Origin of the sequence: Pseudomonas fluorescens HK44 (assembly GCF_000217955.3) — a bacterium.
GTDB classification, from domain to species: Bacteria; Pseudomonadota; Gammaproteobacteria; order Pseudomonadales; family Pseudomonadaceae; genus Aquipseudomonas; species Aquipseudomonas fluorescens_AQ.
In genome coordinates, this window is sequence record NZ_AFOY02000018.1 from 173014 (window position 1) to 216494 (window position 43481).

Below are 43481 nucleotides of genomic sequence, written 5' to 3' on the forward strand. Positions count from 1 at the left end.
GATCGCCGCCAGGTCGCCGAGGTACGCCAGATCGACTTGATCGTTGGCAAAGGCTTCGTTGATCACCGGGCCTGCGCCTTTGAAGAAATTCCACTGAATCTTGATGCCCTGATCGGCAAAGGCCTTTTCGTAAATCTGTTGGTCGCGCAACACGTCCACCACGCCGCCTGCGCTGTGTTGAGTGCCAGCGCTGAGGTCTGGTACGGCGATGCGGATTTCCTTGAGTTCAGCGGCCTGGGCGGTGAACGCCAGCAAGCCCACCAGAGCCGGTACGGCGAACAGACTGAGGACATGTTTGAAGGGGATGCTCATGAGTACGGCTCCTGATAACGGCGTTGAAGATCTGAAAGTAGGCTGAATCGTGACCTTCACTTAAATACTATAAATTCACACATTTATATCTTTTAGAACTAAGCGAGCAAGTACGGGGCGCCTGGAGCGATATGCATGACCAGCATGGAAAATATTCTTCGAATGCATTGGATGTGTATTGCCTGGAGGCCTTAAATGGTCTCACTTATCTCTCAATAGCATTAATGTATATTTTTATATAACCGTTTTAGTGTTCTTGAAATCGCCAAGATCGCTGCCTTCGGAAGCTCCTACATGGCCGCGATCTTTTGATCTTGATTCCCGAACCGCGAAAAACCCGACAACGGAGGTCGCCCATGGCCCGTGTATCCCTAATCAGCCTGCCGCTGGCCGCGCCACCGCTCAACGGTCGGCGGCTATGGCCAACACTGAGCCAACGACTCTTGCCCTGGCTGCTGCCACTCAGCCTGTTTGCACTGTGGTGGCTGGCCAGCCGCAATCACTGGATGAGTGAACAAATCCTGCCGGCACCATCACTGGTTTGGAACAGTGCGGTGGAGCTCGCACTCGGCGAGTTGTGGAGCCATTTGTGGATCAGTCTGCAACGCCTGTTCTGGGGGCTGCTTACAGGGATCACCGCGGGTGCGATATTGGGCGTGGCGCTGGGTTTCAGCCGCACGCTCGAACGCCTGGTATTCCCGACATTCGCCGGTTTGGCGCAAGTCCCGACACTGGCGTGGATTCCACTGTTCATGGTGTTTTTCGGCATCGGCGAAGTGTTGAAACTGGTGGTGCTGTTCAAGGCCATCGTGGTGCCGGTGACCCTGCACACGTTGGTAGGCGTGCGTGATGCGCAACCCAAGCTACGTGAAGCCGCTGCGGTGCTGCGCCTGCCGCCACGATTGCTGATTCGCCGACTGGTGTTGCCCGCCGCATTGCCGGCCTTCATGGCCGGCGTTCGCCTGGCCCTGGCCGCTGGCTGGACCTCATTGCTCGCCGTCGAACTGCTCGCCTCCAGCGAAGGCATCGGTTACTTGATGGTCTGGGCGCGACAGTTGTTCATGCTCGATATCGTGTTCGTGTGCATCGTCGTGATCGGTTTGTTCGGCGTGGTCATGGATCGTGGTATCGGCCTGCTGGACAAAAAACTGGTGCACTGGCCGCATCCCGCCACCGCCGAAATCCGCCGTGGCCCTAAGTATCAGAGTTGGCAGCGCCTGCAACCCTGGTTGCTGCCGTTGGCGTTACTACTGCTGTGGCAATGGGCAACGAACCGGCAATGGGTCGATGCCAACATTCTGGTCAGCCCGCTGACGGTGCTGAACACCACCTGGAACGGCCTGCTCAACGGCACGCTGATCAGCGGCATGGCCCTGAGCCTGGGTCGCACCCTTGGCGGTCTGTTGCTCGGCGGTGGCCTCGGCTTTGCCCTGGGCTTGTTGCTGGGACTGTCAGGAACCTGCGAACGCGTACTCGGCCCGCCCCTCGCCGCGCTGCGGCAGATCGCGATTTTCGCCTGGGTGCCGCTGCTCACGGCATGGTTCGGCTTGGGGGAACTGGCCAAATGGGTATTCGTCGCCCTCGCCGCATTTTTCCCATTGTTCATCGCCACCCAACGCAGCGTCGCCAACCTCTCGCCGCAACTGAACGAGGCCGCACAAGTGCTGCGCCTGAATCTCCGGCAACGCCTGCGCCGACTGGTGCTGCCGGGCGCCGCGCCAGGAATTTTCGCCGGGCTCAGGCTGAGCCTGATCTACGCCTGGCTTGGCACCATCGGCGCAGAATATTTCATGCCGTCCAACGGCGGCATCGGCAGCCAGATGATCGGCGCCCAACAACTGCTGCGCATGGACCTGATCATGGCCGGCATGTTGCTGGTCGGCCTCACCGGCGCCCTGCTCAACCTCATTGGCCAACGCCTGGAAATCCGCGCCACCCGCTGGAGACACGCATGAACGCACCGATCGTCAGCTTCAATCACGTAGGCAAATCCTTCGACGTCGACGGCTTCGAACTGGAGGCCATTCGAGAATTCAACCTGGACATTGCCGAGGGTGAATTCGTCGCGATTGTCGGCTCCAGCGGCTGTGGAAAATCCACTTTGCTGCGGCTGCTGGTGGGCCTGGATACGCAGTTTCGCGGGCAGATCAGCGTCGACGGTAAAGCCGTCACCGGCATCGGCGGCGAACGCGGCATCGTCTTTCAGGAGCACCGTTTGTTTCCCTGGCTGACGGTGGCTGACAACATCGGCCTGGGCCTGATCAACGAGTCACTGAGCGCTGATGAAAAGCAAAAACGCATCAGTGATTTCATCGATCTGGTGGGCCTGCGCGACTTCAGCCGCGCCTATCCACATCAGCTCTCCGGCGGCATGGCGCAACGGGTGGCGATCGCTCGCGGGCTGGTGGCCAGCCCGCGGATTCTGCTGCTGGACGAACCCTTCGGCGCCCTCGATGCCCTGACCCGCCAACAGATGCAGGACGAACTGCTGGCGATCCGCGCTAGGGCAAAAATCACCACGATCCTGGTCACCCACGATGTCGAGGAAGCGATCTTCCTCGCCGATCGCGTGGTGGTGATGGAGCCGCGTCCCGGGCGCATCAAGCAAGTGGTCGACATCGCCCTGCCCCATCCGCGCCAGCGCAGCAGTTTCGACTTCCACCGGCTGCGCGAAGAACTGCTGCACGAACTCACCAGCGACGACCACTACCAACCGCCTGTACCGGTGCAGGTACGTGATTTGCCACTGTCTTTCATTGCCTGCTGAACAGGAGATTCTTGATGCCGCAACGTCCCAACTTTCTGGTGATCCTGGCCGATGACCTGGGCTTTTCCGATATCGGCGCATTCGGAGGCGAGATCGCCACGCCGAACCTGGACGCCCTGGCCAACAACGGCCTGCGCCTGACCGATTTCCACACCGCGCCCACCTGCTCGCCGACCCGCTCGATGCTGCTGACCGGCACCGATCACCACATCGCCGGCATCGGCACCATGGCCGAAGCATTGACACCGGAACTGATCGGCAAACCCGGTTACGAGGGGTATCTGAACGACCGCGTCGTGGCCTTGCCAGAGCTGCTGCGCGAGGCCGGTTATCAGACGTTGATGAGCGGCAAATGGCATCTGGGCCTGACCGCGGAGCTGGCGCCCCATGCCCGCGGTTTCGAGCGTTCGTTCTCGCTACTGCCGGGCGCCGCCAACCATTACGGCTTCGAGCCGACCTACGACGAACACACCCCGGGCCTGCTGAAATCCACTCCGGCGCTGTACATCGAAGACGATCAGTTCATCGATGAACTGCCGAAGGATTTCTATTCCTCCGATGCCTTCGGCGACAAGCTGCTGCAGTACCTAAAGGAGCGCGATCAGACCCGGCCGTTCTTTGCTTATCTGCCGTTTTCCGCGCCGCATTGGCCGTTGCAAGCGCCTGCCGATGTGGTCGAGAAATATCGCGGCCGGTATGACGCAGGTCCCGAAGTGCTGCGCCTGGAGCGCCTGGAAAAACTCAAGGCCCTGGGGCTGATCGACGCTGATGTAGAGCCGCATCCACTGATCCAGCTCAGTGCCCAATGGGACGCCTTGAGCGACGAACAACGGCAGATTTCCGCACGGGCCATGGAGGTGTATGCGGCGATGGTCGAGCGTATGGACTGGAACATCGGTCGCGTCGTCGACTACCTGCGCAATCAGGGGCAACTGGACAACACTTTCATCCTGTTCATGTCCGACAACGGCGCCGAAGGTGCGCTGTTGGAGGCCTTCCCGAAATTCGGTCCGCAGTTGCTGACCTACCTCAATCAGCATTACGACAACAGCCTGGATAATATCGGCCGCGCCAACTCCTACGTTTGGTACGGACCGAACTGGGCGCAAACGGCGACTGCGCCTTCACGACTATTCAAGGCATTCACCACCGAAGGCGGTATTCGGGTGCCAGCGCTGGTGCACTACCCGCAACTTCCGCTCAAGGGACAGATCAGCCATGGGTTTGGCACCGTGATGGACATCACGCCAACCATTCTTGACCTCGCCGGGGTACGTCATCCAGGCAAGCAGTGGCGCGGCAAGGAAGTGGCAGAATTGCGTGGGAAGTCGTGGCTAGGGTTTCTGTCCGGCGAAACGGCGCAGGTGCATGACGAACACACCGTCACCGGTTGGGAGCTGTTTGGACGACGAGCGATTCGTCAGGGGCAATGGAAAGCAGTTTACATCCCGGGGCCGGTGGGGCCGGCGACTTGGCAGCTTTATGATTTGGGAAGCGATCCGGGCGAGATTCATGATTTGGCATTGAGCCAACCCGAGAAGCTCAACCTGCTGATTGAGCATTGGCAGCAATATGTGGCTGAGACCGGGGTGATTTTGAGTAAGTCACCGTATCAGCCGGATTGATTTTTTTTGACCTCAAGAGCTGTGCCGCTACGAACCGACCAAGGCCAAGCGTGGCGGATGGTAAAAGCCACATAAAAATTCCCGCCAATCGGCGGGACTTTTTTGCCGGACATTAGTGCGGAGACCTTAATTCAAATTACCGTATTAAAATAACTTAAAAAAAGGCCCGTTTTAAGGTCAGTTCTAACGGAGAACTCACTAAACAAAAGACATGCACGAGTAATCAACAGGTCTTTTCAACAACAATTCCAACGTTTCATCAATCACGTTCGTCCTAACGCCTGGGTTCTCAGCGTGGCCGGTTTCATCATCATGGTTCCGGTTTACCTGACCCAGATCATTTCAGTACGTCCAATTCCTGGCCGGTTATTTGAACCGCCCACAAGATTCCTTTCTAACAACCCGGGTCGCTTTTTTGCCATTGCTACGCGGTTCTTCGAGCAGGTTCATTCAGCAGAGAACATCCACGCTGAAATAGATGACGACGAACAAGCGAGCCTGGACGGCTGCCTACTCACGAGTCGAGCGTTAGATCAGCAATTCTCGGTTATTCCCCAATCGTTTCCAGATCAATAGAGCGGTGAGTCGATAGTAATACCGGGTAGCGTTGGAATGGTCTTTCAGGTGCTGAGTGAAAAACCAGCGCACATGCTTGAGCTGCCAGGTCCAGGGATTGTCTCGCTGCCATCGTTGTTGAATAGCCGCTTGCATGAGTCGGGCTTGCCGTAGGTGGCGTTGTTGTGTGAGCTTCGAGCCGCTCAGCACGCCGTTCAGGAACAGTGTCATATCGAAGGGCTTGGTCACGCTCTGCCTCCAATGTAGGCACTCACCACGTCGATGCGGTTATGCCCCAACTCGTGGCTGATCTGCTGTCGTGCACGCTGATCGAGTGCTCGTTCCTTTCGATGAACACGACCGCCATTAACGGGTGCAGGGAAGCCCGTCAGTTGTTCATAGCGCTCACAGGCGTAAGCCGCTCGCAGTTCATGAAAGCCTTTCAATCCATGCTCATGCAGGATGTCCCGTGCCGGTCGCACAACTGCCTGCATAAAGTCTTTGTAGCTTTCGTCGGGCGCCAACAAATTCCGGCTGCCATTGGGTGAGGTCGCGCTGGCCCAATCTAGGGCATCGCGAACTTGATCCGTTACCGTAATCCAGCGCGGTGCCGAGGCCCCTGATCGACCACCTTTGGTGCCATCCTGGATGTTGATCTTGCCCAGTTGCCGAACCTCACGTTGCAGTCGGGGCAGATCGGCCAGGATCGCTTCGCGCAGGCGCATACCAGTCTCACGGGCGAGTAGCACAATGGCACTCACCCTCGATTGCTGACGATCTGACAGCGCCCGTGCGATCAACTTGACCTGCGCCCGGTCTAGGCCTTGCGGAGCCTCACTACGCACGCTTGAGCGCTGCAAGCCCAGCGCCTTACTCGGACTCGGTATTTTGACGTACTGATCACCGCGCAGCGCGGCCATCGTTCGGTTCACGGTGGACAGTCGGTTCTGTGCGGTGGCAATGCCGACGTTGCCCTGATCAACCTGCTCCCGCACGTGGACGGCGTACCGCATGAGGATCTCGCGGTCTATCTGGCGCGCGTCGTTGACCCTCGGCCCTTCATCGGATCGACACCACTGAACGAATGACTGCCAGCGATCGCTATGGGCTTTGACGGTAGCAAAGTGGCCGTCGCCAAACAGATCTTTCAAGGCTTGCGGTCCGGCATAGCTGAGCTGGCGACCGAAGCCGAAATTGCGCCCAGCTCGCTTACCGACGCGAGCCATTTTTCTGTTCCTGATCGACTGCCGCGAGCTCGCACAAAAGAGCTCGCCAGTGTGCACTCACAATAGCGAACTGGCCCCAATCAGTCGGGCGAAAACACAGCGTGTTGTCGGTGACGTAAAGATCCGCACCCTCCTCTTTCAACCATTGAATAATGGCTGTCGTAGAGGCGATAGCTTTATGGGTGGTAGCGACACTGGCGACAGCGGCGACAACCCTCGTCCTGCTTGGTTTTGAGCGTGGCGACAAAGTGGCGACAGTAGCGGCGACAAATCGCGCTTTGGGCTCCTTTTGACGCTGAGCCAGATGGTTGCGCAGCGCTTCATCAAGATTAAACATGGCGCACCTCGAAGGTGTGGCCGTCGGTGATCAGCCACTGATGATCAAGCAACTCGACCAGAAGCTTGGTGGCATGGCGACTGCTCTTACGGGCAAAGCGGGGACCGTTGCGATTCAGGTCCCGAATACTGAAGCGCTTCCAATCTTTGACCTGCAGCCAGCGCAACAACCGGTCTGCCTCCTCTTTTACCCGGCACACCGGCTCCTGTTCGGTCAGGCGCTGGATCTCGGTGAGGTAGTAACCGACTAAGGTGGAGGCCCGCTGGATATGGTCAACTTCCACGACACTGCTCTCCTCCACCACTGCCAGGATGCCAGCGACGCGCAGCAGGTTGTCGGCGGCCTTCGATCCACTAGGCCGTATGCTGGCCAGTTCCCCAAACTCACCCAACTGGGCTTCGATGGCGTCATGCAGATCAATCCAGCGGCGGCGCGCCAAAGGACTGAGGTTTAGCGGTGAGAGGCGCAAAGCACCGTCAGAGGAGAGCGACAAAGGCTGAAGAAGCACAAAATCCTCATGCCCAGCGGCTTTGGCAAACGCACCACAGGAGGCATGCTCAGCTTGCCCGGTTTCGAGTAAACAGAGATTGCTTTTGGCCGTCCTCGGAAAGATACGGATACGAAGCATATTGCTCAATCCAGCTCCTCGCGGTATTCCAGTTGGTATTCCAAAGAAATTTACAAACTCACATTAGTCAATTAAATCAAATATCTAAGAAACCAATTCAGATTACCCCGGCCCACCAAATAAGCGTTACAAATCAGGCACTTAGCGATTATCGCAAGTGCCTTTTTTGTGTCTGAATGGTATCCGATCCATGAACTACACCTACCGCCAGAAGCGCTTCGTGTTTACCGTGACACTTCAGGCAAGCAGTTCCATGGCATCATCGCTTCGTAGTCTTCAATCGACTGAGCATGCGGCAAGCGCTCTAGTACGTGGCGCAGCCACGTATAGGGTTCCTGGCCGTTGGCTTTGGCGGTTTCGACCAGGCTGTATATGTGCGCACTGGCAGTGGCGCCCTTGGGCGTGTCGCTGAACAGCCAGGCCTTGCGCCCGATCACAAACGGTTTAATTGCACGCTCTGCCGGGTTGTTGTCGATCGGTAAAAAACCGGCCTCCACGTAGCGCTCCAGTCGGCTCCAGTTGTTGGCCAGATAATTCACAGCCTTGCCCAGTACGCTTTGCGGTGTCACCTGCGGCTGCGTTTTTTCCAGCCAGCCTTTCAACTGGACCAGGATCGGCAGGCTCTTTTCCTGACGGACGATAAATCGCTGCTCATCGCTGACGTCCTTGAGTTCACGCTCGAAACCATACAGCTTGTTGATCATTGTCAGCGCGATATCGGCACGTCCCGTCTTACCCTTGGGCTGCACTTTCTGAGCATCGACGAACTTGCGTCGCGCATGGGCCATGCACGCCAGACGCTCCACGCCCGGTTGCAGCGCCAACGTGTTATAGCCGGCGTAATCATCGGTCATGACGTAGCCACGATAATTTTCCAGCAGACGCAGCGGCACGTCCTGCGCACGGCTGGATGTGTAGTCGAATAGCACGACTTTGCGATCCGGCGGCCCACTGGCCTGCACCCACATCCAGGATTGGCTGGTCGGGTCTCGATCAGGCTCTTTGAGTACCTGGACGCGGGTTTCATCACAGTGGATGACCGGGCTTTCCAGCAACCGATCACGCATCAGATTCAGCAGCGGCTGCAAATGCTCACCGCATTGGATGACCCAGCGGGCGAGGGTCTGACGCGGAATATCGATACCGTGTCGGCTCAACACCGTCTCGAAACGATGCAGCGGCAGGCCGTCGACGTACTTGGTGGTTAACAACATGGCTAACACGCTGGGGCTGGCCATGCTCTTTTCGATCAATTGAGCCGGCTTGTCAGCAGTGACCGGAGCCGTTTCACAACCACGGCAACCGTAGACTTTGCGGATGTGTTTGATCACCCGGATCTGCATCGGCACGATGTCCAGCTGCTCGCTGGTTTCTTCACTAATCACATGCTTGAGGCAACCGCAGGCACAGGTCAGTTCGTGTTCAAGCAGTTCGTGGATGACTTCGATACGCGGCAGGTCAGCCGACAACGGTTTGCGTTTGCCACGGCGGATGGTCGGTGCAACGACTTCTTCTTCGGTATCGACGATGAGAGGTATCGGCTCGCTTTCTGGCTCGTTGAACAAAGCCAGTTGCGGCGTGTTGGGCTCCACCGTCTGTTCGGATTTACGTCCGAACAGACGGTCGCGCAGCAACTTGATCTGTTCTTTCAGATCGACGATGTGGGACTGGTAGGACTGAGCCACTTCCTCTTGACGGCTGAAGGCTTCAAGCAGCATTTGCTTGAGCAAAACAGGATCGTCTGGAAGATCGTCGGGCATGAAAGTCATGCCTGGATTATACCGGGTCAGGCCACGAAACGTGGAGTCAGAACTTGATGAGGGCGGTTACGCCAGAGATCAAAACCATCAAGCAGCCAGTTCAACTCCTGGACGCTCAACATAATGGCTTCGTCGGTAGCCTCGGGCGATGTTTTGAACCGTTCAGACTCGAGACGTTTGAGCCAAAGGCAGAAGCCGTTGCGCTCCCAGTAGAGGATTTTCACTCGGTTACGGTGGCGATTCAGAAAAACAAAAAGGACAGGATCGAATACGGCGACTTTGATATCCAGCTCGACCAGGGCGGCCAGGCCGTCGATGGATTTTCGGAAGTCCACGGGCTTGGGGTAGAGGTACACCTTTTCGACTTTGGCGTCGGGTCGCATCATGGCGGGCGGGCTCCTGAGAAATTCGAGAGCACAGCATCGGGGATCAGAGGACGGCTTTGAATGTGGGGTTCGTGGAGCGGTTACTCTGAATGGGTGGTTTTGGCTCGGTTATGCCAGCTTAATGACAGCCTCTATGCCAGCCCAGCGTTTGCGTTGAGGCCCTCACCGACCTGGACATTCATTGGCTTTGAGGAGGCGCTCCATCAAATTCCCCAACAGCGCTGGATACAACGCTTTGCAGATGGGCGCCCCTTCGTGCTTCAAAGTAGCGATGTCGCAACGCAGCTAGCTGCCGCACGAGCAGGCATCGGCGTGGCGATACTTCCCTGTTTTCTCGCTGATCGAGACACGGCGCTGGCCAGGATTGAGCTTGATGACGAACCGATAGCGCGGGATATCTGGATGTCTGTTCATGCTGACGTACGGCGCTCCCCCGCTGTTCGCGTCACCATGGATCATCTGATTGATCTACTGGGCCATGAACTGGGGTAGGTGCTGGAGCGCGGCTAACTCAGATTCGTAGCGGCACGTTTTCGTTAAGTGCGATTGTGTCGAGACACCTGACCTAGCGAAATGGGAGCCCTGAAACGGTGTTCTATCTTTCATGGCGCTCGTTCAAACATCGCCAGCTCCCCCGCCCCTATTCACCAGCCTGTGCAATCCGCACCCGCTCGCGCCCCTTCACCAACCCCACCGCAAGCGCCGACAGAATCAACGCAATCGAAACTCCTTCATTGAAATCGACCTGATGCCCGAGCATCAGCATCGAGCCTGCGACGCCAAATACCGGTATCAGTAAAGACAGCGGTGCCACCCTGGAAACCGGGTACTCTCGCAGCAGTAGATTCCAGCCCCAATAACAGAAGTGTGTCGCCGCGTAGACCTGAAACAACAACGAGAATACCGACACCCACTCAAGGTGCATGACCAAGAAGGTAAACGGAGCGGAGCCGTGTGCCAGCCAGGTGATCATCAGTAATGGAATCGGCGGGAACAGGCTGGCCCACACCACAAAGGCAAACATCTCCCGGACCTTTGACTGCTTGATGATGATGTTGCCGACACTCCAACTAAATGCACTCACCAGCAACAAGCCATAACCCACTGTCGTTGCATGGCCAGGGCTGCTGAAAATAATGCTGATCAAGCCCAGCGCTGCGAGCCCCACCCCAAGAGTCTGTCCAAGGTTCAATCGCTCGCGAAACAGCAACACACCCCAACCCAAGGTAAAAAATGCACTGAACTGAATCAACAGGGCTGCGGTCCCTGGTGGCACACCCAGTTCGATGCCCAGGTTGATCAACGCCCACATCGCGACTCCGAAAATCAATCCATAGGCGGCCAACCAACCTATGGCGATTGGTGGGCGCCGGACAAAAAACACCCACGGCAACGCCGCCAGCGTAAAGCGAAGAGCCGTCAGCAGTAGCGGATCAATAGCGGCCAGCCCCAGTTTGCTGATGGGAAAGTTCAGGCCCCAGACAGCCGTCACCAACACGGCCAGGGTCAGGTGTTTTTTCTGCATGAGGTTCTATTTCCAGAATGCCGGGCCAGTGGCTGTCTGCCCCAACCACGGCGCCACTATGCGCAATAATCGCAATGGCTCGCTTGCACTATAAGGTCATAAATCATTAAATCCGGGCCATGCGCGAAACTGAAATAGATCCCTACGAAAACACTCCCCGCGATGCAGTAGTCACGGCCAATAACTATCTGGATGGCCAACACTTTGCGCTGCATACGCACCGACGTGGTCAGTTCGCCTACGCCGCCTGTGGAGTCATCACGGTATTCACTCGCCAGGGCAACTGGGTCGTGCCCCCACAAAGAGCTATCTGGGTACCGGCGGGCGTCCCCCATGAGATGAGCATGAGCGGACCGGTGACCATGCTTAATACCTACATCCGTAACCGCGCCGCCGCTCGGCTCAGTCTGCCTGCTCACTGCCAGGTCTTCGGCGTCTCGGCATTGCTCAAACAACTGCTGATCCGGTCCATGGACGTTCCGGCACTGTATGCCAAGGAGCATCTGGACGGACATTTGATGACCTTGCTGCTCCACGAAATAGCCGGCATGTCGCCCTTATCTCTCAATGCACCGCTGCCGAGCGAACCAAGGCTGGTGCATGTCTGTCGAAAGCTGCTGGAGCAACCGTCGCTGGAGACCGGAATTGATGATATGACCCGGCAGGTCGGGATGAGCCGCCGCACATTTACCCGGCTGTTTCGCCAACAAACCGGTATCAGCTTTGTCGAATGGCGTCAGCAGGCATGCCTGTTGGCGGCCGTGGTGCGCTTGGGTAATGGGGAGGCGATTACGCGGGTGGCGACCGATCTGGGCTATAGCAGTCCGAGTGCCTTCACCAGTGTATTCCGTCGAGTACTGGGCGAAGTACCTAGTCGGTATTTTCCAAAAAATGCTTTGATCTTCCCCCGGTAGTCTCAAAATCCCCACAGGCCTATCAATAAACATTACCATTTACGACGTAATCATCGAAAACGATGGGAAATCGAATGCGCAGGTCTGCTGTATTTCTTTTGGCATCCATGCTGACAGCGTGCGGGACGGGGCTGCCTGCCGAAAGTAGAACAGAAGTGGGGAACGGACCATCCGCGAATGAGCCCATCCCACTGGAAATGGACGGTTATACCGCCAGCAAACTGGATGCCCTGCTCAAAGAACGCTCAGCGATCAACCCCGATGACATAGGGCAGATGAACAATCTGATTTCACGGGAGTTTTTGGGACGGCCCTATTCCGCGAACAGGTTGCAGGGCTCTGCTACCACGCCGGAAGAATTGGTCGTCGACTTCAGGGGCCTGGACTGTTTCACCTATCTGGATTACGTCGAAGCGCTGAGAAAGTCCAACAATGAAGCGGACTTCTTCAAAAACCTCATTCAGACGCGTTATGTGAACGGCAATCTCGATTACCTGCATCGCCGGCACTTCTTCACAGACTGGTCGCAGGCCGAGCAAAAGCTGGCCGACGACGTCACCGCTCAAATCAGCCCTCATGCGGTAACCGTGGTTAAGCGCCTCAACCGAAAAGCCGATGGCAGCGCCTACTTGCCGGGCGTACCCATGACCGAGCGCACGATTACCTATATCCCCAGCGCGTTTGTTAACGATCATGTGATCAGCCGTTTGCAGACTGGCGATTACGTTGGCATCTACACCCAACTCGCCGGCCTGGACGTTACCCATACCGGGTTCTTTATCAACAAGGACGAAGGGCCCGTGCTGCGTAATGCCTCTTCGAAGAAAAAGAACCGGGAAGTCGTAGACTCTCCCTTCAAGGACTACATAGCGAAGACGCCAGGGATCGTGGTGTTGCGGGCACGGCAATCTGTGCCTGAGAACCAATGAATTCCGATTCGTCCGTCTCGTGCGAACCCTCTACATCCTCAAACATCAACAAAGCCCGTCGCGTCGATTTCTGCGGCATCGATAGCGGCGTCGGCCAGGGCTTCACGGGTAACCTGAACGATCAGGTCTTCCAGCGTGGAACCGTCCGACAGCCAAAACGGGAGTGAGCGGCAGCGACGATGGATACGGAATCATGCGGCACGGTGATTTTCTTCTGTGCTTGGATCAGGCACTTCTTACAATGACTTACCGCCCGGATCGCTCGCTAGTTCATGCAACTACGTGCATGGATAAGTAACCGTGCTGGCCCATGGTGTCGTCTGTGCCGGATTTAAATCGAGGCAGCACAGGCCTTAGCGTTGACTTCCGCACAACCTGATCGGGGGCACGGGAAAAAGTATCCGATTCACTTCTCGATCCTTTCCCCGCCCCCTTTGCGTTTCAGCACTTCTTCGCCTGATCTTTCGCCTGCGCCCACACACGCTCTTCCTGCTCGCGCAGCTCCGGTGTGAACTCTGCACCGAAATCTTCCGCCTCAAACACCTGGCGAATCTCGATCTCGGCCTCCGTGCCTGGCATTGGGTTGGGGCAGCGTTTGACCCAGTCGATGGCTTCCTGCTTCGACTTCACCTGCCACAGCCAGTAACCGGCGATCAGTTCCTTGGTTTCGGCGAACGGGCCATCGATCACTGTGCGTTTCTCGCCCGAGAAGCGCACGCGGGTGCCTTTGCTGCTGGGGTGCAGGCCTTCGCCGCCGAGGAGGATGCCGGCCTTGACCAGTTCTTCGTTGTAGTTGCCCATCGCGGTCAACAATTCCTGGCTGGGCATCACGCCGGCTTCGGAATCCTGACTGGCTTTTATAATGATCATGAATCGCATCGTCTTATCTCCGTTGGATGTGAACTACTCACTACCTTGTCGAACGGTAGCGTCCCAAATCGACAGTCCTTCATTTTTTTATTGCCGCGCACCCAACGATCCTAGGACATTTCCCGCATACGGCGGCGGCATTGATGAACTGGAAAGTCTCTCGTCGTGAAGATACCTTTGAATCGTCGCTGCGAATGAGCGACCGGTTGTGACAGGCCGTAAAAGTGTAGGCCTCTCGAGACTACCGGAGTCCCACCATGAAAAAATTCACCCCCGAGCTATTCGAAAAAAACACCTATTCCGCTAGCCAGCTCTTCACCCTTCGTCCTGACATCGACACTGAAACCCTGCTGATCCACACCTCCGAAACCCTCGCCTCGCTCAACGTCATGACCACCGACCTGGCCTTCCAGATCGAAGACTCGCGTCGTAACGTGGCGTTGGCGATTCAGCAGTTGATCGTGCTGGGCGAACTGCTGGTGAACCGGGCGCTGGAGCATTTCGACACACCGGATGCATCGCACGAACCTCAACCGGCCGCTCACCACTGAGTGGTCACGTTCTGCTCTTGAATGGAGGTTCTGCCATGACTCGATACATTCCCATCACCGGCATCGACTGCACCGTCGCATCCCTGTTGATCGACACCGAAGCGCCACTCGACGTGCTGCATGAAACAGCCGCCTACCGTATCCGCGCCGCGACCCAGTTGCTGGAAAACGTCGCCACCGGCGAGGGGATTCACAGCGAACTGGCGCGCGCGTTGGTGGTTTCACTGCGCGATGGTTGCGATTTGCTGGACGTCGTTGGGCGACGATTGCAGGCGCAGGTTTTGTCGGCGTGAAGAAGAAAGGTGGCCCTCCCGGGCCACTTTTAAGTGACGGAGTTAACCTGTGTTCTGCTCACGATAAATCTCTGACTCAACGGAAGGTTTCACTTGATGTAACTTTCTGACGACCCAATCCGTGGATATCGCTTCGTAAATCTGCCTCAGCACCGTTCCTTCCGTGGTCAGGGTCAGACATTTCCCGCAAGCCGAAGCGTCGTGGGTGAACTTGTGCGGGATGAGCCGCAAACCTAATCTGGACAAACGATACAGACGGTTCGTCTCAAACCGATTAATCGTGATCGCCACTGCCACCAGACTCCACCTTCCGCACTACCCGCTGACAAGGAGGCCACATGCAACGCACTGCGCTACCCAGCCACCTTGTTGGCATTGGCTTGTACACCCCAGCAGAAGCCGCGCTTTACACCGGCATTCCGGCCGCCGACATCCGCCGCTGGTTGTTCGGGTATACCGCCCACGGCGCTCTGCATCCTGGCCTGTGGGCCCCCGAACTGGCTGATTTGGGCGAACCCATCCTGGGTTTTCACGACCTTCTCGAAATTCGCTTTGTTCACGCTTTCCGTAAGTACGGCGTTAGCTTGCAAGCTATTCGCAGCGCTTCGGTGCAAGCAAAAGCGATGTTTGATCAGGCCTACCCCTTTACCTGCAAACGATTCCAAACTGACGGACGGAGCATTTTCGCCACTGTTATGGATGAACTCGGCGATGACGCCTTGCTCGATCTGGTGAAAAGGCAATACGCCTTCAAACAGGTCATCACGCCATCGCTCTATGAAGGCATTGATTACACGGGCTCAGGTGCCGCTCAACGCTGGTACCCGATCAAACGCAGCAAGGCCATTGTTCTCGACCCCTCCAGAAACTTTGGAAAACCTGTGCTTTCCGTTACAGGGATCGACACAGCAACTGTTTTCAGTGCTTATCAAGCCGAAGGGAACGATGCTAAACGCGTTGCTCAACTTTACGAGATACCTGCCAGCGCAGTAGACGCGGCAGTTAATTTCGAGCTTAGGAATGCGGCTTGAACTTCCTGCTGGACAACAACCTCCCTCCCGCTCTGGCCCGTGCCCTTAACGAACTCTCCAAATCCGAAGGCCACACCGTGACGCCACTGCGGGACAAATTCCTGCAGAGTACGACTGATATAGCGTGGATTTCAGCGTTGAGTGAAGAAGGTGGATGGGCCGTTATCTCGCAGGACAAATTTACCAAAGGCGATATTGAGAAAAGAGCCTTTCGTGAATGCGGCCTTCCCATATTCTGCTTAGCCAGACATTGGGGGAATGAACCTTACTGGAGCAAAGCTCACAATCTGGTGCGGTGGTGGCCGGCAATCCTGATCCAGGCAGATCTGATAAGCAGAGGCGCGGCGTTCCGTGTGCCTTGGAAGTTCGCGACTCATGGAAAACTTGATCAGATAAAAAACTAAAGCCCGGCCCTACACCGGACTTTTTCATTTCAGAGCGGTCCTGCCCCCCCACCACCGCTTCACCCACAACGCCCCCACAATCCCCACGACAATCGAGGCCAATGGCAACGTTGAGGTCAAACTCAGCGTCGGGAATACCAGCAAAATCTGTGAGTCGTTGCCGCCGAGCATCATCGACGCGCCAATGCCCATCAGCACCCCGGCCAATAAATGCACGCATGCCTTTGACAGGTTGAACGGCTGGTAGCTGAAGGTCTTGCGGCGCAGGGTGAAGCTGAGCATGCCCACCAGCAACATCACGAACACCACGATGCGCTGGCCGGTGATGGTCGTTTGTTCGGGCATCCAGAACAGCTGCGACAGCTGGTAGAAGAACACGCTGGGCGTCCATTGCGGCTCGAAGGTGTACAGCGCGCTGGTCAGCGCCCCCAGCAACATGCTGGAGAACACCAGATGTTTGTCGCCGTGAACATAGGCCAGAAACAGCAACGCCATCAGCACCACACACAGGGTGAGCAGATAGTGACTGCTGGAGATTTCGGGCATCAGCAGGGTTCTGTGCTCGGGCAACATGTTGAGCCGATACCAAAGCACAATCCCCAGCACCCAGCCGACAATCGTAAAGGCTTTGTTGAGGTTGCCGCAGGTAAGCTTGGTCAGGGTGCCGACGCTGCAACCGTCGTTGAGCACCGAGGCGACGCCAAATAACAGCCCGCCACCAATCAGCAACGGATACCCGACTGCCGGCGTGAACAACGGCTGGCTGATGCCGAAATAGCGATAAAGCGGCGCCAGCAACAGGCCGAACAACCCACAGGAAACCAGTGCCACAAACAAGGTGGGCCGGCGTTTGAGCAGCAAAGCGCTGGCATTGACCAGGCACATGCCCATCCGCTGTGAAACCCAGCCGATCAGGAATGCCAGCAACCACGCGATCAGCAACGAAAGCACACGCCTCCTCACACCTTGGCAGGCCCATCAATGGGTTAAAGACTAGTCGGCTTTTCAGTGGACTCGCCAAGGCGCAACCACACTAATGTATCGACCCGTTGAGTGTGTTCAGCCAACGCAAAGACTGGCTAACAGCGGGATTCCTGCTAGCTTTCAAGCGAGTCCTACACTTCGCAAAGTGGCGCCTTTCGTGTCTGCGCCAGCCATTCAGCCCACCTCGAAGGGACCTCATGAACACCCTCAAAGACCGTCTGAAGCAGGGCAAGGATGCACGCAAGCAGTGCTCGCGCAATGACCAGGCGCTGCACGGGAAGACCGATCGCGACCCACTGCCCCTGATCAAAGCCTCCAGTGCGGGGCGAATCCGTTCGCTGAATGAATTGCGCTTCGGGCGCATGCTGGTTTCGCCGTTCGCCTTCTATCGTGGCAATGCCCTGCTCCATGCCCACGACCTGTCCGGTACACCGGACATGGGCCTGCACTCAACCATTTGCGGCGATTGTCACCTGATGAACTTCGGTGGTTTTGGCACGCCGGAGCGCAATCTGCTGTTCAGCGTCAACGACTTCGACGAAGTTCACCCAGGCCCTTGGGAATGGGACCTGAAACGGCTGGTGGCAAGTTTCCTGGTCGCCGTTCGAGACCTGCGCCACGGTGCGTCAGTGGAGGAAGACATCTGTCGCCGTGTGGTCGCAGCCTATCAACAGAGCATGGCCGAATGCGCCGAACAGAGTGCCCTGGAAATCTGGTACGACGCCCTCGGTTACAACGAATTGCTCAAACAGGAACCCTCCACCAGCACGCTGGAGCATGTGAAAAACGCTATCAACAAAGCCGAGCATCGCACCCACGCCGAACTGCTGCCCAAGATATGCGAGCGCGATAAGCACGACCGCTTGCTGATCCGTGATGATCCGCCACATATCTTCCATCTGCACAAAGACTCCACGCTGCTGGACGCCGATGATGACTGGATGCGCGTGAACGATTGGAGGCCACCGTACGACACCCTCATGCACGATTACCGAACCACGCTGATGGGCGATCGTCGCGATTTACTGGCGCGCTTCCAGGCCCAGGACCTGGCGTTTAAAGTCGTCGGGGTGGGCAGCGTCGGGACGCGCTGCCTGGTCGCTTTGCTGACAGACGATCAGGAGCGCCCGCTGTTTCTACAGATCAAGGAAGCACGCCGCTCGGTGCTCGCCGATTACGTCAAAGCCAAATCGCGGATACGCCATGACGGTCAGCGCGTGGTTGAAGGCCAGCGCCTGATGCAGTCGGCCAGCGATCTGTTTCTGGGTTGGACCACCAGCCCCAATGGCCAGCACTTCTACGTGCGCCAGCTACGGGACATGAAAATATCGGCGGAACTGGAAACCTTCGATGTCGAAACTTTTTCCGCGTATGGCCACATTTGTGGCAAAGCCCTCGCTCGCGCCCACGCCAAAGCTTGCGGTCAAGCTGCACAAATCAGCGGTTACATTGGCAAGAGCGACGTCATGGCGAATTCGCTGTTCAAATACGCCAAGGCCTACTCCGAGCAGAACGAGCGTGACTTCGAACGCTTTCAACGAGCTTGCCGCAAAGGCAAACTACAGGCCCGTTCGGAAACTGACTTTGCCGCCGATCATCTGCCCTAGGCGCGCACCTGAAAAAATGCAAAGGGTGACCAACCCGGTTCTACTGAGCTATAAACCGGTCGTTCTTACGCATAATGTTTTCGATTCACATTTTGTTAAGAAGTGGCCTCGTATACTTTCGAGTCCTGTTTTACTCTCGGCCCTCATCCTTCGGTAGCCTGATGCCTATGTCACGCCCTGCCCCACTGCTGTTTCTACTCACCTGTCTGCTGTTCTTCTTCGCCCTCGGCAATCACCAGTTGCAAGGTTCCACCGAAGCCCGGGTTGCCGGGATCGCCATGGAAATGCACCTGGATAACGATTGGGTGACGCCGCGCCTGTTTGGCCAGCCTTTTCTGGAGAAGCCGCCGCTGAGCCTTTGGCTTGATGCCGGGGCCATTCGTGCATTTGGTGGCACGCCATGGGCGGTGCGGCTGGCGTCGGCCTTCGCCGGGTTGTTCAGCGTCATGCTGCTGTACACCCTGCTGCGCCGGTTCGGCCGGCCAACGACCATCGCCCTTGTCGCCGGGATCATGCTGGCAACCATGGCCAGTTACTGGGGCAACGTTCGCGGTGTCGGTGAAGACGCGCTGCTGAGCCTCGGCGTAACCCTGGCGCTGCTTTCGTTCTATCAGGCCCATCGCCAACAAGCCGAACAGCGTGGAGCCCTGGGCAGCTGGCTGCTTTTCGCCGTCGGCATTGCCATCGCCACGTTGAGCAAAGGTGTGCTCGGTCTGGCGATGCCGGGCGTGGTGATCTTCTTCTATCTGCTGACCGAGAGCCTGATCGACAAACGTTTCAGCCTTCCTCGCTGGATAGGCCCGGCACTGGCGACCCTGCTCGGGCTGATCCCCTTGGTGATCTGGCTTTTCATGCTCTATCAGCGCGGCGGCTCGCAGGCACTGGCTGAGGTGTTGCTGACCAACAGCGTTGGTCGCTTCAGCGGCTCGTTCGTTCAAGCCGGTCACTATGAGCCGTTCTATTACTACCTGACCAAACTGCCGGAAGCCTTCCTGCCGTGGAACATCCTGGTGTATCTGGGGCTGTGGCATTTCCGTAAGAGCCTGGCGAACAATCGCTACCTGTTGTTCTTTACGCTGTGGCTGCTGGCACAGTTCTTGATGCTGACCCTGGCATCCAGCAAGCGCACGGTGTACCTGATGTCACTGACACCGGCCGCCGCGGTCATCGCGGCGGAATATGCCGCCGTGCTGTTCGAGCGCCTGCGTCAGCACACCGAAGCGTCGACCCTGCTGGGTAAAATCGCCCGCAATCGTCGTAGTATCGCGATCGGCATCATCAGTCTGTTCGTCGTCGCTTATCTGGCCGCAGCCCAATGGGCGTTCCCACGTGCTGACCGCAAAGAATCGTTCCTGCCATTGACCGATCAAATCCAGGCAATGCAGGCCAACGGCCAGGAAGTAGCGCTGTTCAAGGCGAACGAACGGACGGCCGGGGCGACTGTGTTCTACACCCATAGCCTGCTCAAGGACCTGGAGACCGACGCCGAGCTGACGGCGTTTCTCGCCGCCTCCCCAAACAATGTGGCGCTGCTTGCCGGTGATACAGAACCCACCGCACCATTGAAAATAGTGAAGCAAATACTGGTGGGCCGTCAGGTGTACTACTTCGTCACGCTCTAAGACGGCCAACAAAAAAACGGCACCTGATACAGGTGCCGTTTTTTATTGGCCGGGGAAAGTAGCGACGTTGAGCATCAGCCCAACACCTGTGCCTGGTTGTGTTTGGGGTGGCTTACTTGATATCGACGGATTGCCAGTCAGCGGCTTCGATCAGCCCAAGCAGTTTCGGCTGGGTTTGCGCGGTATCCAGCGTAAAAAACAGTGACGCTCCATACCCCGGGGTCGATGTTGGCAACTTCAGTTCTTTTTCCAGATCCACCATGCACTCGCTGTGGGTGACCAGCACCAGGTTACGGCCGGCGACCTTGTGCGCCAGTACGTCATGCAGCATCGTGCCTTTGCAGTTGAAGAGCCAATCCTGGGCACTGCCGAGTGTATTGAACATGTAGCGCGAGGTTTGCGCGGTCCGCGTCAACGGGCTGTTGTAGATGTCAGCGTTAGTCAGGCCCAGGTGTGCGAATTGCGAACCAATCCCGGTAGCTACCGCGCGCGCGCGTTCGGTAATGCCATCGGCACTGTCCAGACAAGGGGCGGTGGAGTGGTCGCATCGTTCAACATGACGGATCAGCACAATCGTATCGCCCTTGGCCCAACTAGCGGCCAGGGCCTTGTCCCCGGCAATGTTGCCATGGGCCAGGTCCGCCGGACCGACTGGGCGCAGTAGCCAGAAAGCCAACGCGATAACAAAGAGCGATGCCAGTAGGGCAAGGGCGATGTATTTGGCGCGAGTGAGCCCAGCCCTATTCAGTGAACGCTTGATACCCGCAAGACCCAATCTTGACTCCACCTTCACACCGCCTCAGACGCTCGAATGCTCAATTATTCAACCGACATTAGAAGTGGCCGCGTAACTGCCCAGTGAAATGAATGTGAAAAAATACTCAACCGACGAGCATGCTCCCGTACGTTCTCGTTACGAATAACGTTTCAGCTATCGCGCCTGCCGCCGATACATCCCCTACGAATACATTCTGCTGGGCTCCAAAAACAACAATCTTCCAGCCAACTGACGATAAGAAGCGCAACGTTCCTGGAGGAATTTTTGATGAATAGCTGGTTCGCCAACATCAGCGTCAACCTGAAGTTGAGCCTGGGTTTCGGCCTGGTGCTGGCCCTTACGTGCATTCTCGCCCTGACCGGCTGGACCAGCCTGGGTGGGTTGATCAACCGCAGCAACTGGATGAGCGATATCACTCAGCTCAACGCGGGCCTGACCAAACTGCGGGTTACCCGTTTGCAGTACATGCTGGCCAACGGCGACGAAACCGTGGCGCAGACCGTGCAAACGGCCCTCAACGGCTTCAAGGCCCAGCAGCAAAAACTGCTGTCGAGCCTCAAGAGCCCGGAAAACCTCAAACTGCTCAATGAACAGGGCACAGTCATCGATGCCTACCAGCAATCGCTGAACAAAATGCGCAGTGCCTATCGGACCGTGAGCAGTGTGCGTCAGGCCATGGACGAGAATGCCGAAGGCGCCAACACGCTGATCAATGACATCGACACCCGCGTGCGCCAGATGCCCTTGAGCGATCAACGTTTCGAGCAGTTCCAGGCCATTACCGAGGCCAAGGAACAGTTTCAGCTCGCCCGCTACGAAGTTCGCGGTTACATCGCTGATAGCAATCCGGCTACCGAGCAAAAAGCCGTCGCCCAGCTGGACGCGGCCATCGCCAGCCTGAAAACACTCAACACGCATTTCGCCGACACCCAGCAAGATGCATTGCGTCAGCTGCAAAACGCCGTGCTCAATTACCGCAACGCATTGCAGGCCTACAAAGCGGCCACCAACGACGCGGTGGTGGCTCGCCAGGAAATGACCGTCCAGGGCAATGAAATTGTTACGCACAGTGACTCGCTGTATCAGATCCAGCTGGATCGCCGTGACGCCGAAAGCGCCCGGGCACGCACCCTGCAACTGATCAGTACAGTGCTGGCGTTGCTGGTCGGCGTTCTCGCGGCCGTGATCATCACCCGACAGATCACCCGCCCGCTGCGCGAAACCCTGGCGGTGGTCGAGCGTATCGCCGGTGGCGACCTGACCCATGACGTCCATGTCACCCGTCGTGACGAACTTGGTGTGTTGCAGCAAGGCATTGCACGGATGGGCGTCACCCTGCGCGACCTGATCAGCGGTATCCGCGATGGCGTCACCCAGATCGCCAGCGCTGCCGAAGAGCTGTCAGCCGTGACTGAAGAAACCAGTGCCGGGGTCAACAGCCAGAAGATCGAAACCGATCAGGTCGCCACCGCCATGCATGAAATGACGGCCACCGTGCAGGAAGTCGCACGCAACGCCGAAGAGGCGTCGCAAGCGGCAGCAGCGGCTGACGGTGAAGCCCGCGAAGGCGATAAAGTGGTCAACGAAGCGATCGCCCAGATCGAACGCCTGGCCAGCGAAGTGGTGCGTTCCACCGAAGCCATGACGGTGCTGCAACAGGAAAGCGACAAGATCGGCAGTGTCATGGACGTGATCAAGGCCGTCGCCGAACAGACCAACTTGCTGGCGCTGAACGCCGCCATTGAAGCGGCACGCGCCGGTGAAGCCGGTCGTGGTTTTGCCGTGGTCGCTGACGAAGTGCGCGGCCTGGCCCAACGCACGCAGAAATCCACCCAAGAAATCGAAGGCCTGGTCGCCGGCCTGCAGAACGGCACTCAGCAAGTCGCCGCGGTGATGAACAACAGCCGCAACCTGACCGACAGTAGTGTCGAGCTGACCCGCAAGGCCGGTGTGTCACTGGAAAACATCACCCGCACGGTGTCGAACATCCAGTCGATGAACCAGCAGATCGCCGCCGCTGCCGAGCAGCAAAGCGCGGTGGCCGAAGAAATCAGCCGCAGTATCATCAACGTGCGCGACGTCTCCGAGCAGACGGCTGCCGCCAGTGATGAAACCGCCGCGTCCAGCGTTGAGCTGGCACGGCTGGGCAATCAGTTGCAGATGATGGTCAGCCACTTCCGCGTCTGACCTGTTAACCCTCGGTACTCACGGCCTGTAACGCGCCCACTCAGCCCCTCCCCTGCAACAGGCAGGGGGCTGAATACCAACGTTCCCTCAAGGAAAAATCCGAACAACGGACTGCATTTTCATACAACCCGATCCTTAGCCAACCTACCGCTATTGCTGACCCACTCCTGTACGTTTTCTTCTGCCCAAGAACATTCCGTTCGAACAGGAGAATGACAACACATGGACGTAAGTAACGACTCGCTACCAACACTGCGCTGAGCTATGCCCGACAGATCAGCCGTCTGTATCAGGAGCATCAGCTGTCATCCGGCGATGCCAGTCGACGTGCTCGGCGCAGTGTTGGTAGCGAGTCGACGTCAGGGCCCGCCACCTATCAAGCATTGTTCAACGAGAATTGGGAGCAGTTTTGCAAGGACGGTGATATCGCTGCAATCGACTCGCCAGTGGCCTATCTGCGGGGGCTGTATCTGTTTGCCGGACAACTGGAAAACTCATCCCCAGACACAGACAAAATCACCCTGGAGAAACGGCGCCTGAACCTCAAAGAACTGATACTGGATCACCAGCCGCTGATCAGGATGGCAAGGATCAGCCTTCGAACACCTCGTTTGCGTAACCGGCCAGCTTGCTCTGGATGAAGTCCAGAAAGCATTGAATGCGCAAGGCCAGTTGCGAGTTGCGGTAGTACACCGCGTTGATTGGCTGGCGATAGCCACTGTTGGCCTGCGCCAACAGCAACTTCAGCCGGCTGGCCTTGATGTCATCGATGGTCATGAAGTGCGACAGGCAGGCAATGCCCTGCCCTTGCAACGCCAGATGGCGCAGGGTTTCACCGCTGGAGGCGCTGATGCTCGGCTGAATCTGCCAGCGGTCACCGTGCACATGGCGCAGCGGCCAGTGGTTGAGGCTTTCGGTCTGGGTGAAGCCCAGCAGCGAGTGGCCGGCCAGTTCGGCAACCGTGGTTGGCGTGCCGTGTTTTTCCAGATACGCGGGGCTGGCGAGGATGTGCAGCGGGCTGCCCCCCAGCGAGCGCGCGTGCAGGGTCGAATCCGCCAACGGCCCGATGCGGATTGCGATATCGGTGCTTTGCTCCAGCAGGTCGATGATCAGGTCGTTGCTGTTGAGTTCCAGCTGGATGTCCGGGTACAGACGGCGGAACTCATCGATGTAGGGCACGATGGCATGCAGCATGAACGGCGACGCCGCGTTGATCCGCAGTCGCCCGGAAGGTGTTTTGTGGCGCGAGGACAGGCGCTCTTCGAGCTCGTCCATCTGGTCGAGAATCCGCTTGGCCTGTTCGAAGAAGTACTTGCCCTCTTCGGTCAGGTCCATGCGCCGCGTGGTGCGGTTGATCAACGTGGTGTCGAGCTTGGCCTCCAGACGCGACAGCGTGCGGCTGACCGCCGAAGGCGTTTGCCCGACCTGTTCGGCCGCCGCAGAAATCGAACCGCACTCGATTACGCAGACGAAAATCTGCAACTCATCGGATCTGGCTTTCACGTATATCCTTCCTATCGAATGCGCTTTCATTGTGGCGAGGGATTGAGCCGAGGTGTTCGATAGTAGCCGGATGCGAGGCATAACGCAGGTTACGCCGGCAAGTTGAACACTTGCTTGAGGTGCTGCTCGTAGCGCGCGACGTCGGCTTCAATGTTCGGCCGCTTCATCACGTCGACACACAGGAAGGTCGGCAAGCCGCTCATGCCGAGGAAGGTATTGGCCTTGTGGAACGGGAAATACACCGCGTCCACACCCTTGGCTTCGAAGAAGTCGGTCGGGTCGTCGAAAGCTTGCTGCGGTGCGTTCCAGGTCAGCGACAGCATGTACTGCTTGCCCTGTACCAGGCCGCCGCTGCCGTATTTCTGCGAAGCATCGGAACGGGTCCGGCCATCGCTGGCGTAGAGGCTGCCGTGGCCTTCGGTGAAGACTTCGTCGATGTACTTTTTCACGATCCACGGCGCCCCCATCCACCAACCCGGCATCTGGTAAATGATGACGTCGGCCCAGAGAAACTTGGCGACTTCTTCAGCGACGTCGTAGCCCTCGTCGATGTGGGTGACTTTTACGTCGACACCACCACGATCCAGCACGCTCAATGCAGCTTCATGCAGGGTGGCGTTATAGCGGCCGTCGGAGTGGGCGAATTTCTTGCCACCGTTGAGCAACAGAACTTTTTTCATGGGAAGCCTCGTCATCAGGGTCCGATCCGCCACGCCGTGGATAAGTCGCGGGATCGAGAAGTTTCAAATGTGATGGCGGCAGAGTATCGATGCCCCTTCCCATGAATAAGCCCGAAGCCGGCAAAATACATTTGACCAAAACGCACGAATCACCAGCTGATTGTTGCTATAGGATTTTCTCAACCCTGACTTGAGGAGTTCTGCATGAGCGAGCAACACGGTTTCATCCTGCACGCCAAAACCCGTCCGGAAAAAGCCGACGCCTTTGAAGCCCTGTTCCGCGCTTACGTCGAACCCAGTCGCGCCGAACCTGGCTGCATCGAGTACCACATGCTGCGCGACCAGCAAGACCCGACGCTGTTCATCTTCTACGAAATCTGGCAATCCCGGGCTCATCTGGACGTGCACTCGAACCTGCCGCACATGCAGCAGTTTTTCGAAAACCGCATGGATTACCTGGAACGCGATTTTGATATCCGTCGCATCGACATGCTAAGCCCGTCTTCAGCTAGCCGCTGATCAGCAGATGGCCGCCGAGTATTCCAAGGCCAACGAAGAACACCCGCTTGAACAGCACGGCGCTGATCCGTTCTCGCAACCATTGCCCCAGCAGCATGCCGAGCAGCGCCGGGACCAGCGCCAACAGTGAAGCACTCAATTCGCCGCCGCCCAGCGCCCCGCGCCACAACAAAGCGGCCGCGAGTGCCAGGGTCGATACGGTGAACGACAGGCCCAGCGCCTGCACCAGTTGATCCTTGTTCAATCCCAGCCCTTGCAGATACGGCACCGTCGGAATCACAAAGACCCCGGTGGCCGAGGTGATGATGCCGGTCAGCGCACCACTGAGCGGGCCGAGCCAGCGTTCGGTTTTGCTGCCGACCCGCAACGTGGGTAGAAACAATCCGCTCAAGGCATAGAGCAACAGCGCCGCCCCGAGCGCCCGAACTACCCACTGCCCGCCTTCGATTCCCAGCCACAACGTACCCGCACCAGTGCCGACGAATATTGCCAGCAGCATCGGCCACAGCCGTTTGACCAGTGGACGCAAGTGCCCGCCGAATGCCAGTTGCCAGACGTTGGTCAGGGTCGCCGGAATGATCAACAACGCCGCAGCCTGTGCCGGTGCCATAGCCATACCGAGCAAGCCCATGGCAACGGTCGGCAACCCAAGGCCGATCACGCCTTTGATCATCCCGGCCATCAGAAAGGTGACAATCACCAATAAAGACAAGGCCAGACCGAGGTTTTGATAGAACGCGAGAGGAGTATTCATGGCGTTATCCTGGGCCTTTCGAAGGTCCCTGAAAATCTGCCATATACTGAGCCTGCCTCTTGTTTTGACAGAGCCTTGGAAACTCCCCATGCATTTCGACCTGATCGACCTCAAGCTCTACCTGAACATCCTCGACGCCGGCAACATTACCGCCGGTGCCGCCAGCAGCCACCTCTCACTGGCGGCGGCGAGTGCGCGAATCCGGGCGATGGAAGCTTCGCTGGGCGCAGCATTTTTCGAGCGTGGGCGCCGAGGCATCAGCCCTACCCCGGCCGGCAAGGCGCTGGCCCAACATGCCCGGGTATTGCTGCGACAGGCCGAGCGCATGCAACAGGATCTGGCGGAATACGCCAAAGGCGTCAAAGGCCAGGTACGGTTGCTGTGCAACACCACCGCGATCACTGAATACCTGCCCGAGCTGCTGGCGGACTTTCTGTGCGAGCACCCCAACCTCGACATCGACCTGCAAGAACTGCCGAGCCTGCGCATCACCCATGCCTTGCGTCAGGGGGCGGCCGACCTCGGTATCGTTTCCGATGCGGTGGACACCCACGACCTCGATACCCAAGCATTCCGCGATGATCCGCTGGTGCTGATCATGCCGAGCGATCATCCGCTGGCCGAAGGGGAAGCACCGAATTTCAGCCAGACCTTGTCTCACGATTACGTCGGGCTGAGCGCCAACAGCGCGTTGGCGATCTATCTGGAAGAACAAGCGCTGCACGCCGGGTTGCGCATGCAGATCCGCATTCGCGCCGAGGGCTTCGACGGGGTGATTCGCATGGTCGCTCATGGCGCGGGATTGGCAATTGTGCCGTTGGCGGCGGTCGAGCGCTGGGCCGGCGGGCAAGCGTTCAAACGTCTCGCGCTGAACGAGCCATGGGCCCAGCGAAAACTGCTGCTGTGCGCACGTTCGTTTGACGGCCTGCCCCTTTACGCCAAAGCCCTGCTGGAGGCGTTGCAACCTCAGCAAGGCAGCTAGATCAGCCCTGGACTTTCGGCAACGGACTCAACGCCGCACTGGCCCTGGTTTTTCTGAAGAACACCCCCGTAGACCAACGACAGGATCAGCAGAAACGGCACACCAAACACCAAGGTCATCTTGAACGCCTCGGTGAAGTACGTCGTGATCATCACCGCGCCCATCAGTACCAGCCCCAACAGCGTGGTGTAAGGAAACAGACGCATGCGGAACGACAGTTTCCGCTCGCCGTGACGCTCGTGGTAGCGACGGAAACAGTAGTGCGTGAGGAAGATCATGAACCAGGTGAAGATCGCGCCGAACATGGAAATCGCCATCATCAAGGTGAAGGAGCTTTCCGGGTACATCACGTTCAGCAGCGTCGCCAGTGCAATGCCCGAGCTCGACAGCAGCAAGGCGTTGAGCGGGATTCCGCTCTTGCTCAACGCGCCCATCGCCTTGGGGGCGTAACCGCCACGGGACAGGCTGAACATCATCCGCGTGGTGATGTAGAGCTGACTGTTCATCGCCGACAATGCGGCAATCAGAATCACGAAATTCATCACCCCGGTGGCGCCGGGAATGCCGATGGTTTGCATGACCGTGACGAACGGACTCTGCGCTACACCCGCCTGAACCCACGGCACGATCGCCAACATCAGGGCCAGGGTCAGCAGGTAAAACACCACCAGCCGCACGATGGTCGAGCGAAAGGCTTTCTTCACCGCCCGCTCCGGATCCTCGGCTTCACCGGCGGCCACCGCGATCATTTCCACGCTCAGGTAGCCGAAGATCGACACGATCACCGCCACCCACATCCCTTGCAGACCATTGGGGAAAAACCCGCCATGGCTGGTGTAGTGATGCACGCCGTAATCCGGATTTCCGGAACCGAACACCACATACACCGCGAGGATGATGAAGCCGACAATCGCGCCGATCTTGATGGTCGAGAACCAGTATTCGAACGTGCCGAAGGTCTTCACGCTGATGGCGTTGAGCACGATCAGAATACTCGAGAACGAGACGATCCAGATCCACTCGGGCACGTTAACGAACCAGTACTTCATGTACATCGCCACCGCCGTCACCTCGGTGCCAACCGCCAATACAATCGCCGCCCAATAGGCGTAGCGCACCAGGAACCCGGCCAGCGGGCTGATGTAGAACTCGGCATACGCGCCGAACGAACCCGAGGTCGAGTGGGCCACGGTCATTTCCGCCAGACAGCCCATCAACAGCAGCGTGATGACCGCGCCAATCGCATAGCTGAGCAGCACGCTCGGCCCGGCATAGCCGATGGCGTAAGCGCTGCCCATGAACAGGCCGGTGCCTATCGCACCGCCAATCGCGATCATGCTCATCTGCCCCGAGGTGAGTTGGCGCTTGAGGCCATGCTCACGGTTGGAGATGGTTTCAAAACCGAGGGTGTCGGTCATTTCTCTGTCCTCTGAATATTGTCTTTTTTGAAGAGAGCACATCGTTTGGATAAACCGGGTCACACGGTCGAACTAACCCCTGTGGCGAGGGAGCTTGCTCCCGCTTGAGTGCGCAGCACTCACAAAATCGGTACTCACTACGAAGATTTTTGGGCCGCTACGCAGCCCAGCGGGAGCAAGCTCCCTCGCCACGGACAGTGCTGGACTCAGGTGACGCTGTGGCGTACCTGGAACTGCGCTTGAGCCCAGGTCTTCTGATCGAGAATCTCGCCAAGGATCTGCACCGCATCGAAGACTTCGGTGAAGCTGGTGTACAGCGGCGTGAAACCAAAGCGCATGATCCGCGGCTCGCGGTAATCACCGATCACGCCCCGGGCGATCAAGGCCTGAATCACCGCGTAGCCTTGCGGGTGTTCGAAGCTGACATGACTGCCACGCCTGGAGTGTTCACGCGGGGTGATCAGTTTCAGATCGTGAGCGGCGCAGCGCTGCTCCACCAGCTGGATAAACCGGTCGGTCAGCGCCAGGGATTTGCGGCGCAGGCTGGGCATGTCGGTCTGGGCAAAAATCTCCAGGCCACATTCGACCATGGCCAACGAGGTGATCGGTTGAGTGCCGCACAAGTAACGCGCAATGCCGCTGCTCGGCTCGTAGCCTGAGGCCATGTCGAACTGTCGGGAATGGCCAAACCAGCCGGACAACGGCTGCGTGACCAGATCGCACAACTGCGGCGAAACCCAGACAAACGCTTGCGAACCGGGGCCGCCATTGAGGTACTTGTAGGTGCAACCGATGGCGTAGTCCGCCCCCGCCTGACGCAAGTCGACCGGAACCGCACCGGCGGAATGCGCCAGGTCCCAGATCGCCAGCGCGCCACATTCGTGGATCAGCGCAGTCATGGCCTGCATATCATGCATGTAGCCGGTCTTGTAGTTGACGTGGGTGAGCATGACCACCGCGGTGTCCTGATCAATCGCCTGCGCCAGTTCTTCCGGGCTGTCGACCAGACGCAAGCTATAGCCCTGCTGGAGCAAGTCCATCAGCCCTTCGGCGATGTACAAATCTGTCGGAAAGTTGCTGGACTCACTGACAAACACCCGCCGCGTCGGCGCCCGCATCGCCTGAACACGAAGGGCCGCGCCGAGGACCTTGAACAGGTTGATCGAGGTGGTGTCGGTGACCACCACTTCGCCTTCACCGGCGCCAATCAGCCCGGCCAGCCGATTGCCCAGACGCTCCGGCAGATCGCGCCAGCCGGCACTGTTCCAGCTGCGGATCAAGCCATTGCCCCACTCCTCGGCGATGACCGCCTGAGCACGCTCAAGCGCCGCAATCGGACGCGCGCCAAGAGAATTACCATCGAGGTAAATCACCCCTTCAGGGAGTGCAAACTGGTGACGCAGATGAGCCAAGGGGTCTTGCGCATCGAGCGCCAGGCAATCGTTTCTTGTGGTCATTTCAGGTCCTGTTTTTTTATGACATGCCGCCGTGTTTTGGGCATTTTTTGCGTCAGCACGATGAGCAGATAATGAACGAAGCTTTGGAGAATTTTCGTGCAAAGTGGACGGCCATATAGTAATTATCTCGAAGATAATTCGAATCCAACTCCAAAAATCGCGGATTAATTCAAACCATGACCCTCGACTCGACAGACCTGCGGATCCTGCACTTCTTGCAGCAGGACGGGCGTATCAGCAATCAGGAATTGGCAGAGAAAGTCGCGCTGTCACCGTCGGCTTGCCTGCGGCGTTTGCGGCTGCTGGAAAGTGAGGGAATCATCACCGGCTATCGCGCGGTGTTGAACGCCGAACGGCTGGGCATCGAGCTGGAAGCTATCGTCCATGTGTCATTGCGACAGGACGTCGATGACTGGCACGAGACCTTTATCAAGAAGGTGCAAGCGTGGCCGGAAGTCGCCACCGCGTACGTGATTACCGGCGCCAGCAACTATGTGCTGCGGGTTCAGGCGCGCAACCTGAAACACTTCTCGGATTTCATCGTCAACAAGCTCAACCGTACCGCGGGCGTCACCGATATTCGCTCGGAAATCGTCCTGCAAAAAATCAAGGAACGCGACGACCTGCTGGATCTGGTCGCCCGCAAATAAGCCGTTACTGACTGCCTCTGCGTCAAAGCCTGCGCATGCGCCGGGCCTCGTTGCGCTGCAAGGTGGCGCTCGGGGCTTCGTCGAACAACTTGCGGTACTCGGCAGAAAAACGTCCCATGTGGGTGAACCCCCAGCCCATGGCAATCTCCGAGATATTGCGCGCCAGACCCTGCTCAAGAATGTCCTGGCGCACCGCATTCAAGCGGTATTTTTTCAGATAGGCCATCGGCGACAGGGCGAAGTACTTTCTGAAGGCCTCGAACAACTTGAACCGCGAAACCCCGGCCGCCGCTTCGATGTCTTCCAGGTGCACTGCTTCGCGGGCGTTGTCGTGAATGTACTGTTTGGCCCTGATCAGGTAATACGGCAACTTCACGCCCAACACGTCCCGCAGCTCATCGGAGTAATTGTTCGGCTGGGCAAGGATCAGGCCTTTGATCAATGAGCTTTCGATGTCCCGCGTGAAGACGACCTGCTCAAACAGCGCACTGCTGCGCTCAAGTTCGCCGATGAAATACCGCGCCATGCGCCACCACGAAGCCGACGCACCGTCTACCGCATCCATCACCGACTCGAAGCGCAGCGGTGCATCCAGTGGACGCTGCAACATCCCCTCAAGGGATTCGCTCATGGCCGCCCGAGTAATCACCACCTGGACCTTGCGACAGTCACCGGAGATCGCCAGCATCTGGTTTTCATTCGGGGAGATGATCACGCCTTGATCGCGATTGGATTTGAGCAACGTGCCGTTCTTGCTCAGCTCCTGCTCACCGACCAACGGCAGGCTGAGGCTGTAGCTGCTGAAGTGCTCGGCGTCTTCAATATCGACGGTCACATCGGTGCCGTATTCGATGGTGCCCAGGGTCGTGGCCATCGACTTGAAGACGTTGGCGGTGTGATGAAAACGAATCCGTTCGGGCGTCGCGGTTTCGAGACGGTGCGGCCCGCAGATCCCTGACATCCAGGTCCGCGCGCCCTCAAGGTCATAGTGATCGATACGAATATCGCGAAACTGCGGATCGGCTTTGCTACTCATCACGGCGCACCCACGGCAATATTTTTTCAGCACGCTCTGACGGCGCGCCTCTGACTTGAGCCGAGCAAGTTCCAGACCACTGAACGCCTGCGCCAACCCAGTGGATAGCAATCATCGACTAAGTGGATAACACAGCTGTTCCGGGACCGCGGCTCACCTTCGAACAACGCTCAAGGCTGCCAAAGACAGTACCTCAATGCTGCAAACAGGGGCGGCCGTTCATCGAATGGTGCAGGGTCTTGAGTATTACCTGCCCACCTTGATACACGCGGGTGTTACCCGCAAAGATCGCAGTGGGAGGCACTTGTGGCGAGGGAGCTTGCTCCCGCCGGCCGGTCCGCGCTCGGGCGCAGCAGTCGTAAAACCTTCGGATGCGTCCTATCTGAAAAATTGCGATTGCCGACTTTAGGGCTGCTTCGCAACCCAGCGGGAGCAAGCTCCCTCGCCACAGGGGCAGTGCAGCCAGCGGCCACCGAACTTTGTGGACTGCCTTCGTCGACAAACCGGATAGACCCCTGCCCGCCCCACTCTCTCTAATGAGCGCACCGATTGACCCGAATAAAAAAGGTGCACCCCCATGAGTGGCGAAAAAAACGTCGAGCAGTGGAAAGCGTTCATTGAAGGCTGCCTGGACTTCCGTCCGGCAGAAGGCGTATTCCGCATCGCTCGGGATATCTTTACCGAGCCGCAACTGTTCGATCTGGAGATGGAGCTGATCTTCGAGAAGAACTGGATCTACGCCTGTCACGAAAGCGAGCTGGCCAATAACCACGACTTCATCACGATGCGCGCCGGTCGCCAGCCGATGATCATCACCCGTGACGGTGACGGCCAACTCAACGCGCTGATCAACGCTTGCCAGCATCGCGGCACCACATTGACCCGCGTCGGCAAAGGCAACCAATCGACGTTTACCTGCCCGTTCCACGCCTGGTGCTACAAAAGCGACGGACGCCTGGTCAAGGTCAAGGCCCCCGGCGAATACCCGGAAGGTTTCGACAAAGCCACCCGCGGTTTGAAAAAGGCCCGCATTCAGAGCTACAAGGGCTTCGTCTTCATCAGCCTGGATGTTCACGCGGATAACAGCCTCGAAGACTTCCTTGGCGATGCCAAAGTGTTCTTCGACATGATGGTCGCCCAATCGCCCACCGGTGAACTGGAAGTACTGCCCGGCAAGTCGGCCTACACCTACGACGGTAACTGGAAACTGCAAAACGAGAACGGCCTGGACGGCTATCACGTCAGCACGGTCCACTATAACTACGTGGCCACGGTGCAACACCGCCAGCAGGTCGACAGCGAGAACGGCACCCACGCCAGCGGCACGCTCGACTACAGCAAACTGGGGGCCGGCGACGCCAATACCGATGACGGCTGGTTCGCTTTCAACAACGGTCATAGCGTGCTGTTCAGCGACATGCCCAACCCGACGGTGCGCTCCGGCTACGCGACGATCATGCCGCGCCTGATCGAGGAGCATGGTCAGGAAAAAGCCGAATGGATGATGCATCGGCTGCGCAACCTGAACATCTACCCCAGCCTGTTTTTCCTCGATCAAATCAGCTCGCAGCTACGGATCATCCGTCCAGTGGCCTGGAACAAGACCGAGATCATCAGCCAGTGCCTGGGCGTGAAAAACGAGTCGGACGCGGATCGGGAAAACCGGATTCGCCAGTTCGAAGACTTCTTCAACGTGTCGGGACTCGGCACCCCGGATGATCTGGTGGAGTTCCGTGAAGCCCAGCGCGGTTTCCAGGCGCGGCTGGAACGCTGGAGCGATATTTCTCGCGGCAGCCACCAATGGGCGACCGGCACCACACCCAACAGCGAGGCGATCGGCATCGCGCCGGCCATGACCGGCACCGAATTCACCCACGAAGGGCTTTACGTCAACCAGCACAGCAACTGGCAGAAATTTCTGCTCGACGGCCTGGACGCAAAATCCCTGAAGCTACGTGAGGTGTGAACATGAATCCGCAATTGCAGTACCAGATCGAGCAGTTTTTCTACCGTAAATCCGAACTGTGCGACGCCAAGGACTGGGACGCCTACATCCAGCTTTTCGACGAGCAGAGTGAGTTTCACCTGCCGCAATGGGACTCCGAACACGTCTACACCCGCGACCCCAAGCGTGAAATGTCGTTGATCTACTACGCCAATCGCTCGGGCCTGGAAGACCGCGTGTTCCGTCTGCGCACTGGCAAAGCCGCGTCGGCCACGCCGATGCCGCGCACCCTGCACCTGATCAACAACGTGCGGATCAGCGAACTCGAGACCGGTGAGCTGGAGGTACGGTTGAACTGGCACACGCTGTTCTATCGCCTGGCCACGTCCGAGCAGTTCTACGGGAACGCGACCTATCGCCTCAAGCCTCACGCAGACAGCTGGGTGATTACCCGCAAACACGTGTTGCTGCTCAACGACACCATCAACTCGGTGCTCGATTTCTACCACCTCTGAAACCATGGAGACCGGGGCATGAACCATAAGGTTGCGTTCAGTTTTGCCGACGGCAAAACACTGTTTTTTCCCGTGCAGGCCAACGAAATACTGCTCGATGCCGCCCTGCGCAACGGCATCAATATTCCGCTGGATTGCCGCGAGGGTGTTTGCGGAACCTGTCAGGGCCGCTGCGAATCCGGCGACTACAGCCAGGATTATGTGGATGAGGAAGCCCTCTCCAGCCTCGACCTGCAACAACGCAAGATGCTCACTTGCCAGACTCGAGTGAAGTCCGACGCCGCGTTCTATTTCGACTTCGCTTCCAGCCTCTGCAATGCCGCAGGGCCTGAACAGCTCAGCGGTACGGTCACGCAGGTTCGTCAGGTCTCGGCCAGTACCGCGATCCTGCATCTGGATTTGGGCGCGGCCACCCAGCCGCTGGATTTCCTGTCGGGGCAGTATGCACGCCTGCTGATTCCAGGGACCACCAGCAAGCGTTCCTACTCCTTCGCCAACCGCCCGAGCAGCAGCAATCAGCTGCAATTTCTGATTCGCCTGTTACCCGACGGGGTAATGAGCAATTACATACGTGAACGCTGCCGGGTCGGCGATGAAATCGTTCTGGAGGCACCGTTGGGGGCGTTCTATCTACGTCACATCGCCCGGCCGCTGATTCTGGTGGCCGGCGGCACCGGACTGTCCGCATTGCTGGGGATGCTCGACGAAATCGTCGCGCGCGGTTGCGAGCAGCCTGTGCATTTGTACTACGGTGTACGGGACGCAGCCGACCTGTGCGAGAGCGAACGGATCAGTGCCTATGCTCAACACATTCCAGGGTTTCGCTACACGCCAGTGGTCAGCGACCCATCACCGGGCTGGGAGGGAAAGCGCGGCTACATCGCCGAGCATTTCGAGGCCGGCGAACTGCGTGATACCGCGGTCGACATGTACGTCTGCGGGCCGCCGCCGATGGTCGAGTCGATCAAGAGCTGGTTACAGGATCAAACCCTGGACAACGTGCAGCTGTATTACGAAAAGTTCACTGAAAGTAACGTCTGAGGCTCACAAACGCGTGCCAATTGAATAAGCTGTCGACCTGCAACAAAGCCTGACCATAACAACGAGAAGGTATCCAGATGGCGGATGAACAACTGCAACAGGGCGTGCTGAAGCGGGGGCTGAAAAACAGGCATATTCAACTGATTGCGCTGGGCGGCGCGATTGGTACAGGGCTGTTTCTCGGCTCCGCCGGCGTGCTCAAATCGGCCGGCCCGTCGATGATTCTCGGCTATGCCATTGCCGGTTTCATCGCCTTTCTGATCATGCGCCAGTTGGGAGAGATGATTGTCGAAGAGCCGGTCGCCGGCTCCTTCAGCCATTTCGCGCACAACTACTGGGGTGGTTTTGCCGGCTTCCTGTCCGGCTGGAACTACTGGGTGCTGTATGTGCTGGTGGGCATGGCGGAGCTGACCGCCGTTGGCAAGTACGTGCAGTTCTGGTGGCCAGAGGTTCCGACCTGGATCAGCGCAGCGGTGTTCTTCGTACTGGTCAACCTGATCAACACGATGAACGTCAAAGTCTTCGGTGAAATGGAATTCTGGTTCGCCATCATCAAGGTCGTGGCGATCATCGGCATGATCGCCCTCGGTTGTTACATGCTGGTCAGCGGCACCGGCGGCCCGCAGGCCTCGGTGAGCAACCTGTGGAGCCACGGCGGTTTCTTCCCCAATGGCACCAACGGTTTGCTGATGGCGATGGCGTTCATCATGTTCTCCTTCGGTGGCCTGGAGCTGGTCGGCATCACTGCCGCTGAAGCCAGCGAGCCGAGGAAAGTCATCCCCAAGGCGATCAACCAGGTGGTTTACCGCGTGTTGATCTTCTATGTCGGCGCACTCACCGTGCTGCTGTCGCTGTACCCATGGGACCAACTGCTTCAGACACTGGGCGCTTCCGGCGATGCCTACAGCGGCAGTCCGTTTGTGCAAATTTTCGCCTTGATCGGCAGCAATACCGCAGCGCAAATCCTCAACTTCGTGGTGCTGACCGCGGCGCTCTCGGTCTACAACAGCGGCGTTTACTGCAACAGCCGGATGCTCTACGGCCTGGCAGAACAGGGCGATGCGCCCAAGCCGCTGATGAAGCTGAACAAACAGGGTGTGCCGTTACTGGCGCTGGGCGTATCGGCGCTGATCACCCTGTTGTGTGTGGTGGTCAACTACGTCGCCCCGAATGAAGCCCTTGAGTTGCTGTTCGCACTGGTGGTCGCCTCGTTGATGATCAACTGGGCGATGATCAGCCTGACGCACCTGAAGTTTCGCAAAGCCATGGGCCAACGCGGCATCGTGCCAGGCTTCAAGGCGTTCTGGTCGCCGTACACCAATTACCTGTGCCTGGCGTTCATGGCCATGATCATCTACGTGATGTTGTTGATTCCAGGCGTACGTGCATCGGTCTACGCGATCCCGGTCTGGGTGCTGATCCTGTTCGTGTTCTACCGGGTTCGGGTCGCACGGACCCGCGCTTTGTCAGTCGCTCGCTAACCTTCAGCCAATCGACAAAAAGCCCCGGCATTCGATGAATGCCGGGGCTTTTTATTGACATCCAAGCCTGTCAGGCCAGGGTTTTCACTCCCCCCGCCAACAAGACCATCGCCAGCAACACCTGTATCCAGCGACCATTGAGCCTTCGACTCATCAAGCTTGCCACCACCACGGCAGGAATTGACCCCACGAGCAGGCTGATCAGCATATGCCCGTCCAGCATGCCGGCAAACAGGTAACCCAGCCCGACAACCAGTGCCAGCGGTATCGCATGCATGATGTCCGTTGCGACCAGGCGATGCGGTGTCATCCGCTGTGGATACAAATACAGCAGTATCACACTCCCTAACGCCCCCGCACCGACCGACGTTAACGCCACGCAAAGACCAAGAGCCAAGCCGGCAAGCACGGTTAGAGCCGGCTGCAATCGCTTGAAGTGGCTTGAGTTGTCCAGGCGACGCTCTCTGGCAAATAACCTCAACACTGGGGCGAGCAGCATACCCAATGCCGTAATCAGGATGACGACGCCTATTGCTTCGGTCAGCCAGTCAACTTTCTGCACGCTGGCCCCGAAACTCACCAACGCCACGACCAACAGCGCCATTGGCAGACTGCCCAGCCACAAGCGTTTAACGACCTCCCAATCTATTTGTGCCGAGCCGTTGTGAATGCTGGCAGCCACAATCTTGGTAAGGGCGGCAAACCATAAGTCGGTGGCAATTGCCGTCGTCGGCGCCACACCCAGCAGCAGCAAAATCGGCATCATCAGCGCCCCCCCGCCTACGCCGGTAAGGCCAACGATAAAGCCGGTCAAAGCCCCCGCCAGTGCATAGGCACCATCAATCATCCTGACGTAGAGCAGTCATGTAAAAAACATCCAAAGAAAATTTGTCGCAGATTGTGGTTTAATACAAAAAATAATCAAGAAAAACCATTTAGATAACCTGTAACTATATTATCTAGAGAAATCCGCACATTGCGACAAGGACGATTTTCCATGTTGAACCCCGATCTTCTTGGACTGGATGCCCCTGTGGTATGGGATACGCAGCTGGCATTTCTCCATCTGAACCAACTCAATCAAGCAGACACCAAACGCACAGCCGAACGGCGACTGCACGAGCTTGAGCTCCTCCCTCCCGAACTATCCGCGCAAAGTCTGAGCGATGAGCTAGGACGCCAGTCGACGCCATCGGTCCTGGCTTGGGAAATTGAAAAGGCGCGTACGAAACGCAAGTTGGTACTTTTTGTTCAGTTAATCCGCGCACCTGACGGACAGGATTTTTTGCACGCCAACGATGCCAGGGGCGCCCGCTACTGGTTGCCGCTTGGCATCTGTCAGGTTGACGCGCAACAGCTCACGATTGCACTGCAACGCCTGCAAAAGCATATCGCCAAGAACATCGTCATCTTCCCGAGCGGTCGCCTGGTTGGTGTTTGCAGACACGCCAGCGCGTCAGCCAATGTCGAGCTCGGACTGTTGAGTTACCCAGCCGTGCTGGATGAAAGAGCTCAAATCGGCGCAATCGATGCATTGAGGGTACGTACACCCCACCTCAAGCGCCTTGAAGCCGAAAGCCTGCAGATTATTCGTGAAGCGGCTGCCGAGGCCGAAAACCCCGCCATGCTTTACTCAATGGGCAAAGACAGTGCGGTGATGCTGCACTTGGCTCGCAAGGCCTTTTACCCTTCGCCGCCGCCATTCCCCCTGCTGCATATAGACACGCGCTGGAAGTTTCAAGAGATGTATATGTTTCGCGACTTTATCGCGCGTGAGAGCGGCATGGATCTGCTCATACATATCAATCTGGAAGCCATTAGCAAAGACATCAACCCCTTCGATCACGGCTCGGCGCTGCACACCGACATCACCAAGACCGAAGGACTGAAGCAAGCCCTGGATAAATACAAGTTTGATGTAGTGTTCGGTGGCGCACGCCGGGATGAAGAAAAGTCGCGCGCGAAGGAGCGTATTTTTTCGTTCCGCACCCGGAGCCATCACTGGGATCCGAAACAGCAGCGACCAGAACTGTGGAACATCTACAACGCGCGCAAAAACCAGGGCGAGAGCATTCGCGTCTTCCCGCTATCCAATTGGACAGAACTCGATATCTGGCAATACATCTACCAGGAAAATCTCCCTTTGGTACCCCTGTACTTTGCCAAGGAGAGGCCTGTCGTAGTGCGCAACGGCATAACGCTCATGGTTGACGATTCACGCATGAGCCTGTTGCCAGACGAGAAGATTGAAGCCAGGAGCATTCGCTTTCGTACCCTTGGCTGCTACCCCCTGACCGGTGCAGTGGAATCGAATGCCGCCACCGTAGCCGATATTCTGCTGGAGCTGCTCGGATCCACTCGTTCCGAGAGACACGGGCGAGCCATTGATAGTGACAGTTCAGCCAGCATGGAAAAGAAAAAACAGGAGGGCTATTTCTGATGGCACCTAAAGCACAAACAACAGCTGCCAGTAAGCCCTCGACGATTGAGGAGTATCTTGAACAGCAACAAGGTCAAGACTTGCTGCGTTTTATAACCTGCGGCAGCGTGGATGATGGCAAAAGCACCCTGATTGGACGCCTGCTATGGGACGCCCAGCAGCTGACTGACGATCAATTGGCCGTACTAAAAAACGAATCGAAAAAGTATGGTACCCAAGGGGCCGAGATTGACTTTGCCTTGCTCGTCGATGGCTTGTCGGCAGAGCGCGAACAGGGCATTACCATCGATGTGGCCTATCGCTTTTTCGCTACCAGCACGCGCAAGTTCATCATCGCCGATACGCCCGGCCACGAGCAGTACACGCGCAACATGGTCACCGGTGCTTCAACTGCAGACGTGGCGGTGATCCTGATAGATGCCCGACAAGGTGTACTGACACAGACACGCCGGCATGCGTACCTGGTATCGCTGATGGGTATTCGCCACGTGGTGGTTGCGGTGAACAAGATGGACCTGGTCGGCTTTGATGCAAGCCTATTTCAGCGTACCGTTGATACCTTCCAACAATTCGCACAAACACTGGGCTTTGAAAGGGTAACGCCCATTCCGCTGAGCGCGCTAAAGGGAGACAACGTCACTCGGCGCTCGGCAAACACGCCTTGGTATTCAGGGCCGACACTGATGGGCTGCCTGGAAACAATAGAGATCAACACCCCAAAATCCGAGCGCTTGGTGTTTCCGGTGCAGTGGGTAAATCGACCTGATGCTTCGTTCCGCGGATTCAGCGGCTATGTCGGTGAGGGGCAAGTCCGCGTTGGCGATGAGGTTCGCGTCAGCCTTTCTGGGCAAACGGCGACGGTCACCGAAATTGTCAGTATGAACGGCCCGATGCAGGAAGCTCTATGTGGCGATGCCATTACCTTAAGACTCAGCAAAGAAATTGACGTCTCCCGCGGCGACATTATTTCCCTGAGCCAAAGCCCGCTGGAAATAACCGACCAGTTTGAAGCTACGCTGATATGGATGAATGAAGAGGCTGGACTGCACGGCCGTAACTACGACATCAAACTGGCGACGCAGTGGGCATCTGCATCGATCACGAACATCAAATATCGAGTGAACATCAATACCCTCGCCCATGACGCCAGCACGCACTTATCGCTGAATGACATCAGCGTATGCACGCTGGCGATCAGTAAACCGCTGGTTTTTGACAGCTATCAGCACTCCAAAACACTCGGCAGCTTTATTCTGGTTGATCGCGTCAGCAACGCCACCGTGGCTGCCGGGATGATTACCCACAGCCTGCGGCGCGCGCAAAACGTGCATAAACAAGCCCTGTCGATCACTCGCGAAAACCGGGAGAAGCTCAACGGCCACAAGGGCAAGGTCATCTGGTTTACCGGCCTTTCCGGCTCGGGCAAGTCGACACTCGCGAACGCACTTGAAGTTGAGTTGCATGCGCGCGGCCACCGAACCTATATCCTCGACGGCGACAACGTTCGCCAAGGGCTAAACAAGGATCTTGGTTTTACCGATGCAGACCGCGTAGAGAATATTCGGCGCATCGCCGAAGTGGCCAAACTGATGATGGATGCCGGGCTTATTGTCATGGCCGCATTTATCTCCCCGTTCAGAAGAGAACGGCAAATGGCACGAGAACTGATTGGTGAAGAGAACTTTGTGGAGGTATACGTCAGCACACCGCTGGAGGTCTGCGAGCAGCGGGATGTGAAGGGACTCTACAAGAAAGCAAGATCGGGGCAACTGCCTAATTTGTCGGGGGTTGGCAGCCCTTACGAACCGCCCGTCGACGCTGACTTCGAGATCAATGCGGGGCAGACTGGACTGAATATGGCAATTACTCAACTGATGCAAACTTTCAAGCAGTAACTGATCTGCCAGCCAAAAAACAAACACCCCGAACCAGTCGGGGTGTTTGTTCTTGGATCAGAGCATTTGCTTGGGCAACCATGCTGACGTATAGGTAGGAGCAGCCTTATATCGGCGCCTTTTCCAACGGTCGCTCAACACCACGCCTTTTGAACGCAGCAGCACCGGGTGATTTGGAGTCAGCTCCTGCAAACAGACTCCGGGAGGCCTATTCCCATCTTTGATATAGCATCGCTGGCTCACGCCAGCGTTCGTGACACAACCCAATACAAAATCTTCACTCGATTGCGGGCTTGTTGAGAAAAACAAAAAGCACGGGGGTCGAACACCGCAACTTTGATATCCCGTTAGAGCAACGCTGCAAGGCCGTCGATGGATTTTTGAAAAACTACGGGTATTGGGGGGCAGATCAACTTTTTCCACTTTTGCGTCGGATCACATCATGACGTGCTGGTTCCGTAAGGAAATCGGGAGGACAGCATCAGGCTTCACTGGCGGCTTTGTATGTGGGCACGGTGGATCGTTTGCATTGTTCTGACCGTGCAGGAACTGAACTGGCTACTGGATGGTATTGATCTTTGGCGCAACCGCCCTCATCAGGTTTTGACACCGCGATTCGTGGCCTGATTCGGTATAATCCTGAGCATGATTTCCATACCCGAAAACCTCCCCGATGATCCTGAATTGCTCAAGCAGATGCTTGCGAAGATGTAGTCCAGGGTCGGTTTTCTCGAAGAGGAAAACGCACTGCTGCGTCAGCGCCTGTTCGGACGTAAGTCCGAGCAAACGGCTGATCCGGCAACGCCGCAGTTGGCCCTGTTCAATGAGGCGGAAAGCGTCATAGAGTCCATTGATGGGGCCGCTGAAGAGGAAATTGTTGCGCCGACCCAGCGCCGTGGTAAGCGCAAACCGCTGCCGGCCGATCTCCCTCGCATCGAAGTCATCCACGAGCTGCCCGTGCACGAGCTGACTTGTGCTTGCGGCTGCCGCAAGCACGCCATCGGCGAAGAAACCAGCGAGCAGCTGGAAATCGTGCCGATGCAGATTCGCGTGATCAAACACATCCGCAAGGTCTACGGCTGCCGTGCCTGTGAAACGGCACCGGTCACTGCGGACAAGCCCCAGCTGATTGAAAAAAGCATGGCCAGCCCAAGCGTGCTGGCGATGCTGCTGGCCACCAAATACGTGGACGGTTTGCCGCTTTACCGTTTCGAAAAAGTACTGGGCCGCCATGGCATCGATATCCCGCGCCAGACCTTGGCCCGCTGGGTTATCCAGTGCGGCGAACACTTGCTGGAAAGCCGCATCATCCACTGCGATGAAACCCGGGTGCAGGTGTTGAAAGAGCCTGATCGGGAGCCAAGCAGTCAGTCCTGGATGTGGGTGCAAACCGGTGGCCCGCCCGACAAACCGGTAATCCATTTCGACTACTCAACCAGCCGGGCGCAGGAGGTGCCGACGCGCCTGCTTGATGGCTATCGCGGCTACGTGATGACCAATGATTACGCCGGTTACAACGCGCTGGGCGCACAGGACGGATTTGAACGTCTAGGTTGCTGGGCGCATGCACGGCGCAAATTTGTCGAAGCGCAAAAAGTGCAACCCAAAGGAAAGACGGGCCGGGCCGACATCGCGCTGAACCTGATCAACAAGCTTTATGGCATAGAACGCGACCTAAAGGCCGACAACGACGGCGAGCGTAAAGCCGGTCGTCACGAGCACAGCCTGTCGGTGTTGGCTCAGCTGAAAAGCTGGATGGAAAAGACGCTACCACAGGTGACAGCTCAAAACGCCCTAGGCAAAGCCGTCAACTATCTGGCGAGCAACTGGAACAAACTTGAGCGGTACGTCGAGGAAGGCTACCTGACAATCGG

40 protein-coding genes and 4 pseudogenes (1 of these 44 running past the window's edge) are annotated in these 43481 nt (G+C 57.5%); 25 read left to right on the forward strand and 19 right to left on the reverse strand.

From position 1 onward, the window contains the following. A protein-coding gene (locus HK44_RS22285) for an ABC transporter substrate-binding protein (RefSeq protein WP_019691751.1) crosses the window boundary here: on the reverse strand, nt 1-312 show its start. Its footprint begins 702 nt before the window's first position; only the first 312 of its 1014 coding nucleotides appear in the window; the start codon lies at nt 310-312; the stop codon falls past the left edge of the window. Nucleotides 313-668: 356 nt separating this feature from the next. Between HK44_RS22285 and HK44_RS22290 the strand changes: the two genes are divergently transcribed. The 3 genes from HK44_RS22290 to HK44_RS22300 are packed head-to-tail and all read left to right on the forward strand — an operon-like array spanning nt 669 to nt 4704. Beyond that, on the forward strand, nt 669-2267 hold the full coding sequence (locus HK44_RS22290) for an ABC transporter permease (protein ID WP_019691750.1): 1599 nt from the start codon (nt 669-671) through the stop codon (nt 2265-2267). Then, entirely contained in the window at nt 2264-3079 is an 816-nt protein-coding gene (locus HK44_RS22295; RefSeq protein ID WP_019691749.1) for an ABC transporter ATP-binding protein, read from the forward strand. The genes HK44_RS22290 and HK44_RS22295 overlap by 4 nt, the downstream gene beginning before the upstream one ends. A gap of 14 nt (nt 3080-3093) precedes the next feature. After that, nucleotides 3094-4704 (forward strand): arylsulfatase, encoded by a 1611-nt coding sequence (locus HK44_RS22300; protein ID WP_019691748.1) that lies wholly within the window; start codon nt 3094-3096, stop codon nt 4702-4704. A 528-nt stretch (nt 4705-5232) separates the two neighbouring features. Here the strand turns inward: HK44_RS22300 and HK44_RS22305 are convergent. The 6 genes and pseudogenes from HK44_RS22305 to tnpB all read right to left on the reverse strand — a co-directional run bounded on the left by HK44_RS22305 (nt 5233) and on the right by tnpB (nt 9596). Next, on the reverse strand, nt 5233-5508 hold the full coding sequence (locus tag HK44_RS22305) for a hypothetical protein (protein WP_019691747.1): 276 nt from the start codon (nt 5506-5508) through the stop codon (nt 5233-5235). Beyond that, nucleotides 5505-6485 (reverse strand): integrase domain-containing protein, encoded by a 981-nt coding sequence (locus HK44_RS22310; RefSeq protein ID WP_019691746.1) that lies wholly within the window; start codon nt 6483-6485, stop codon nt 5505-5507. The genes HK44_RS22305 and HK44_RS22310 overlap by 4 nt, the downstream gene beginning before the upstream one ends. Then, nucleotides 6469-6822 carry a hypothetical protein gene (locus HK44_RS22315; protein ID WP_019691745.1) on the reverse strand — a complete coding sequence of 118 codons (354 nt, stop codon included), beginning with the start codon at nt 6820-6822 and terminating at the stop codon, nt 6469-6471. Before HK44_RS22315 ends, HK44_RS22310 begins: the two co-directional genes overlap by 17 nt. Continuing rightward, nucleotides 6815-7321: pseudogene (locus HK44_RS22320) on the reverse strand (DUF3987 domain-containing protein); the annotation flags it as partial. The pseudogene HK44_RS22320 and the gene HK44_RS22315, both read right to left, overlap by 8 nt. A 353-nt stretch (nt 7322-7674) precedes the next feature. After that, nucleotides 7675-9219: an IS66 family transposase gene (gene tnpC / locus HK44_RS22325; RefSeq protein ID WP_024265128.1), complete on the reverse strand. Its 1545-nt coding sequence runs from the start codon at nt 9217-9219 to the stop codon at nt 7675-7677. A 17-nt stretch (nt 9220-9236) separates the two neighbouring features. Beyond that, complete coding sequence (tnpB, locus tag HK44_RS22330; RefSeq protein WP_019691742.1) at nt 9237-9596, reverse strand: IS66 family insertion sequence element accessory protein TnpB; 360 nt, start codon at nt 9594-9596, stop codon at nt 9237-9239. Between the two features lie 60 nt (nt 9597-9656). Between tnpB and HK44_RS22335 the strand changes: the two genes are divergently transcribed. After that, a complete protein-coding gene (locus HK44_RS22335) occupies nt 9657-10088 on the forward strand; it encodes a LysR substrate-binding domain-containing protein (RefSeq protein WP_019691741.1) in 432 nt (143 codons plus the stop codon). Nucleotides 10089-10236: 148 nt separating this feature from the next. Here the strand turns inward: HK44_RS22335 and HK44_RS22340 are convergent, their stop codons facing one another. Next, nucleotides 10237-11121, reverse strand: coding sequence for an amino acid metabolite efflux pump (locus HK44_RS22340; protein ID WP_019691740.1), 885 nt, complete (start codon nt 11119-11121; stop codon nt 10237-10239). Between the two features lie 119 nt (nt 11122-11240). On the opposite strand from HK44_RS22340, the gene HK44_RS22345 reads away from it, so the two are divergent. Next, complete coding sequence (locus HK44_RS22345; RefSeq protein ID WP_019691739.1) at nt 11241-12035, forward strand: AraC family transcriptional regulator; 795 nt, start codon at nt 11241-11243, stop codon at nt 12033-12035. 74 nt (nt 12036-12109) lie between these two features. After that, a complete protein-coding gene (locus tag HK44_RS22350) occupies nt 12110-12964 on the forward strand; it encodes a DUF1460 domain-containing protein (protein WP_019691738.1) in 855 nt (284 codons plus the stop codon). A 59-nt stretch (nt 12965-13023) separates the two neighbouring features. Here HK44_RS22350 and HK44_RS29935 read toward each other — a convergent pair. Beyond that, nucleotides 13024-13166: pseudogene (locus HK44_RS29935) on the reverse strand (thiolase domain-containing protein); the annotation flags it as partial. A gap of 239 nt (nt 13167-13405) precedes the next feature. Beyond that, entirely contained in the window at nt 13406-13843 is a 438-nt protein-coding gene (locus HK44_RS22355) for a YciI family protein (RefSeq protein WP_019691737.1), read from the reverse strand. Between the two features lie 248 nt (nt 13844-14091). On the opposite strand from HK44_RS22355, the gene HK44_RS22360 reads away from it, so the two are divergent. The 4 genes from HK44_RS22360 to HK44_RS22375 all read left to right on the forward strand — a co-directional run bounded on the left by HK44_RS22360 (nt 14092) and on the right by HK44_RS22375 (nt 16113). Further along, nucleotides 14092-14385, forward strand: coding sequence for a DUF6124 family protein (locus HK44_RS22360; RefSeq protein ID WP_019691736.1), 294 nt, complete (start codon nt 14092-14094; stop codon nt 14383-14385). A 35-nt stretch (nt 14386-14420) separates the two neighbouring features. Next, nucleotides 14421-14678 (forward strand): hypothetical protein, encoded by a 258-nt coding sequence (locus HK44_RS22365; protein WP_019691735.1) that lies wholly within the window; start codon nt 14421-14423, stop codon nt 14676-14678. A gap of 338 nt (nt 14679-15016) precedes the next feature. Continuing rightward, nucleotides 15017-15709 (forward strand): helix-turn-helix domain-containing protein, encoded by a 693-nt coding sequence (locus tag HK44_RS22370; RefSeq protein WP_019691733.1) that lies wholly within the window; start codon nt 15017-15019, stop codon nt 15707-15709. After that, entirely contained in the window at nt 15706-16113 is a 408-nt protein-coding gene (locus tag HK44_RS22375) for a hypothetical protein (protein WP_019691732.1), read from the forward strand. The genes HK44_RS22370 and HK44_RS22375 overlap by 4 nt, the downstream gene beginning before the upstream one ends. A gap of 24 nt (nt 16114-16137) precedes the next feature. Here the strand turns inward: HK44_RS22375 and HK44_RS22380 are convergent, their stop codons facing one another. Next, nucleotides 16138-17064, reverse strand: a complete 927-nt coding sequence (locus HK44_RS22380) for a YeeE/YedE thiosulfate transporter family protein (protein ID WP_019691731.1) — start codon at nt 17062-17064, stop codon at nt 16138-16140. Nucleotides 17065-17294: 230 nt separating this feature from the next. Here HK44_RS22380 and HK44_RS22385 point away from each other — a divergent pair, with 230 nt between their 5' ends. Both HK44_RS22385 and HK44_RS22390 read left to right on the forward strand, forming a co-directional pair. After that, complete coding sequence (locus tag HK44_RS22385; protein WP_019691730.1) at nt 17295-18704, forward strand: DUF2252 domain-containing protein; 1410 nt, start codon at nt 17295-17297, stop codon at nt 18702-18704. A gap of 167 nt (nt 18705-18871) precedes the next feature. Next, nucleotides 18872-20326 carry an ArnT family glycosyltransferase gene (locus HK44_RS22390; protein ID WP_019691729.1) on the forward strand — a complete coding sequence of 485 codons (1455 nt, stop codon included), beginning with the start codon at nt 18872-18874 and terminating at the stop codon, nt 20324-20326. 112 nt (nt 20327-20438) lie between these two features. On the opposite strand, the gene HK44_RS22395 is transcribed toward HK44_RS22390, so the two are convergent. Then, on the reverse strand, nt 20439-21113 hold the full coding sequence (locus HK44_RS22395; protein WP_024265129.1) for a phosphoglycerate kinase: 675 nt from the start codon (nt 21111-21113) through the stop codon (nt 20439-20441). Between the two features lie 393 nt (nt 21114-21506). Here HK44_RS22395 and HK44_RS30690 point away from each other — a divergent pair. The 3 genes and pseudogenes from HK44_RS30690 to HK44_RS22405 all read left to right on the forward strand — a co-directional run. After that, nucleotides 21507-22385, forward strand: a pseudogene (locus HK44_RS30690) (methyl-accepting chemotaxis protein); the annotation flags it as partial. A gap of 201 nt (nt 22386-22586) precedes the next feature. Then, nucleotides 22587-23291 carry a methyl-accepting chemotaxis protein gene (locus HK44_RS30695; RefSeq protein ID WP_431357347.1) on the forward strand — a complete coding sequence of 235 codons (705 nt, stop codon included), beginning with the start codon at nt 22587-22589 and terminating at the stop codon, nt 23289-23291. Between the two features lie 257 nt (nt 23292-23548). After that, entirely contained in the window at nt 23549-23932 is a 384-nt protein-coding gene (locus HK44_RS22405; protein ID WP_080690671.1) for a Tc toxin subunit A, read from the forward strand. Here HK44_RS22405 and HK44_RS22410 read toward each other — a convergent pair. Beyond that, nucleotides 23883-24794 carry a LysR family transcriptional regulator gene (locus HK44_RS22410; protein ID WP_019691726.1) on the reverse strand — a complete coding sequence of 304 codons (912 nt, stop codon included), beginning with the start codon at nt 24792-24794 and terminating at the stop codon, nt 23883-23885. The two genes, HK44_RS22405 and HK44_RS22410, sit on opposite strands and share 50 nt — an antisense overlap. 89 nt (nt 24795-24883) lie before the next feature. Then, nucleotides 24884-25474 (reverse strand): NAD(P)H-dependent oxidoreductase, encoded by a 591-nt coding sequence (locus HK44_RS22415; RefSeq protein ID WP_019691725.1) that lies wholly within the window; start codon nt 25472-25474, stop codon nt 24884-24886. Nucleotides 25475-25678: 204 nt separating this feature from the next. Here HK44_RS22415 and HK44_RS22420 point away from each other — a divergent pair, with 204 nt between their 5' ends. After that, complete coding sequence (locus HK44_RS22420) at nt 25679-25993, forward strand: putative quinol monooxygenase (RefSeq protein WP_019691724.1); 315 nt, start codon at nt 25679-25681, stop codon at nt 25991-25993. On the opposite strand, the gene HK44_RS22425 is transcribed toward HK44_RS22420, so the two are convergent. Then, complete coding sequence (locus tag HK44_RS22425) at nt 25983-26747, reverse strand: sulfite exporter TauE/SafE family protein (RefSeq protein WP_019691723.1); 765 nt, start codon at nt 26745-26747, stop codon at nt 25983-25985. The genes HK44_RS22420 and HK44_RS22425 overlap by 11 nt on opposite strands. A gap of 88 nt (nt 26748-26835) precedes the next feature. On the opposite strand from HK44_RS22425, the gene HK44_RS22430 reads away from it, so the two are divergent. After that, on the forward strand, nt 26836-27729 hold the full coding sequence (locus HK44_RS22430) for a LysR substrate-binding domain-containing protein (protein ID WP_019691722.1): 894 nt from the start codon (nt 26836-26838) through the stop codon (nt 27727-27729). On the opposite strand, the gene HK44_RS22435 is transcribed toward HK44_RS22430, so the two are convergent. Both HK44_RS22435 and kynU read right to left on the reverse strand, forming a co-directional pair. Further along, a complete protein-coding gene (locus HK44_RS22435; RefSeq protein ID WP_019691721.1) occupies nt 27726-29147 on the reverse strand; it encodes an amino acid permease in 1422 nt (473 codons plus the stop codon). The two genes, HK44_RS22430 and HK44_RS22435, sit on opposite strands and share 4 nt — an antisense overlap. Nucleotides 29148-29353: 206 nt before the next feature. Further along, nucleotides 29354-30604 (reverse strand): kynureninase, encoded by a 1251-nt coding sequence (kynU, locus tag HK44_RS22440; protein ID WP_019691720.1) that lies wholly within the window; start codon nt 30602-30604, stop codon nt 29354-29356. Nucleotides 30605-30780: 176 nt separating this feature from the next. Between kynU and HK44_RS22445 the strand changes: the two genes are divergently transcribed. After that, nucleotides 30781-31254, forward strand: coding sequence for an Lrp/AsnC family transcriptional regulator (locus HK44_RS22445; protein WP_019691719.1), 474 nt, complete (start codon nt 30781-30783; stop codon nt 31252-31254). Between the two features lie 22 nt (nt 31255-31276). On the opposite strand, the gene HK44_RS22450 is transcribed toward HK44_RS22445, so the two are convergent. Beyond that, nucleotides 31277-32290: an AraC family transcriptional regulator gene (locus tag HK44_RS22450; protein ID WP_019691718.1), complete on the reverse strand. Its 1014-nt coding sequence runs from the start codon at nt 32288-32290 to the stop codon at nt 31277-31279. A gap of 577 nt (nt 32291-32867) precedes the next feature. Here HK44_RS22450 and antA point away from each other — a divergent pair. From antA to HK44_RS22470, 4 genes are all read left to right on the forward strand, one after another. After that, complete coding sequence (antA, locus tag HK44_RS22455) at nt 32868-34256, forward strand: anthranilate 1,2-dioxygenase large subunit (protein WP_019691717.1); 1389 nt, start codon at nt 32868-32870, stop codon at nt 34254-34256. A 2-nt stretch (nt 34257-34258) separates the two neighbouring features. Further along, on the forward strand, nt 34259-34750 hold the full coding sequence (gene antB, locus HK44_RS22460; protein WP_019691716.1) for an anthranilate 1,2-dioxygenase small subunit: 492 nt from the start codon (nt 34259-34261) through the stop codon (nt 34748-34750). Nucleotides 34751-34768: 18 nt separating this feature from the next. Continuing rightward, the gene (antC, locus tag HK44_RS22465) at nt 34769-35791 is read left to right on the forward strand and encodes an anthranilate 1,2-dioxygenase electron transfer component AntC (protein WP_019691715.1); all 1023 of its coding nucleotides are present in this window, start codon (nt 34769-34771) and stop codon (nt 35789-35791) included. Between the two features lie 77 nt (nt 35792-35868). Continuing rightward, on the forward strand, nt 35869-37272 hold the full coding sequence (locus HK44_RS22470; protein ID WP_019691714.1) for an amino acid permease: 1404 nt from the start codon (nt 35869-35871) through the stop codon (nt 37270-37272). 70 nt (nt 37273-37342) lie between these two features. Here the strand turns inward: HK44_RS22470 and HK44_RS22475 are convergent, their stop codons facing one another. After that, on the reverse strand, nt 37343-38119 hold the full coding sequence (locus HK44_RS22475; RefSeq protein ID WP_019691713.1) for a sulfite exporter TauE/SafE family protein: 777 nt from the start codon (nt 38117-38119) through the stop codon (nt 37343-37345). 150 nt (nt 38120-38269) lie between these two features. Here HK44_RS22475 and cysD point away from each other — a divergent pair, with 150 nt between their 5' ends. The 3 genes and pseudogenes from cysD to tnpC (HK44_RS22490) all read left to right on the forward strand — a co-directional run. Beyond that, on the forward strand, nt 38270-39712 hold the full coding sequence (gene cysD, locus HK44_RS30220) for a sulfate adenylyltransferase subunit CysD (RefSeq protein WP_019691712.1): 1443 nt from the start codon (nt 38270-38272) through the stop codon (nt 39710-39712). Further along, a complete protein-coding gene (gene cysN / locus HK44_RS22485; RefSeq protein WP_019691711.1) occupies nt 39712-41607 on the forward strand; it encodes a sulfate adenylyltransferase subunit CysN in 1896 nt (631 codons plus the stop codon). The genes cysD and cysN overlap by 1 nt, the downstream gene beginning before the upstream one ends. 645 nt (nt 41608-42252) lie before the next feature. After that, nucleotides 42253-43481 (forward strand): annotated as a pseudogene (gene tnpC / locus HK44_RS22490) (IS66 family transposase); the annotation flags it as partial.

Excerpts from the sequence above, each read along its gene's own strand:
- HK44_RS22385 (WP_019691730.1), top strand. The coding sequence starts at position 17,295 with ATGAACACCCTCAAAGACCGTCTGAAGCAGGGCAAGGATGCACGCAAG.
- tnpC (WP_024265128.1), bottom strand. The coding sequence starts at position 9,219 with ATGACTTTCATGCCCGACGATCTTCCAGACGATCCTGTTTTGCTCAAG.
- antB (WP_019691716.1), top strand. The coding sequence starts at position 34,259 with ATGAATCCGCAATTGCAGTACCAGATCGAGCAGTTTTTCTACCGTAAA.
- HK44_RS22295 (WP_019691749.1), top strand. The coding sequence starts at position 2,264 with ATGAACGCACCGATCGTCAGCTTCAATCACGTAGGCAAATCCTTCGAC.
- HK44_RS22470 (WP_019691714.1), top strand. The coding sequence starts at position 35,869 with ATGGCGGATGAACAACTGCAACAGGGCGTGCTGAAGCGGGGGCTGAAA.
- HK44_RS30695 (WP_431357347.1), top strand. The coding sequence starts at position 22,587 with ATGACGGCCACCGTGCAGGAAGTCGCACGCAACGCCGAAGAGGCGTCG.
- HK44_RS22390 (WP_019691729.1), top strand. The coding sequence starts at position 18,872 with ATGTCACGCCCTGCCCCACTGCTGTTTCTACTCACCTGTCTGCTGTTC.
- antA (WP_019691717.1), top strand. The coding sequence starts at position 32,868 with ATGAGTGGCGAAAAAAACGTCGAGCAGTGGAAAGCGTTCATTGAAGGC.
- HK44_RS22425 (WP_019691723.1), bottom strand. The coding sequence starts at position 26,747 with ATGAATACTCCTCTCGCGTTCTATCAAAACCTCGGTCTGGCCTTGTCT.
- HK44_RS22355 (WP_019691737.1), bottom strand. The coding sequence starts at position 13,843 with ATGCGATTCATGATCATTATAAAAGCCAGTCAGGATTCCGAAGCCGGC.
- HK44_RS22365 (WP_019691735.1), top strand. The coding sequence starts at position 14,421 with ATGACTCGATACATTCCCATCACCGGCATCGACTGCACCGTCGCATCC.
- antC (WP_019691715.1), top strand. The coding sequence starts at position 34,769 with ATGAACCATAAGGTTGCGTTCAGTTTTGCCGACGGCAAAACACTGTTT.
- cysD (WP_019691712.1), top strand. The coding sequence starts at position 38,270 with ATGTTGAACCCCGATCTTCTTGGACTGGATGCCCCTGTGGTATGGGAT.
- HK44_RS22430 (WP_019691722.1), top strand. The coding sequence starts at position 26,836 with ATGCATTTCGACCTGATCGACCTCAAGCTCTACCTGAACATCCTCGAC.
- HK44_RS22335 (WP_019691741.1), top strand. The coding sequence starts at position 9,657 with ATGTGGGGTTCGTGGAGCGGTTACTCTGAATGGGTGGTTTTGGCTCGG.
- HK44_RS22370 (WP_019691733.1), top strand. The coding sequence starts at position 15,017 with ATGCAACGCACTGCGCTACCCAGCCACCTTGTTGGCATTGGCTTGTAC.
- HK44_RS22300 (WP_019691748.1), top strand. The coding sequence starts at position 3,094 with ATGCCGCAACGTCCCAACTTTCTGGTGATCCTGGCCGATGACCTGGGC.
- HK44_RS22290 (WP_019691750.1), top strand. The coding sequence starts at position 669 with ATGGCCCGTGTATCCCTAATCAGCCTGCCGCTGGCCGCGCCACCGCTC.
- HK44_RS22415 (WP_019691725.1), bottom strand. The coding sequence starts at position 25,474 with ATGAAAAAAGTTCTGTTGCTCAACGGTGGCAAGAAATTCGCCCACTCC.
- cysN (WP_019691711.1), top strand. The coding sequence starts at position 39,712 with ATGGCACCTAAAGCACAAACAACAGCTGCCAGTAAGCCCTCGACGATT.
- kynU (WP_019691720.1), bottom strand. The coding sequence starts at position 30,604 with ATGACCACAAGAAACGATTGCCTGGCGCTCGATGCGCAAGACCCCTTG.
- HK44_RS22420 (WP_019691724.1), top strand. The coding sequence starts at position 25,679 with ATGAGCGAGCAACACGGTTTCATCCTGCACGCCAAAACCCGTCCGGAA.
- HK44_RS22435 (WP_019691721.1), bottom strand. The coding sequence starts at position 29,147 with ATGACCGACACCCTCGGTTTTGAAACCATCTCCAACCGTGAGCATGGC.
- HK44_RS22310 (WP_019691746.1), bottom strand. The coding sequence starts at position 6,485 with ATGGCTCGCGTCGGTAAGCGAGCTGGGCGCAATTTCGGCTTCGGTCGC.
- tnpB (WP_019691742.1), bottom strand. The coding sequence starts at position 9,596 with ATGATGCGACCCGACGCCAAAGTCGAAAAGGTGTACCTCTACCCCAAG.
- HK44_RS22475 (WP_019691713.1), bottom strand. The coding sequence starts at position 38,119 with ATGATTGATGGTGCCTATGCACTGGCGGGGGCTTTGACCGGCTTTATC.
- HK44_RS22450 (WP_019691718.1), bottom strand. The coding sequence starts at position 32,290 with ATGAGTAGCAAAGCCGATCCGCAGTTTCGCGATATTCGTATCGATCAC.
- HK44_RS22345 (WP_019691739.1), top strand. The coding sequence starts at position 11,241 with ATGCGCGAAACTGAAATAGATCCCTACGAAAACACTCCCCGCGATGCA.
- HK44_RS22350 (WP_019691738.1), top strand. The coding sequence starts at position 12,110 with ATGCGCAGGTCTGCTGTATTTCTTTTGGCATCCATGCTGACAGCGTGC.
- HK44_RS22340 (WP_019691740.1), bottom strand. The coding sequence starts at position 11,121 with ATGCAGAAAAAACACCTGACCCTGGCCGTGTTGGTGACGGCTGTCTGG.
- HK44_RS22445 (WP_019691719.1), top strand. The coding sequence starts at position 30,781 with ATGACCCTCGACTCGACAGACCTGCGGATCCTGCACTTCTTGCAGCAG.
- HK44_RS22315 (WP_019691745.1), bottom strand. The coding sequence starts at position 6,822 with ATGTTTAATCTTGATGAAGCGCTGCGCAACCATCTGGCTCAGCGTCAA.
- HK44_RS22360 (WP_019691736.1), top strand. The coding sequence starts at position 14,092 with ATGAAAAAATTCACCCCCGAGCTATTCGAAAAAAACACCTATTCCGCT.